Genomic DNA, 57,671 nt, shown 5'->3' on the forward strand with positions numbered 1-57,671 from the left:
GCGTTGGAAATTATCTTAATAAAAAAATTCGGGGTGAACTTATGGGTATTACCTATAATTATCTGGATAATCTCCGCAGGTCTTGCCTTAACAGTAAGTGCCACATTAGGAGCTTTACCATCTTTAATTCTACTTGTCATCGTTCTTATCTTTTACATTAATGACTACTTTCATAAATTTAAATACCGAAACAATGCTGATAAAAAAATGAAAATAAAAGAGTTAAAATAAGGGATTGTATTAACATCCCATACGGAAAATGAAAAAACTATAAATAAGGGATTTCCGCTTTATTTAACTAACCATAAAAAACGAGGTATTCCAAAATTTGGATACCTCGTTTTTGCTTATATTTCTTCGCAATATTCATCAAATAACTGCTGTAATTTACCTACTACATCTACTGCACTGAAGCCTTCAATTTCATGACGTCCTAGCATTGCTTGGAATTTACCATCTTTTAATAATGCGAAAGATGGAGATGAAGGTGGCTCACCATCGAAGTAAGTTCGAGCCTGTTCTGTAGCTTCACGGTCTTGTCCAGCAAACACCGTTACTAAATGATCAGGTCTTTTATCATAATGAATCGCATAACTAGCTGCTGGACGTGCAATTCCACCAGCACAGCCACAAATAGAGTTAATCATTACTAATGATGTACCTTCTCTAGCAAAAGCTTGATCCACTTCTTCAGGTGTTGTTAATTCTTCATATCCTGCTTCTCTCATATCTCCACGAGCCACGTTTACAACGTCTCTCATAAAAGTTTCATATTCCAAAAGGTTCCACTCCTTTTTACTATATTTCAATGATTCTGTATTAGCTTAACAATTTTAAATAATAATATCAATTAATTGAGAACATAAATCCATTAATAAATAGGAAGAGTATCTTCGTTCATATTCTCCAAAATGCCTTTTAACTTAGACATAAATTGACCACAAACTAGTCCATCTAAAATACGATGGTCTAAGGATAAACATAAATTCACCATATCTCTAGCTGCAAACATATTATTAATAATTACTGGTCGTTTTACAATAGATTCCACTTGCAGAATTGCTGCTTGAGGATGATTAATAATTCCCATTGAGTGGATTGATCCAAATGAGCCTGTATTATTCACAGTGAAGGTACCTCCAGCCATATCATCTGCTGTTAGCCTTCCTTCACGTACCTTTGTAGCTAGATCATGAATGTCTTTGGCAATTCCCATAACACTTTTTTCTGCTGCATTTTTAATAACAGGTACAAATAATTCATTTTCTTTTGCTACTGCAATGGATATATTGATAGCATCATGCTGAATAATTTTATCCCCTGCCCAAGTAGAATTAAGCAATGGCACTTCTTTTATTGCTTGAGCTACGGCTTTTACAAAAAATGCAAAATAAGTGATATTATACCCTTCTTTTTGCTTGAAGTTTGTTTTTATTCTCTCTCTGTACTCTACTAAATCAGTTACATCAACTTCTACAGTCATCCATGCATGAGGAATCTCTGTCACAGAATGAACCATATTCTGTGCAATTACTTTTCTTATATTCGTAACCGGAATTTCTTTTCGAACACCACCTGTATAAGGAGTAGGCTTAATTTCTTGTTGTTTTTGTGGTGAAGGTGTTCTTTTCACTGTTTCTACCTTTTTACCAGATGCAATCATTTGTTCAATATCTTTTCGAGTAATTCTTCCACCTCTACCCGAGCCAGATAATTGAGTTAAATCAATTTGATGCTCTTGAGCCATCTTTAAAACCGCCGGTGAATAACGATTTTTCATTGATTGGTCATTAGATACAGGAGTTTCTTCCCACTTCTCCTCAGGTGTTTCTGCTTTTTCTACAGCTACACTTGGTTCTTTACCATCAGCTATTTCAATATGACAAATAACTTCTCCAATAGAAACGGTATCGCCTTCTTGAATAACTAATTCCGTAATTGTTCCAGTAAATGATGAAGGAACCTCCGCATTTACTTTATCTGTCATGACATCTGCAATTGGATCATATTTATTTACTTGATCTCCAACTTTGATATGCCAGCTATTTAATGTACCCTCTGTTACACTTTCTCCTAGCTGTGGCATAACAATTTTTTCAATGGCCATGTCTATTTCTCCCTTCCAGTTAGAACTCAGCTAAATCTCTTATTTCTTCCTCAATTTGATCTGCACTTATTAGGAAAAACTTCTCTAACGTTGGAGCATATGGCATTGCTGGTACATCTGGAGCAGCAAGTCTACGGACAGGAGCGTCTAAGTCAAATAAACAGTGCTCGGCAATAATTGCGGCAACTTCACTAATGACACTACCTTCTTTATTATCCTCCGTAATCAAAAGAACTTTTCCTGTTTTCTTCGCTGCTTCTATAATCGCTTCTTGATCTAATGGATATACAGTTCTTAGATCAACAATATGAACGTCAATTCCTTCTTCAGCTAGCTTATCAGCAGCTTGTAATGCAAAATGAACCATCAATCCATAGGTAATGATTGTAAGATCCGAGCCTTCACGCTTGACCGCTGCTTTTCCAATAGGTAGAACATAATCTTCCTCAGGCACTTCCTCTTTTAAAAGACGGTATGCTCGCTTATGTTCGAAAAATAATACAGGGTCATTATCACGAATAGCGGCTTTTAACAATCCTTTGGCGTCATATGGTGATGAAGGCATAACAATTTTTAAACCTGGTTGATTAGCGAATACAGCTTCAACTGATTGTGAATGATATAAAGCACCGTGCACACCACCACCGTAAGGAGCACGAATCGTTAATGGACATGACCAATCATTATTTGTACGATATCTAATTTTAGCTGCTTCTGAGATAATTTGATTAACAGCTGGGAAAATAAAATCTGCAAATTGCATCTCTGCAATAGGACGTGCTCCATACATTGCAGCACCAATACTAACCCCAGCAATTGCTGACTCGGCAAGTGGAGCATCTATTACTCGATCTTCACCAAACTCATCATATAAGCCTACTGTTGCTTTAAAAACTCCACCCTTTTTCCCAACATCTTCACCAACAATAAATACCTTCTCATCTCTTTGCATTTCTTCTCTCATTGCTGTTGTGATTGCTTGAATATAGTTCATCATTGCCATAGCGATTACCTCCCTTCTTACTCTTCCTCATACACGTATTTTAATGTGGATTCTGGCTCTGCATAAGCTGCATTTTCCGCATAATCCGTTGCTTCATTTACAATATCCATAATGTCCTTATTGATTTCCTCATAGAGAGAGTCATTTAAAACATCATGATTCCGTAAATATTGTGCAAATGTATTAATTGGATCGTTGTTTTTTTCTGATTCCATTTCAGCTGCATCACGATACTGTCTATCATCATCATCACTTGAATGAGAAGTTAGACGATAAGTCATTGCTTCAATTAACGACGGACCTTCTCCAGCGATTGCACGTTCTCTAGCTTCTTTTATTGCTTCATAAACAGCAAGAGGATCAGTTCCGTCAACCGTAACTCCAGGCATTCCATAGCCAATTGCACGATCTGATACACGATTACTCGCCACTTGCTTTTCAGCTGGAATAGAAATCGCATAACCATTATTTTCAACCATCGTAATCACAGGTAGCTTATATACTCCTGCAAAATTTAAACCTTCATGAAAATCTCCTTGGTTTGAAGAACCTTCCCCTAAAGTCACAAATGAAATGACATTTTTCTTCTCCATTTTTGCTGCTAGAGCAATACCAACAGCATGCGGCACTTGGGTTGTTACTGGCGAAGAACCTGTTAAAATTCGTAGCTTTTTACTTCCAAAATGTCCTGGCATCTGTCGCCCTCCAGAATTCGGATCTTCTGCTTTTGCAAAAGCAAATAACATAAGTTCTTTTGCTGTCATTCCGAAAGCTAATACAACACCTAAATCTCGGTAATAAGGAGCAATGTAATCCTCATCTCTATTGAGTGCAAAAGCAGCACCAGCTTGTGCAGCCTCCTGCCCCTGACAGGAAACAACAAATGGGATTTTTCCTGCACGATTTAATAACCACATTCGTTCATCAATTCTTCTTGCAAGTAACATATTTTTATACATCTCTAATACTTGTTCATCTGTTAGACCTAATTTTATATGGCGTTTCTCACCCATATATAGATCCCTCCCTCTAAACTATCCGTGTAACTGCAAGCCATCTACTGCCAGTGCAGCTTCTCCAATTACTTCAGAAATGGATGGATGTGGATAAATATTTTGTGTTATTTCCCAAGGAGTAGCATCTAGTACCTTAGCAAGTCCAGCTTCGGAAATCATATCCGTAACGTGCGGACCAACCATATGTACACCTAAAATATCCTCTGTATCTTGATCGGAAATAATTTTCACAAATCCCTCAGCATCTCCATAGACAAGTGCTTTTCCATTTGCCACAAAAGGAAATTTACCGACTTTAATTTGATAGCCTTGTTTTCTAGCTTCTTTTTCAGTTAAGCCAATCCTTGCTACTTCAGGAAAAGCATAAATACACACTGGTACTTGATTCTGATCTAACGGAAAAGGATTTTTATTTGCCATATGCTCTACAGCAATAATCCCTTCATGTGACGCAACATGTGCTAATTGATATCCACCAATTACATCGCCAACTGCATAAATATGTGATTCTTCCGTTTGGTAATACTTATTTGTTCGGATAAATTCATTTTCAACTTGAATACTTGTATTCTGTAAACCAATATTATCACTATTTGGTGCTCTGCCAACTGCAACTAAAGCAAGCTCAGCAGAAACAATTTGTTTCCCGTCATTGATTTCAATTTCAAATTCAACACCAGCTTCTTTTTTAACAGATTCGAAGTTGATAGATGCATTCGTATAAATTGTAACATCTCTATTTGTTAATGATTTTACAACATTTCTAACAATATCTTTGTCTTCTGTAAATAGGATTTGTTCACTATGCTCAATTACTGTTACCTTCACACCAAAATCAGCGAGCATTGAAGCCCATTCAATACCAATTACACCGCCTCCAACAATCACAATAGACGCTGGAAGCTTCTCTAATTGCAAAATATGATCTGAATGAAGTATATATTTTCCATCTGTCTCTAGTCCTCTAAGCTCTCTAGGTCTAGAACCAGTAGCAATTAACACATTTTTCGGGATTAGAATTGTATTTTCGCCTTCTTGATGCTCTATAGATATTGTACCAGGCATCGGGGCAAAGATACTAGGACCAAGTATTCGGCCATATCCCTCATACACATCAATTTTCCCTTTTTTCATTAAGCTTTGAACACCAGTTAATAACTGATTCACTATATTACTTTTTCGCTCTTCTGCTTTACTGTAGTTAAATGTTATATCCGTTGTTTCAATTCCAAACTGACTTGCTTGTTTAGTCTGTCTAAGCACTTCAGCACTACGCAATAATGCTTTTGTTGGAATACAGCCTTTATGTAAGCATGTCCCACCTAATTTCTGATTCTCAACAACCGCAACCTTCATTCCAAGCTGTGAAGCACGAATTGCAGCGACATAGCCACCAGTACCCCCACCAAGAACGACAAGATCATATTCATTTGTCATATGCTGCCACTCCTCTTTCTCTGTAAAGCCATAATTATCAACGTTTCACCATTCGTAATCTAAGCTGTTTACTTGTTTAGTTGCATAGCTTTGCTTAAATCTGCTTAAGCCGTTTACCTACTTACTCCATTGCATAGTTTTGCCTAGTCAAACGTTGATGTATTTATTCTCTTTATCTTCTACTCAGCACATGACGCGCATTTTGTAAAAATTGTCTAGTAGATTTCCTTACAGATGCAATTCGTTCTTCTGCCATATGGTTAGCAGCCAAGTAAGTTGGCATATTTTCTTGTTCCGCTATCTCATAAACTCTTGTTAAGCTATCATAAATGGTTTCTACCTTCTTCATAGCTCTTGCTTCATTATATCCATGAAGCTCATCTTCTACATTAATAACGCCTCCAGAATTAATCACATAATCTGGAGCGTATAAAATATTATTTTCATGTAAAATATCTCCATGTTGATCTGAAGCCAATTGATTATTTGCAGATCCAGCAATTACTTTTGCTTTAAATTGCGGGATCGTATGATCATTAATAATAGAACCTAAAGCACATGGGGAGAAAATATCACATTCTACAGCATAAATTTCGTCTGTTTCAACAGCTTTTGCACCAAAATTCTTCACTGCACGATCTACTGCTGCTTTGTTAATATCTGTCACAATTAAATTTGCTCCCTCTTCATGTAAAAGCTCACATAAGTGATAAGCAACATTTCCAACACCTTGCACAGCAATTGTTTTTCCTTGTAAAGAATCTGAACCAAATGCTGCTTTTGCAGTTGCTTTCATTCCTTTATATACACCATAAGCCGTAACTGGAGATGGATTGCCAGATGATGCAGACGTACCTGTCACATAATCTGTTTCCATTTGAATATAGTCCATATCCTGTACAGTTGTTCCAACATCCTCTGCAGTAATATAACGACCATTTAATCCTTGTACATATCGCCCTAATGCACGAAACATCTCTGGATTTTTATCTTTTTTAGGATCACCAATGATTACTGTTTTTCCTCCACCTAAGTTCAAACCAGCAGCTGCATTTTTATATGTCATTCCTCTTGCTAAACGAAGTGCATCTTCAATTGCTTCTGTTTCGGATTGATAATTCCACATTCTAGTTCCGCCTAATGCTGGACCTAATGTTGTATCATGAATGGCAATGATTGCCTTTAATCCAGAACTTCTATCCTGACAAAATACAAGCTGTTCATAATCATACTTTTCCATATATGTAAAAATTTCCACGCTGTTGCCCTCCAAAATAAAGTTGTTTTTTTAATAGAATAAATAAACCTATCCATTGCATCATTGGGGCGAGAGTTTTAATAGTTTATTTTTAAAATATACCTTATTCATTCATAATCTATCATCAATATTTAGACTAAAATTCCTATTTACCATTCTTTCCCCATTAAATCCCAATAAAACTTTCTGAAAGTGTAAAAAATAGCTTCATTCTTAAAACATCTTGTAGTAATATTGTACAGAATAAGATGTTAATTGAACAGAACTAAAATTGTTCGCTTTTGTTCATAAATTTAAATGTGTGCTTTTATCTCATGATAAAATACTATAACATTTTTAGCAAACATCCGTTATTTACTGCTACTTCTTTTTCTATTTTGGCAGGCTTTTGATATACTATTTAAAGGAAAAATGTATAAGTACATGCTCAAAAAGGAGAATGAAAAAGAGTGCGTTAATTAAGTTCGCCACATTACGAGCTTAGGTATCAACACTAGCATATCGTGTACATAGAAAGTTTAAGTTGGCGAAGTTTTGAGCAATAAGCTTTCATAGAAAGTACCGCCATTCGATGTGTCATTTTCATCGGACTTTTTGAACATCTTCTATAAGGAGTAGAAAAATCAATGCGAACTATAGCTGCTTTATTGTTATTTATTCCGGGTATTATCTGTGCACTAGGAATTAAGTTAATGAGAGATTCCGTTTTTGCAGAGTATTATCCGATTTTTTTAAATAAAGGAATTCAATTTGTAATAGGCTTAATTTTCTTTATTGGAGGAATTGCATTTATTGGAGGATTTGTTGTTCATCGTGATCGTAAAAGACAGAAAAAAGATACAAAGTAACACATCTCCTTCATATCACTTATTTATTTAATTAGGGAGTTGTATGAATCATGAAAGTTGCAAAATTTGGGGGAAGTTCTGTTGCAAGTGCTGATCAGATTAAAAAGGTAGGAGCAATTATTCAATCTGATACCGAGCGTAAATTTATTGTCGTTTCCGCACCGGGTAAGCGAGATGCAGAAGATACGAAAGTAACAGATTTATTAATCAACTTAGGAGAAGCAATCGAGCTTCAACAAGCAACAGATGAAATTATCGATCGTATTTTAAATCGTTTTAATTCAATTATTACAGAACTAAATCTATCACAAGAGCTATTATCAGAATTATCTAATGCACTACAAGAAATCATAACAGATGCACATATTCCAATTGGTTTAAAACAGGAAATATTAAAATCTTTCGGGGAAGACAGCTCCGCTAAGGTTGTTAGTGCTTACCTCAATACAATTGGATTAAAAGCAAGATATATGAATCCACAAGATGCTGGTATTCTTGTAAGTGATGAGCCTGGGAATGCTAAAATTTTGAACGAAAGCTATGAAAAATTGTTCACATTAAGAGAACAAGATGGAATTCTAGTAATTCCTGGATTCTTTGGTTATACAACAGAAGGAAAGCTAATCACCTTCTCTCGCGGTGGTTCAGATATTACAGGTTCCATTGTTGCAGCAGGTGTAAAAGCAAAATTATATGAGAACTTTACAGACGTTGATTCTGTATTCTCTGTAAATCCAAATATCGTTAATAACCCTAAAGAAATTACGACACTAACCTATCGTGAAATGAGAAAATTATCTTATGCTGGTTTCTCAGTCTTTCATGACGAAGCATTGATTCCTGCTTTTAATGCAAAAATTCCTGTTTGTATTAAAAACACAAATAACCCAAGTGCTAGAGGAACAATGATTGTTGCAGAAAAAGAACCTACAAAGGATTGTGTAGTTGGCATCGCTAGTGATTCTGGATTTGCCAGCCTATACGTCAGTAAGTACTTAATGAATAAGGAAATTGGTTTTGGACGTAAACTTTTGCAAATTTTAGAAGATGAGGGCATTTCATTTGAACATGCACCTTCAGGGATAGATGATATCTCTATTATCATTCGCGAAAGACAATTAACTCCTGAAAAAGAGGAAAAGATTTTAAAACGAATCAAAAATGAATTAAAAGCAGATACTGTTCACCTACAAAGAGGCTTAGCAGTAATTATGGTAGTTGGAGAAGGTATGAATAGTACAGTTGGTGTCGCTCAAAAGGCAACAAAAGCTCTATCGGAGGCTAATGTTAATATTGAGATGATTAACCAAGGTTCTTCAGAAGTATCTATGATGTTTGGTATTCATATGGATGGGTTAGAAAGAGCAATACGTTCTCTTTATGCAACCTATTTCCCTGCATAAAAAAATCAGAAAGCATAATATGCTTTCTGATTTTTTTATGAATTTTGAAATTCATCTTTCTTTTTATCCGGTCTTTCTTTCAAGACGTAAACGATCAGCAATAATTGCAATAAATTCGCTATTTGTTGGTTTGGCTTTCGATACATTTATTGTATAGCCAAAAATTGAGGAAATGGATTCAATATTTCCCCTACTCCAAGCAACTTCAATCGCATGACGAATCGCACGCTCTACACGGGAAGCAGTAGTATTAAAATGTTTGGCTACATCTGGATATAATACTTTCGTAATGGAGCCAAGCAATTCAATATCTTCATAAACCATTGTAATGGCTTTACGCAAATATAAATATCCTTTTATATGTGCAGGTACTCCAATTTCATGAATAATGTTTGTGATGTCAGCTTCTAGATCTTTTTTAGGTTTTAGATAATTTGTGACAGAATGTGTTGTTGCAGAAGAAAGTATAGAGATATTTCTATCTTGTACTTGTCTAATATGATTTGCTAAATTCTCTAAATCAAAAGGTTTTAAAATAAAATATGATGCCCCTAAATCAACCGCTTTTTTCATTACATCTTCTTGAACAAATGCTGTTAACATAATAACTTTAGGTGGTTTTGATAATTCCATTTCTCTTAAAGCTTGTAGCACAGCAAGTCCATCTACGTGCGGCATAATAATATCAAGTACAAGTACATCAGGCTGTAATTCTTGAACCATTTTTAAACATTCTTTTCCATCGTAAGCGCTTCCAATGATGTCAATATCTACCTGCTCATTAAAATAATCTTCCATCAATAAAATTAGCTCTTTGTTATCATCCACTAAACAAACTGAAATTTTTTCCATGAAAAGAACCTCCCTATATCCTGATATTAATTTATATTCGACATAAGGGAATATTTTCCTTTAATTTAACAAAATTATTAATTATTATTCTCAAAACAGGACTTATGACTTATATAAGAAAAAAATGCTGTCAATATTGACAGCATTTGAAAGTTTTTATCACAGCTTAACTAGCAAGAAATGATAATTTATTTTGTTTATTTAATTGGATATTTGCTTCTTCTAACATCCATTCAATATGGACTCCATAACCAGATGTCGGATCATTGATAAAGACGTGTGTGATAGCTCCAACAATTTTATCATCTTGTATAATTGGACTCCCACTCATACCTTGTACAATTCCACCTGTTTTTTCCAATAATTCAGGATCAGTTACTTTAACGACTAATCCTTTAGTAGCAGGAAATTTATGTGGAGTATTATCAATAATTTCTATATCAAATTCCTCTACTTTTTCATCCTTAATTACTGTTAATATTTTTGCTGGTCCTTTTTTAATTTCATGAGACAGTGCAATAGGCATTGGTTGGTCATACAAATTATTTTTAATTGAAGTATCTAATTCCCCAAATATACCAAATGGGCTATTTTTAGTAACTGTTCCTATTTTATGATCCTTTACAGTGAAGCTTGCGTTTTTCTCTCCTGGTGAACCATTGATTCCCTTTTCAATCGAATTCACATTAGAACGCATAATTGTTCCATTATTAATTTCAATCATTTTCTTTGTATCCATATCTGAAATGACATGACCTAGTGCTCCGTATTTTTGACTTTTCGGTTCAAAAAAGGTCATTGTTCCAATACCAGAAGCTGAATCACGAATGTATAAACCAATTCGGTAATCCTTTTCTTTTTCGTCATACACTGGTGAAATAGAAGTATTAAATGTATTATCTCCTCTTTTCACCTTGATCATTAGTGATTTTTCTTTCTTTCCATATTCGTTGATTATCTTTCTAACTTCCTGGACATTTTCAATTTTTTGTCCATTCATTTGCAATATTGTATCTCCTACTTTAATTTCCCCAGCTTCTACATCTGTAGATTGTTCTCTAGAATTAGTTATTTGATGATGTCCAACCACTAATACACCTTTTGTTTGTAAGTCAATTCCGACGGACTGTCCACCTGGAATGACTTTAATTTCATCATCAATTTCTTCGTTAGATGCATAAAGAACGTCATTACTAGCAAGAATAGAACTATGCACCTGATTTATAGGTCGATGGTTGTCTTCTGGTTCGAAGTAAATCAAATGTCCTTGATTATTTTTTTGCAAATCAACATGAAGGAATCCTTTTTCTTTTGTAAAGTTTAAAAAGGGAAAAGAAATAAGGAAACATAAAAAAAATAAGGCTAAACCAAAATATAAATTTTTCTTTTGTTTCATTGCACCACTCTCCTTTTCTTTTTCCCATACCAAAAAGTATTTGTATAACTAATTTGACCTAACAGGTACTTTTTTAAACTGGTTAATAAAAAGAAAAGTTGTGTATCTTTACCTAATTATTTTTCGCATAAAGCAAAACTTCAATATTTAAGCGAAAAGTGACATCTCGACAGATTTTAAAACAAAAAAATGGAGACATAAAAAGCTTGTCTCCATTTCTTGGGCTCTGATTTACTTTGCCAGATTTTTTTTAAATTGTTTAGCTAAATCTAATAATTTTTTACCATGTTCTTTAGCTGTATCGGTAATTTTTTTACCTGTTATCATTCTGCTTAATTCATTGACACGTTCTTTAACGGAAAGTTCTTCAATTGTTGTTGAAGTACGTTGATCTTTCTCAAGTTTTTTGATTAGCATATGTGCATCAGCCATCGCTGCAACCTGTGGCAGATGAGTAATACAAAGTACTTGGGATTGTTCTGAGATGCGATATATTTTTTCTGCCATTGCTTGAGCAACTCTTCCGCTTACTCCTGTATCTACTTCATCAAATATGACACTTGTTACACCTTGATGTTTAGCAAAAATCGTTTTCATTACTAACATGATTCTTGATAATTCTCCACCAGAGGCAATCCGATGCAATGCTTTTAATGGTTCCCCAATATTGGTTGAAATTTTAAATTGCACATGATCTAAGCCATTTTTATGTAAATTAATTTTGTCTATATCTACAGATTTATTAGCCTGTTTTTCGATGTCCACAAAAAATTGCGCATTTTCCATATACAATCCTTTTAACTCTTTATGAATGGACTTTGTTAGAGCATCTGCAGATTTTTTGCGCAATTGGTGTAGTTCTAGAGCCAACTCATATGCTGATAGCTTGTTCTCTTTTAATTTTAGCTCTAGTGAGGCTAAGTGAGAATCTTTATTGTGAATTTGATTAATTTCTTCTTCAATTTCACTTTGATAATCCAAAATTTCATTTACGGTGGTACCATATTTTCGTTTTAGACGATCAATCTCACTAAGCCTTGTTTCAATTTCATTTAATCGTTCTTCATCATATTGCATCTGATCTAGATGATCACGTAATTGAAATGCTAATTCCTCTATATTGTAATAATGATTTGTTAAATCCTTTGATTTAGACTGAATGAAGTCATTGTAATCCTGAATAGATTGTAACGCCATTTGCGCTTCATTTAACCATTCCAGGGCTTTCTGGTCAGAGTACAGCGCATTGTATGCACTTTGCATCCCAATAAATATTTTTTCATAATTAGCTAGCTGACTTCGCTCTTCTTCTAATTCGATATCTTCATCTGGAGATAATTCTGCTTGATTAATTTCATTGTATTGAAATTCAAGTAAATCAAGTCGATGAGATAATTCTTTTTCATTTTCACTTAGTTCTTTATAGCGATTCAATACTTGAAGGTATTCATTATACTTTTGAAGATACTTTTCTTTTATGGAAAGAATATTTTTTCCATCAAATAAATCAAGTAAATGAATATGTTGATCAGCATTCATTAAAGATTGTGTTTCATGCTGTGTATGGATATCAATTAATGTACTACCTATTTCTTTAAGCACACTTAATGTAACTAGCTTTCCATTTACTCGGCAAATACTCTTTCCGTTTGCAGTAATTGTTCGATGTAAAACAATCATTGCATCGTTTACATCAATCCCATATAAAGCGCCTATCTCTACCACTTGATGTTCTGCTTCTTCAATGGAAAATAGCCCTTCAATTTCTGCTTTATCTGCTCCATGTCTGACAAATTGAACAGATGCTCTCTCACCAGCTAATAATTGAACAGCATCAATAATAATGGATTTTCCTGCACCTGTCTCTCCTGTCAGTACAGTGAGTCCATGATCAAAATTAATTGTTAGTTCGTCTATAATTGCGAAATTTCGAATAGCTAATTCTGTTAACATGTTAAAACACACCCCAATTACTTTGTATCATTTACAACATGTTCATAAAACGATCTTTGATATTAAGTGCAATCTCTTCTGTTCGACAAATAATTAAACAGGTATCATCGCCACAAATCGTTCCCATAATTTCATCCCAACTTAAATGGTCAATTAACACTCCTAGCGCTTGAGCATTACCAGGTAGGGTCTTTAATACGATAAAATGGCTTGTATGGTCAATACTAACAAACGCATCCATCATCAAGCGTTTTAGTTTTTGCAATGGATTAAATCGTTGATCCGCAGGCAAGCTATAGGAATATTTACGATTTGCTGTTGGAACTTTTACTAAATGTAATTCTTTAATATCTCTTGAAACAGTAGCTTGAGTTACATTATATCCACTCTCTTTTAATGCATCTACCAGCTCTTCCTGTGTTTCTATCTCATGTTCTGTAATTAATTCGCGAATTTTAATTTGACGTTGAATTTTACTCAATGTTAGACCTCCTTAGCATTTATGATTTTAAACTTACATGTGCTTCCTTAATAACTTCACTAATGTCAAAAGGAAATGCTTGAAGTTCATCATGCTGCCATCCTAGATGAATAAGAAATTCTATATTACCTTCCCCACCAGTAATTGGTGAGTAAGTTAAATTAATTACTTGATATCCCAGATCCTTTGAAAACTCGACAATATCATGAATTACTTGCTCATGTACTTCTGGATTTCGAACAATTCCTTTTTTGCCCACTTGTTCTTTTCCAGCTTCAAATTGTGGCTTGATTAACGCAACTACATCACTTTTCTCTGCAAGTAATGCTTTTAATACGGGTAATATTAAAGTTAATGAAATAAATGATACATCAATAGATGCAAAATTAGGTGAACCATGTTTGAGCATATCTGGTGTTACGTAACGAAAGTTTGTCCGTTCCATTACGACAACTCGATCATCATTACGAAGTTTCCAATCTAATTGATTATATCCGACATCAATGGCGTAACATAATTCTACCCCATTTTGAAGACCACAATCCGTAAATCCTCCTGTAGATGCACCAATATCTATCATCTTCCGCTTTTGAACATCAATATTAAAATATTCTAGCGCTTTTTCTAATTTTAATCCTCCACGACCAACATATGGGAATAGTTTTCCCTTTACAGTAAGAGGTATATCATTTTCAACCTTTACTCCTGGCTTATCCAATCTCATTTCTTCTGAATAAACCAAGCCAGCCATCACTAAACGCTTTGCTTTTTCTCTCGTTTCTGCTAAATTTCTTTCTACTAATAATGTATCTAATCTAATTTTACTCATGATCATTTCCTCTACCTAAATGTTTTAATTTTATACTTATAAAGTATTTTATCATTCAAACCGGTAGAAAGCGAAATCTTCTTCCTATTTCTTAAGAAATTAAAAAATCAGCGAAAGAAGAATAACAACTTTCGCTGATTAGTGATTTGATTACTTATAAATAACGTTTTTCCATCAAATGAATACCTAATCCTGTAAATAAAACTGCCATTAATAGCAAGACACTAATTGGTTGTAACAGCTCTGTAAAGGAATATCCATATACAGCTGCACCTTGAATAATATCTAAACCATATTTCACCGGATTTAATTTAGCTAAAAATAATAAGATTGGATTACTAACAATTTCAAGTGGCCAAAATGCTCCACCAATCATCGCTAAGCTAACTGCGATCACACTAATGCTCGCATGAAACTGTTCATAGTTTTTTACCAATGCGGTAATTAAAATCGACATTGCGACGATTGCTAATGCATACGGAATTAACATAAGTAAAATATTACCTATCTGATCATTGAATGTAATGTCCTTCCAGAAATAAAATACAGCGAATATAATGATAATTTGTAAATAACCTTCAATAAAGCTATAAAGCAAATTAGCAATATACATTTCTGATTTCTTCACCGGAGATAAAATCATTCGATCCCAAATTCCCGTTCGCTTTTCAGTAAGTATTTTTACAACGCCATAGGCAATCGTATAGATAGCAAAGAAAATAGCAAATCCACCAATTCGATGCACATCACCATCGTACTGCCAGGATTCTTCACCTGCAAAGCTGTGTACAGAAACGTCTATAAGCCCTTCAGATACTACTTCTCGATAAGAGGAGATCAAGTCATCTGAATTCATGCCTTTATCCTGAGCTACCTCTTGAATGAAAGTTTCTTGAATATTTTCTGCATAAACTTCTTGAATCGTTTGTTGAATCAAACCTATATTTGGTGATTCAACACCTACTAAAATATGATAATCATCTTCAAATAAGCGTACGCCAACATCTGCTTTGCCTTCTCTAATTTCCTTCTCTAATCTCGTTTCATCAACTGAGTAAAATTGAAAAGCCGCATTCTCTTCTAAAATGCTTTGATAGTTTTCTGCACCTTTTTCTGTATAGATAGGTACTGGAACACCTCCACTCTCTCCCGTACCCCCAAGAGATATTACCCAAGCAAATAAAACAGACATGGCAGTAAACATAAGAAAGGTGTATGGATTTCGAATAAATTCTCGTACTCGTGCTAATAGTATTCCTTTCATCGTGCTGCACCCCTTTTCGGAAAGCTCATCGCAGCGATAATAATCATTACTATACCGAAGCTAAGCATGAAGATAAGATAGTTTGAAACAGCTTCTATACCACTTCCTCGAAGCAACTGAATATAAGCACTTAAGGCAGCACCATTTGGTGTCATATTTCCTATTTGTTGTATGGACTCAGATAATTCACCAACTGGGAAAAAGCTACCACCGAGAAAAGCTAGTACAGATGTGATTACCCCAGTAAACAAGCCAATAATTGCTTCTGTCTTAAGGCGATAGCTAATTGCCGTAAGTAAAACAGCAATTCCTCCAACAGCAATTGAATAACAAGCTGTTGTCAATAAAAAATTCCCTAGATTATTAAAACTTACCCCCAAAACAAAATATGAAAATGTGAAAACACCAATAAATTGAATGAAGGTTAACAACGCTCCTGAAATTAATACACTAAAGAAATATTGCCATCTCGACATATCACTAATAATAATACGATCAAAAATTTGATCCTGTCTTTCTCTGGTTACAAACATTCCAATGGTTGAAGCAATATAAAGGGCTGTAAATACAGTCATACCAACTGTATAATAATCCCCTGAAGAAATCGGATTTGACTGCTCTAAAGAAACACGTTCTCCTATATTTGTTGCTTCTGATATCGCATCCCAATCAAGAGCCAAGTCATTTTGATTGAGAAATGTTTGAACTGCGAGTGTTTCATTAAATTGGTCTAAAATTTGTGATAGAACACTGGAATAGATACCATCTTCCTGATTTACATGTAAAACTAGCTCAGCCTTTTGTCTGTTTGAATCGATCATGTTGTGTAACATATCATAAGTGAAATTTTCTGGAATCTCTATTAAACTGGAATAAGAATCATCTGCTAACACAGTTGTTTTTTCTGCTTCTGATATTTCTTCTAACTCAATCATTTCCTGTAGTTCTTCACCTTGTAAAATCTCTTCACGAAGAATTTTTGTCAATTGCAGGTCTTCTTTATTTCCAACTGCTTCTGCAGGTATGCCACTTGCCTCTATTTCCTGAATAAATTGCTCCACTTCTTCTGCTTCATCTCCATGCGCAAGCCATGCTACTTTTAAATTTATTTGCGGACTGCCACCTTCCATAAAACCAGCTAATGCCATGCTTAAAATAATAATTAAGATGATTGGCAATCCAAATAGATAGAAGATTTGTACTGGATTACGCCAAATGAGGAGCATTTGTTTTTTAACGAGTTGAAATAACATTTATTTTTCCTCCTAATCACGTAATGCTCTTCCTGTTAAATGTAGAAAAACATCTTCTAATGTTGGCGACTTCACATGTAATGAACGTAAATTAATATCATGCTTATCTGTTATTGAAATAATATCTGAGAACAGATTGACCTCTTTTGGAATAATTAAAGTTATCTCCTTCTCTTCCACCTGCATTTGAGTGATAGAAGGATATTCTTTTAATTCCTCAATAAACTTATTACTCCATCGATCAGATTGAATAGATATCGTATTTTCAGAAGAAAGAATTTGTTTAATTTCATCCTTTGTCCCTGAAGCTATTAAACTTCCTTGATCCATAATATAAATACGATCACAGAGGTAATCGACTTCTTCCATATAGTGACTAGTGTAAATAACAGTCATACCCTCTTCTTGATTCAAACGTTTAACTGTTTCTAAAATATAGCTTCTTGATTGTGGATCGATTCCTACTGTTGGTTCATCCATAATCAAAATTTTAGGTTTGTGCAACATAGCCACACCAATATTTAAACGTCTTTTCATTCCCCCAGAAAATGTCTCCACTAACACTTTTCGCTTTTCTGTCAAACCAATCTGTTCTAATATTTCTTCGACTCGTTGCTTTAATACCGGTCCCTTTAACCGATAAATTCTTCCAAAGAAAAATAAATTTTCTTCTGCCGATAGTTGCGGATATAGTGCAATCTCTTGTGGAACAACCCCAATCACTTTACGCAAAGGTGATGGTCTCTTAACAACAGATTTTTTCAAGTAACGAACATCACCCTCTGTTGGTTCTACTAACGTAGATAAAATGGAAATGGCTGTGGATTTTCCTGCTCCATTTGGTCCTAGCAAACCAATGATTTCTCCTTGCTCGATAAACATATTGAATGTCTTAACCGCTTCTATTTTTTTAAACCGTTTTGAAATATCAACTAACTCTAACATTGTGTACCTCCTCCGTATCTATATCTTATTGTATCTTCTTATTTGAATAGGTAACACTGTCTTCCGTCATTGATTTTTCATAAAAAAATGACTAGAGTCATTTTTTAGCATATAAAAATCGAGCGTTAGATTTTCACTCTAACGCTCGATTTAAATCAAATTTTATTCGTATAATAATTGGTTCACTTTCGCATCATCCTCTAGATGTGCTTGTATGATCTCGATTAGTTCATCTTTATTCGAAATGTCACTTAATTCCTTGTCATACCAAGCTTGGATTTCTTCTTTCGTAATTGTATATGCATCGGTGTCAAAATTAAATGTAATCCAATCTACATTTTGTACTAATGCAAATAGGAATGTTGCCCGGTATATCACTATTTCTTTAAAAGCTTGCTCCGATTCTTTTCTATGATAATTTAGAATAATTCCATAGGGTTCTTCCTTCGTTTTAAGCTCAAAATCAATTGAACCTTCAGAACCTGGTAATTGATTAATAATATTCCCTATAGCGCTGTTATCGCCTACCATTGAATCTTTATATTGATAAACATCAGGATTTGCATCTACCTCATTTGATTTACATCCACCTAAAAAAGTTAGGATGAGTAATAATGACAACCATGATTTCACGATTTTATTCAATTGTATTTCCCCTTTATCTTTTCTATGAAATATGATGTTTAACAGCATAAATCGCTAGCTGTGTTCGATCACGTGAATCTGTCTTTTGCAAAATAACCGAAATATGGTTTTTAACTGTACCAACAGATAAATGTAGCTCAGCGGCAATTTCTTTATTTGTTTTCCCTTGTCCGATTTGTCTCGTAATCGCTTTTTCTCTATCAGTTAGCTCAATACCCATTGTAGAAACAGTCTTTTTAGTTTGTTCCAATAACTTTGGCACTACTTTTGCTGATACTTCATCATGTAAAACTAAACCACCATTCATCACACTATACACTGCTTCAATTAATTTACTTCCATCTGATGTTTTTAGTAGAAATCCACTTGCTCCTTCATTCAACGCTTCTAATGCGTAATCATCATCATTAAATGTTGTTAGCATGACAATATATATTTCTGGGTACTGCTTTTTTATTTTTCTGGTAGCTTCTATCCCGTTCATATCTGGCATACGAATATCCATAAAAATAACATCTACATGATGTGCAGCTATTTTTTCCATTGCTTCTATTCCATTACTTGCTTCACAGCTCACACGAATATGCTCATCTTGTTCTAAAATCATTCGTAATCCCTGTCGCACAATTTCTTGATCTTCTACTAGCATTACGTGAAACATCTGATAACACCTCACCCTTAAATAGGTATTCTTCCAGTTAAAACAAATTTATCTGGCAATGGCAGGATTTCTAATTTACCTTCTAATTCCTCAATTCTTTTACGCATATTAGTCAAGCCAAAACCTAACTCAAAAGGTTTATGCTCATAAACCGCATTACTAATTTCAAATTGAATCGCATGATCAGCTGATGTACTTAGTCCTACAAAAACTTCTCTGCTATTAGCATGGCGCATCGCATTCGTAATTCCTTCTTGAATTACTCGATAGAGTGTTACACTTTTGGCATTGGATATTGGAATAGATAATACTCCGTTTTTTATCGTAAAATGAACATTCAAATGGCTCTCAGCCTCTAATTTACGAATTAAATGAACTACTGTTGCAATTCCTTCTGTTTCATCCACTTTAAGTGCCTTCACAGCATCCCTGGTTTCCTGTAGGCTACTATTCGCCAATTCTTTCATCTGTGTTAAATCTAAATTAGGATATTGGATTGCCAGCATTTCAATTTGCATGATTAATGCAGTTAAACGGTGCCCCACTGAATCATGCATATCCCTTGCGATTCTTGTACGCTCTTCCATTTTCACACTTTCTTCTGCAACAATGTGAAGACGTTTCAGCTCTCGATAAGCATCCCTTAATTCTTCATATAAATGCTGATAGTATGTATCCTTGCTCCATTGTTGATGTATAAGAAAACTACATACAAGTATAAAAGTTGTCGTAAAAATCAAATAATAATCAATAGATGAATAGAAGGAGAAAACAACACTTACTATTATTGCTGCTATAGACAGTAGATAAAATTCTTTTGATTGTAACTGTCTTGCACCAAGGATAAGTAAAAACCAGATTAATGCTTGTGCAAATAACGTATGTTCTATAAAAAAGAGTCCTGTACAGAGAATAATAAGATAATTTCCTAAAAATAAATATAAGAGCTTTGTACGGAATGACTGTAGAAAGAAAAGTGCTAAGCTTCCAGCAAATAAAAAGAAGTGATAAGGAAGATAGGTACTATCAAATAAAAGTAATCCTAACCATAATATGAAAAACAATGAAAAGGTCAACCAAAATTGTTTCATGCTATCCCTCTTATTCATCTAATATATTTCTAAGCAATAACTATTTTTATTGTAAAGTGAAGAGGATGCCAATGCAAACCCTTCAGGGAATCCACTGTAAATAAGAAAAGCTGCTAACACAAATAGGCTAGCAGCAAATTACATCCTCTTAATGATCACGTTCTGTAAAGTATTCAGTTAATGCTTCTAAATAATTAGCTCTAACTTCTGCTTTTTGAAGGGCTTCCTTAGCTAAAACAACATATTTATTTTTAATGTCAATTGCCCCTTCTAAACCTAGTAAATTAGGATATGTACTTTTTTGGTTACCACTATCACTACCAACAGGCTTCCCTAATTTTTCTGGATCACCAGTCACATCTAAAATATCATCCTGCACCTGGAAGATTAAGCCCAAATATGTAGCAAAGGAAGATAGATGCTCCACTTGCTTCTCATTAGTATTTGCAAGATAAGCACCTGCAGTAATCGCAAAAGAAATTAATTTTCCAGTTTTCAATCGATGAATTTCTTCCATTTTTTCTAAAGAAACTTGTTTATTCTCAGCTTCCATATCTAATATTTGTCCTGCAACCATTCCACTTGCTCCACTAGCACGAGAAAGTAATTGAACAATAAATACCTTCTCTTTATCTGTTAAAAGTGGATCATTTGTTACAAGTTCAAAACTATGTGTTAATAAAGCATCTCCTGCTAAAATAGCAGTTGCTTCCCCATACACTTTATGATTTGTTAGCTTACCTCTTCGGTAATCATCATCATCCATTGCTGGTAAATCATCATGAATTAATGAGTAAGTGTGAATCATTTCTAATGCACAAGCTGTATTTAATACTTTTTCAATATTATCAGCATACGATTCATAGCTCGCAAATAAAAGAATCGGGCGCAGTCGCTTTCCACCAGCTTGTAAGGAGTATAGCATAGAATCCTTTAAATTTTTGGGGATTTTCATTGCTTCTATACTACGATATAGATGATTTTCAATAATTTTTTTGTTTTTATTTATATACTCTGCTAAGTTAACCTGCACGTTATTCTTCCTCCAACATATCAAAAGGCTGTAATTCTCCGTTTTCGTTCATAATCATCGTCATTTTCTCTTGTACATTTTGTAATTTTGTATTGCAAAGCTTCGATAATTCCATACCTTGCTGATAATAAGAAATTGCTGTTTCTAAAGGCACATCCCCTTCTTCCAATTTCTTTACGATATCTTCTAGCTTTACCATCGCATCTTCGAAAGAAAGCTCTTTATTTTCATCTGTCATCTGGATTCACCTCTATTTCCAACACTTGACATTTTAATGCTCCATCACTCATCTTCACACGAATATGATCATCTATTTGGGCCTTTTTACTCGACATCAGCATATTTCCTGCATCATCATAGGGAATAGCAAATCCACGTTTCATAACTTCTAAAGGATTGAGCAAAATAAGCTTATCCATCTTATTCAATAGCTCCAGTTCCTTTTCTTTGATTATTTTTTCGAATGATTGCTGAAGTCGTTCATGTAAATGGTTTTGCTCTTTTATAGCTTGATTATAGCCTTTTTTTGGATGTTGATTAATAAACCTTGTGAAAAACTGTTGAAATGATACCTGTTTTTCTTTCAGAAGACTTGTTTGCGAACGATTGATACGCTCAAGAAGCATGTCTAATTCCTGTTCTTTTTGTTTAATTAGATTATTCGGATATCGAAAAGCATAGGAATCAGTTAGACGATTTAATTTTTCCTTTTGATTACGAATCAATTGGTTAATTATATTAACCATAGAACGTTGATAGCGAGATATTTGAGCATGTAGCTCTTCTCTTGATGGTACAGCTCTTTCTGCTGCTCCAGTAGGCGTAGGAGCTCTTAAATCAGCAATGAAATCACTGATCGTGTGATCTGTTTCATGTCCGACCGCAGAAATAATTGGTGTTTTCGAATGAAAAATTGCTTCTGCAACTATCTTTTCATTAAAGCCCCATAAATCCTCTATTGATCCTCCACCACGTCCAAGAATAATTAAGTCAAATGCTGCATAATCATTTGCTCTTTGTATTGCATGACTAATCGATTTTCCTGCTTCCGTTCCTTGAACAATAGCTGGAATAATTGTAGTGTTCACAATCGGATATCTTCTTCTAATCGTTGTCAAAATATCTCTAATAGCTGCTCCATTTGGTGAAGTGATAATTGCAATATGCTTTGGAAAGCGTGGTATCAATTTTTTTAGCGTTGGAGAGAAGTATCCCTTCTTTTCCAACTCTTCTTTTAACTGCTCATAAGCTAAATAAAGTGAACCAATACCATCTGGTTCCATTTCTTGGACATATAATTGATATTCACCATACACCTCGTATACAGAAACTTCACCCTTTACTAATACATTCATTCCATTTTCAGGCATAAATTTTAGTGCACGATTTTTATGAGAGAACATAGCCGCTTTTATTTTTGCCTTGTCATCCTTTAATGTAAAATACATATGGCCACGGCTATGATGATTAAAGTTGGAAATCTCACCTTTTAATAAAACATTTCTCAGATGAGGATCAATATCAAATTTTCGCTTTAGATACTTCGTTAAAGCAGTAACGGTTAAATAACGCTCTGTCAATATTGAAGTACTCCTTTAGCTGATTTAATTGTATTTTCAAGTAACATCGTAATTGTCATGGGACCTACTCCTTGAGGAACTGGTGTTATATAAGATGCTTTTTCTTTTGCCGCTTCAAAATCAACATCTCCTGTCAACGAACCGTCCTCAATTCGATTCACACCAACATCAATAACTACTGCACCTTCTTTAATATGTTCAGCGCCTATCACATGTGCCTTACCAATCGCAACAACAAGAATATCTGCATCCTTTGTAAATGCTGCTAAATCAGGAGTTCTTGAATGACAATATGTCACTGTAGCATTTTCATTTAATAATAATTGTCCAACAGGCTTTCCAACAATATTACTACGTCCAAGTACAACAACATGCTTACCTTCTATTTGAATATTTCTTGACTTTAACATTCTAACAATTCCATAAGGTGTACAAGGTAAGAAGGTATCTTTACCTGTCATCATTCGCCCAATATTAATGGGATGAAAACCATCTACATCTTTTGCTGGTGTGATCGCTTCAATTACGCGATCTTCATCAATTTGTTCAGGAAGTGGAAGCTGAACTAAAATACCATGTACAGCATCATCTGCGTTTAGCTTGTCAATTACCTCTAGAAGCTCTTCTTCTGACGCTGTAGCTGGCATTGTAATGATTTCAGAAGAGATGCCAGTTTCTTCACATGCTTTCTTCTTACCACTCACATAAGATTTAGAAGCTGGATTATCACCAACTAAAACAACAGTAAGATGAGGTGTTATTCCTTCATCTTTTAAAGCAGTCACTTCTTGTTTCATTTCTTCACGAAGGTCTTTTGCTAGCTCTTTACCGTTAATTACCTCTGCTGTCATCATAATTCATCTCCTTATTTTTTCTGTATTTTAGATAAAACCCCGTTTACAAATTTACCAGATTTTTCATCTCCAAATTTCTTAGCCAATTCAATTGCTTCATTAATCGATACACTAGTGGGAATATCATCTAAGTAGTTGAATTCATATGTCGCAATTCGTAGTACTGTTTTCTCAACAGATGCAATTCGTTCAATTGTCCAGTTTACTAAGTATTCATTGATCATTGCATCAATTTCTTGTATATGTTCCTTCACCCCATGAATGAGTTGGATAAGATATTCATCATGCTCTTCAGGCTCCAAAAATTCTTCGATTGCTTCTTCTAGATCAATATCGTTAAAATCATGTTGAAAAAGAATTTGCATTGCTTTTTCTCTTGCAGTTCGACGATTCATTTTAAATTACTCCTTTTAGAGGTTGTTCAAAAAGTCCAATAAAAATGACGCATCGATTTTCGGTGTTGCAACAGGATGTTGCGAACTTAACCGATGACAATTTTTATCGGACATTTTGAACACACACGTTTACTGGGTATCCTGTAACCGAATGGCTTACTCTTTTTCTACTGGCTTCGCATCTGTATCCATTTGCACACCAACTACATGAATATTGATTTCATCGATTTCTAACTCTGTCATATTTTTTAATGTTTGTTTAATATTTTTTTGTAGCTTCTGTGCTACCCCAGGAATATTAACACCAAATTTTAACACAACATATAAATCAATTAAAATTCCACGATCTGTTAATTCTAATTTAACACCCTTACTATGTGATTTCTTCACAAAGCGCTCAACCACATCGGAGGCGAAGTTCCCGCGCATGGATGCTAAGCCTTCTACCTCAGACGCAGCAATCCCTGTGATGACTTCTATTACTTCTGGAGCGATTTCTACTTTGCCTAAACTTTCATTATTACTGACATTTAAAAGCGATTTTTCACTCATCGTAACCCTCCTAACCTTGATTATATGTTGATTAATTATTTTCTTCTAATATCGGATATTCCTCTAAGAAATTCGTATTAAATTCTCCCTGTATAAAAACTTCATGATCCATGATGATACGATGAAAAGGAATAGTTGTATGAACTCCTTCAATGATAAACTCATCAAGTGCACGTTTCATTCGATCAATTGCTTCCTTACGAGTTTTCCCATAAGTGATAAGCTTTCCAACCATCGAATCGTAATATGGTGGAATCGTATAACCAGGGTATACGGCAGAATCAATTCGTACTCCCAGACCACCTGGCGCTAAATACATATCAATGGTGCCAGCTGAAGGCATGAAATTTTTAAATGGATCTTCTGCATTAATTCGACACTCGATTGCCCATCCTTCAAACACTACATCCTCTTGTTTAATCGATAATGGTTTATTATTAGCAATATTAATTTGTTCTTTTATTAAATCAACACCTGTAACCATTTCTGTTACTGGATGCTCTACTTGAATTCTTGTATTCATTTCCATGAAATAAAAATTCTCTGTTTTTGGTTCATAAATAAATTCGATAGTACCAGCCCCAACGTAATTCACAGCTTTAGCAGCATTTACAGAAGCTTCTCCCATGCGTTGACGAGTTTCACTAGAAATTGCCGGAGATGGTGTTTCTTCAATTAGCTTTTGTAAACGGCGTTGAATTGTACAATCACGCTCACCTAAATGAATGACATTCCCATGTTCATCAGCCAATACTTGAATTTCAACATGGCGAAAATCTTCAATATATTTCTCAAGATATACTCCTGGATTACCAAATGCAGTTTCTGCTTCTTTTTGGGTAACACGTACGCCCTTTACTAATTCTTCTTCATTACGTGCAACACGGATACCTTTACCGCCTCCACCAGCAGTTGCTTTAATAATAATTGGATAACCAATTGTTTCAGCTACTTTCACAGCTTCATCTGCTGAAGAAACAATTCCTTCTGAACCTGGTACAACAGGTACATTTGCTTGTTTCATTGTTTCTTTTGCAATATCTTTAATACCCATTTTTTGAATGGCTTCTGCAGAAGGGCCGACAAACTTGATATTACATGCATTACATATTTCAGCGAAATCAGCATTCTCCGCTAGGAACCCATATCCTGGATGAATGGCATCTGCCCCTGTTAAGGTAGCTACACTAATAACATTTGCGAAATTTAAATAGCTTTCTTTACTCAGCTTTGGACCTATACAATAGGCTTCATCTGCTAATTGTACATGTAAAGCATCTTCATCTGCTTCTGAATATACTGCGACTGTGGAAATACCCATTTCTTTACATGCTCGAATAATACGAACAGCGATTTCTCCTCTATTCGCAATTAATAATTTCTTAATCAATGACGACACCCCCTATTTTTTCACCCTAAATAGAGGTTGCCCATATTCAACTAATTCTCCGTCTTGAACAAGCACTTCAACAATTTCTCCAGCTGCTTCAGCCTCTATCTCATTAAATAATTTCATTGCTTCTACAATACATACAACTGTATCAGCATTCACTTTACTACCCACAGTTACGTATACATCACTTTCTGGGGATGGTTTACTATAAAAAGTCCCAACCATTGGTGACACAATTTCATAATCATAAGCTACTTCACTTACTACTGCTTCAGCTTCTTCTGCTTTTACAGGCTGCTCCTCTTCTACAACAGGCTTTGTTGCTTTAGAAGCAATTTCTGCTTGTTGCTCATAACTGACAGGTAGAGATGCTACTGTATTGTTGCTATGATTATTTTTCTTTAATGAAACAGTTGCTCCAGCTGACTCATATGTAAATTCATCTATGGATGACTGATCAATTAATTGAATGAGTTCCTTAATTTCGTTTATATTTAACATTGCTTTCCCTCCATTGTTCAAAAGCTATTGCTATTATTATCAACAATAACCTCCTAATAAATCATATTCAAGTCCTATTTAACGATAATAGCTAATGATGCCCTCATTAATTATAACAATCTTATACGGGCAATGCGAATACTTTTATTAACATTATACTGTTTTAGACAGTTAATTGTAAGGAGCTAGTGGAAAAGTATTTTAACCTGAAAATTTAGCTATCAAGAATTGAAATGTTATTCTGGAACAAAAAAATATCCTTCAATACATGCAATCAAAACCACCAGTGTGAACTGGTGGTTTGTTCTGCGGCTAGAAGCCTCTGTTACCGGCCTTGGCCTTAAAGGCCCACTGAATGGGTTTCCCTTTTGCACCACACTTACTCACTGATTCTAAAAGAATCTCTTATTTCTTTTTATTTTTCTTCCCTGTAAATGGATCAAATTCTTCGAATAAAGTTAATTGATCACTCATGTAGTCATCTTTAAGCTGATTTCTTATGTATTCTTGTATTTGATTTTTATTTCTTCCCACTGTATCTACAAAGTAGCCTCGACACCAGAATTTTCGATTACCGTATCTGTACTTTAAATTCGCGTGACGATCAAATATCATTAAGCTACTTTTTCCTTTTAAGTATCCCATGAAGGAAGATACACTTAATTTCGGTGGTATACTCACTAACATATGAATATGATCTCTACACGCATTTGCCTCGTGTATATCAACTTCTTTTCTTTCACAAAGCTCTCTTATAATTTCTCCAATACTTTGTTTGTATTTTCCATAAATCACTTGTCTTCTATATTTTGGAGCAAATACTATATGATACTTACATCTCCACTTTGTATGTGCTAAACTATTCTTGTCCTGCATAGGGCTTTGCCTCCTTCTTTGGTGAGTTTTGGTGGTCGGGAAACCAACCTTAGCTTACCATGAAGAGAGGCTTTTTTTGACCCCACGCTTGAAGCTCTTTAGAACCCCCGGCATAGCCAGGGGTTTTCTAAAATCATAAAAAAAAACTACTCTCTGTCCTTTGACAAAAAGTAGCTTTCCACTTTATTAACGTGTATTCACAATAGTAATTTTCCGCATAAATAGAAATCCGATAAAGTAAAATCCAAGACCAATCAAAGCCATGCTTACAAAAGTTATTATTGTAACATTAGAAAAAAGATTTATAGCTAATTCAATTAACCAGCCTTCAAAAACACCATAAAGTATAACAACAAATAGAATTCCTAACAGACTTCCTCCACCAATTAAGCCAGTACGGTAAAAGATTAATGCAAATAAATATGCTAAGGTCATGATAAAGAACATCACTAACGTATCTACTGCAATTCGCATCGCCCAATTATCTGTCAACACCATGGCTGGATGAACATAAATATAGGTTGTAATTCCAAACGCATGGAATATCCATTCTGTTACCTGCTGCAAGGTGCTTCCTAAAAATGCAATAACAAAAGAATACATCGCCATAAAATATAAGTGCATCAGATACATATTTTTGCGAGTCGCTCCCATTTTCAAGCCAAACGGTACACTTCCTTGGACTAACAGAACCGCGACAATAGCTACATTAAAATAAGTAGCAAACGGTATAGCAAAATACATTTTAAATTCTTCTACTCCAAGTAGTAAATAACAAACAATACCTGATGCGATAATCGCTCCTGTTAATATAGTAAAAAATATTTTTGCTGATCGAATAACATCAGTTGAATAATAATAAAGCAGACCTTTAATTTGATTATTCATGGATTATGCCCCTTTCTTCTCTGTTAAATGGATCATTAATTCTTGAATTGGCACGCCTTCTGTTTCTAAACCCGCTTCCTTTGCCTCTTGTCTGTTTCCAAAAGCATATGCCATGGAATGCCCTGCAAGATCACTACGTTTAATAACTTCTTTATCTGCTAAAAACGCATCTACTTTTTTCTTTGGTCCAGAGACCCCAACCGTTTTTGCTCGTAAATCTTCAGAGCTTTCCTGTAGGATAACTGCACCTTCACTAAGTATGATTACTTCTTCAAACATTAAGCTGACCTCATCAATCAAATGAGTTGAAAAGATAATCGTCCGTGGATTTTCCTGATAATCCTCAAGTAATATTTCATAGAATTTTTTACGAGAAGGAGCATCCATGCCAATATAAGGTTCATCAAATACTGTAATTGGCGCTTTACTTGCTAAGCCTACTGTAATGCCTAATGCAGATTCCATTCCTTTTGATAATGTCTTTACTTTAGCATCATGCTTCAGATTAAAAATTGTTAATAATTCCTCTGCCATTTCCTGATCCCAGTTTGGATAAAAATAAGAAGCAATCTTTAAAACCTGCTTTATTTTAAGCTCAGGACTGAAATTATTTGCTTCTTTAATCAAACAAATAGATTCTGTTAACTTTTGATTATCAAAAGGGTTTTCACCATCAATCATAATATCTCCAGAGGATGCTAATATTTGACCACTTAAAATATCCATAAAAGTTGTTTTTCCTGCACCATTTCTACCAAGCAATCCGTAAATTTTATTACCTTCTAGAGTAAGTGATACATTGTCTAAAGCTCGCTTCTCTCCATAGACTTTACTTAACTGATTTACTTTAATTTCCATCTTCCCCATCCTTCCAATTAAGCATATTCATTAGCTCTTGTTCCTTCATTTGTAGTTTCTGTGCTTCTTTTTTCATTGGTAAGAAATAATTTTCATAAAATGTCTGTTTTCTCTTCTCGATAATAATTTCCTTCGCTTCCTCCGTAACAAACATGCCGACTCCTCTTTTCTTCAACAAAATACCTTCTAAGACAAGCTCATTAATGCCTTTTCCTGCAGTGGCTGGATTAATTTGATAAAACTTAGCAAATTCATTGGTAGAAGGAGCTCGCTCCCCAGCAACTAATGAATCTTCAATAATGGAATCTTCAATCTGCTCTTTAATCTGCAAGAAAATCGGTTTATTTTCATCCAATTTTTTTCTCATTAGCTTCATCCCTTAATTGGTTAATTACTTATGTAACTAACTATAGAACTTATCTTTAAAAATGTCAACCAAAAAAATAGAGAAAATAAAAGAAGGCTAAGAAAAATACTTAGCCTTCCTTGCACTTCACTATTTTTTTATTATGAATAAAGGGGTTCTATCTCTATGTGAGAATAACTTTACTTATTTATAACGAATCAACTTGTCTGTAAACTAACATCCACAGTAATGTCACCAAATTCATCACGTACTAATTGCATAATTTGTACAACTTCTTCATTGGAAAGTTCAACTGTTTTGATATGAACATGAACCTTATTTTCATCTGAACGTACTAATACGTCTTCATATTCTGCTAGGGAATGAATGGTTTCTTCTAAAATAGACTCTTTCGTTTTTACATCATCAAGCTCTTCAATAGAGTTTAGTGCTTCATTCTTTTCTTCCGCAGTTGCAGCACTTGAAGCAACAATTTCTTTTAAACGATCAATCTTCATGCTTCGATTATCTTGAAGTTCTAATCGCAACATTGCAAAGTACTCATCTAATCCAACATTTTGCATATCTTCCATTTCTACTCCTGTTTCATCTGTTAATTCATCTACTTCCGCATCCGAATCTGATAGCGCCATCTCATCATCTATTAACGGCATATTCTCTTTATCCGATGTAATATAATAAACGGTTAATACAACCATTAAGCTTAACATCGTTAATAACCATACCGTTTGTTTTTTTATCATAACATCTCCACCTCTTATTTATTTTTAGATAGTACAGAAATACGATGGGTTGGGACATCTAACACTCTTGAAATTGATTCAATCACCCATGTTTTTGTAGATGCTTGTTCCACACCCTTAGCTGCAACAAGCACGCCTCTAACTTCTGGCTTTTTTATTTGAACGACAAGAGGTGTTTCCTTGTCCCCTTGGCGGATAATAACAACCTGTTGATCCTCTGTTGTATCCTCTACTTTTCTTATGCCACCACTTTTATCTGTTTCATCTGTTACTTGTTTACCTGTCATTGTATTTTTCTCATAGACAGAAATATCTGTAGAATCTAGGTTAACCATTACATCTATCTCTGATATACCAGATACTTTTTCTAGCACTTCTGTTAATTGCTTTTCATAGCTTAACTCCATTTCTCTTATGGTTGTCTGTCTAATTTGTTCTTGTTGTGACGAATTTTTCGCGGCCTCCTTCTCTTGTTCAATAATAATTGGTTGACTCTCCTCTGTTTCTTCTGTTTTAGGTGAAAATACTTTTCCTAAAAGAATTAATAGGAGGCTTAAACAAATCAAAATAATAATGTAATTCCATTTTTTATTAGGCTTCTGATCTCCATTTTCATTGCGAATAAACTGCAATAATTGTTTTATCAAGTTGTCCCCCCTTCCCAATTGATTTGTAATGATTTACCCTCAAGCTCCCAAATCATTTGTAAATATTCTTTAATTTCATCTGTATGCTCGTTTTCCTGATCTAGTACTTGTTTTTCTGGATCAATAATTACTTCATCAATAGGAGAAATATCAACATCTCCCCCTTCTATACTTCCTAAGGTAACAGTTATGCCGTCAAGTCCAGCAAAGGATAATGGCTCGTCAGATTTAAAATCAAAATCAATATCTAAAATAGCGGCTTGATATTCTTCGGCTAGCTGTTTTTCTGCTACTCGAATTAGTTCGATAGAGATCTGTTCTAATATATATGCTTCTTGATTGGACTGTATTTCACTTTTTTGCTGATCTACTTGTTCTTCTACTTCAATATAAGAATTTAGTTCCGTATAGCTAGGTAAAAAGATATCTGCGGGTGTTAGTTTTAGTACATGAAAAATAGGCTGTAAAAACAATAAGATGAGGATTAATCCAAATACTAGTTTGATATATTTTTTCAGTGAAATATCGGGAATAATTAAATCAACAATTGCTGCGATTAACAGATAGATAATAATTTGTCGTGCCCATTCCATAAAAAAAGTCATGAATCCAACTCCTTATTGTAGGAGCAATGTAATATTACTTGCTGCGATAATGATGACGATGCCTAAAAAGAACATAAAGGATAATCCGAGTAAACAAGCTAACATATAACTCATATAATTACCGATCACCTGTAAGCACGTTACAATTTGCTCACTGGCAATGGGTTGAATAATTGCTGCCGAAAATTTGAATAACAATGTGATACTTAGTACTTTCAAAGCTGGAAATAAAACAATTAATAAAGTAATGATAACTCCAGCAATCCCAACTGTATTTTTTAAAATTAAAGTTGCAGAAAGTACTGTATCTGTTGCGTCAATAAAGGTTCTTCCTATTACTGGAACAAAATTCGCAGTAACAAATTTCGCGGTCTTTAAAGCAACACCATCTTGAATCGCATTCGCTGCTCCTTGTACGGAAATAATAGAAATGAAAATGGTGAAAAAGATACCTAAGGATGCTAATGCAATAGTTCTTAGTAACTTTGCAAAATGGGTAACGGAATAATTTGGATTTAAGTTACTGACTAACATGAACAGAGCAGATACAAGTAATACTGGTAAAATAAATTTAGATATGAGTAAACTTGATAATTCTATGAGAATAATAATAATTGGGTGAAAGAAAGCAACAGAAATCAGATTTCCAAATGTCGCCATTAATCCGAGAATCAGTGGAATTAATGCGATCATAAAACTGCTCATTGTTGAGATTGCGCCATTGATATAGTCAAATACAGTGTAAAAACTATTAAGACTTATAAAAATTAATACGAGATATACGATAAAAAACGAGATTCTCTGAATAGAGCTTTGTTCAAAAGCACTATGCATCGTTTCAAGTATGGAAGAAAATATGGCAAGTACAATAATAATGCCCAATAGCTTTCCATTTACAATAAGTTCATGGAAAAAAAATTGAAGGATATTCAGGAAAAATTGAGTGAACATATTTTTATCCACATTATTTAATCCTTCAAAGATAGAAACCTTCTGTAAATCAGGCATAAAATTACCATAATCAGCAATTATTTTTTCCCAAAATACAGTAATTCCATCAAGATTCATATCGCGAAAAATATCTTCTTCCATCTGATCAACTGAGGATTCGGCAATTACTTGAGCTGGAGAAATCAGTGATACGATAAGAAATATTCCTGCTGCTAGTGAATGCTTTTGCATCGAGCACTAGTCCCCTTCCAATAACTAACTAATAGAGATTGTTCAAAAAATCCAACAAAAATGACATGGGCTTTTTTGAACACGCACTAATATTATGTAGCAGGTAAAAAATTTAATAATGCTTCTATAACCGCTGTAATAATTGGGATAGCTAATAATAAAATACTAATTTTTCCAGCTAGTTCAATTTTCGAAGCCAGAGCAGTAAGTCCAACATCTTTAGTCATATTTGCACTAAATTCAACTACATAAGCAATGCCTATTATTTTTAAAATTGTATTTAAATAAACATCATCAATCATTGCTCGATTTCCTAGTGAAGTTAACAATTGAAAAACAGCTCCAATATGATTGATAATCATCAGGAAAATAAAAATCATACTGACTAATACAGTAAAAAAGGCAAAGCTATTATTTATTTCTTTAAGCAATAAAAATAAGATAATTGTGATAAAAACAATCAACACTAATTGTAAGATAGGCATAGGTACATTCCTTAATAGAGAAAGATTGTTCTAATCTGCTCAAATAAATCAGATAAGCCATTAATTACGATCACTAGAACAATAATAAAACCAACTAAGGTTGCAAATTGTGCTATCTCTTCTTTACCCATTTGTTTTAAAATCGTCTGTATGAGAGCAACGATGACACCAATGCCAGCAATTTGAAATAAAATGGTTGAATCAAGCCACATTAGCTGTGCTCCTTTCTAAATAAGCAATATGGTGAAGAAGAGCCCGATTAAAAAACCTAACACTTTACTCATGCTTCCATAACGAAGTTGAAAATCTCTAGCACTTTCTAACTCCTGGTCCAAATGAGCAATAGCTAGTCTGATTTGTTTTTGTTGTTGCATAAAATCATGCTGTCCTAAGGTACGACCAAATTGCTGTAAAATTTCTGATTCATTCGCACCTAATGAAGAATTCTGTAAATAATCACGTAACTGTTCTTCCCACATCTTCGTAAAATCATAAACCTCATGCTTCATCGCTTCACTTAACTGTTGAAAGAAAAGTTTAGCTGGCTCGGCTATTCTTTTTGCAATTAGATTAAAAGCGGATTGCAATGGGAGTTGACTATATAGCATCTCAGCCTCTAATATTTGTAATGCATTTTTCAATTGACGAATATGTGCAGGTCTCTGGTTGATTTTCTTACTCCATTCAAAGCCAATCCATGTACTTGTACTAATAAGTATGAGAACGCCTAGCCATTTCATGATTATTTCCTCCAGAAATCTGATACAAAGTTCTTTCTTCTTGATCCATAATTGTCTCCACTACTCCGGGCTGCTGCTGATCAGATAAGATAAGATAGCGCTCAAACATTTTTTGTTCAAATAAATAATGTAAGGATGGTCTCTTCTTTAACTCTGATAATGTTCGTCCATGTATGGTGCAAAAAATAGTAACACCTGCATTGATTGCTTCCATCAATGCTTGTACATCAGCTTCGCTGCCAATCTCATCAACTACAATCACCTGAGGTGACATAGAACGAATTGCCATCATCATTCCTGCTGCCTTTGGACATGCATCCATCACGTCAGTTCGTAATCCCAATTGATTTTGTGGGATACCATCCACAGATGCGGCGATTTCTGATCTTTCATCAATAACTGCAACTTTCGTAGCTGGAAGCGCTGAAACTCCATTAGCAATAAAGCGGGTAATATCTCTTATCATAGTTGTTTTACCACTTTGTGGAGTACCAATAATTAAACTATTTAAATACTTTCTATCTTGATGCAAATAAGGTATCCAATCTTTTGCTACCCCTATTTTTTCCTTAGCAATACGGATATTTAAGAAAGTAATATGCTGAAGAGCTTTTACTTCACCATTTCTCGTTATTACTTTTCCAGCTAAACCAATACGATGACCACCTTTTATGGTTATAAATCCCTCTCTTAGCTCGTCTTCTAACCGATAAAGCGAATGCTCACTCAGTTGACCAATAATATATGCACTATCTGTTTGCTTTAGAACATATTCAAAGATCCATTCCGTTTTAGCATTAAATATTAATTCTATTGGTTGATGTATTCGTATTCTAATCTCTTGTAGTTTATTCCAGCGCTGACCAATTACTTTTTGAAGTAAAACAGATAATGAGTTAGGGAATATTCGTAGAATCTCTTGCACTTATACCTCCACTCTTTTCTTCTTGGATATATTTCATTTTATGATCCTAGCAAACGATTTATGAATTTGTTGCACAAAAAATAGGTGATAGATATGATCAATAAAACTGATACACATCTATCACCTATTTTTTTTAACATTATCTCTTATGCGCGAGATACATACTTACCTTCAGCTGTGTTAATAATCAATGTTTCACCTTCATTAATAAATAAAGGGACATGTACAATTAATCCAGTTTCCATTGTTGCGGGTTTAGAAGCACCACTAACAGTATCTCCTTTTAAACCTGGCTCTGTTTCAACAACAACTAACTCTACATTATTAGGTAAATCTACTCCAATTACTTCACCTTCGTAAGTAATTATAGATACTTCCGCATTTTCTTTAATGAATTTTAATTCATATTCAAGCTGACTTGCTGGTAATTCAATTTGTTCATATGTTTCTGTATCCATAAATGCATGAGAATCACCAGAAGCATATAAATATTGCATTTTTTTATGTTCAATATGTGCACGGTTTACTTTTTCTCCTGCACGGAAAGTTTTCTCTTGGATATTTCCATTTCTTAAATTACGTAATTTAGAACGTACAAATGCAGCACCTTTTCCAGGCTTTACATGCTGGAATTCAATAACCTGCCATAGGTTACCCTCTACTACAATTGTAAGTCCTGTTTTAAAATCATTTACTGAAATCATAATTATTTATCCTCCTTGTCCGATTGCTCGGAGCTTTTAAGCAAAAATCGCCCTATAAGTATATTAATTCCTTTGATGCATATGTCAAGCGCTCATTTCCAGTTTTTGTAATAACAATATCATCTTCTATACGGCAACCACCAGTATTTGAAATATATATACCTGGTTCTACTGTAACTACCATTCCTGGGGTTAACACCGTCTTAGATCGTATTGATAAGGTTGGTGCTTCATGAATTTCTAAACCTATCCCATGACCTGTTGAATGACCAAAATATTTCCCATATCCTTTACTCGTAATGTAATCACGTGTTAAGGCATCTGCTTCTCTCCCAGTCATTCCTGGTTTAATCTCGTTTACTCCGATCATTTGAGCTTCTAAAACGGTTTGATAAATCTGCATTAATTCATCACTGATATTTCCAACAGCAACAGTTCTTGTGATATCAGAACAGTATCCTTTATAAAGTGCACCAAAATCCATTGTCACAAGCTCACCTGTATTAATCTTTTTCGTGCTCGCTGTTCCATGAGGTAAAGCAGAGCGATATCCTGAAGCAACAATAATATCAAAGCTTGAAGAACTAGCTCCCTGTTTTCGCATAAAAAACTCTAACTCATTGGCAATATCTATTTCAGGAACACCTGGTTTTATAAAAGATAGTATATGCTCAAATGCATCATCAACGATTTTACCAGCTTCTTTTAGAATCTGAATTTCCTCATCTGATTTAATCACACGAAGTTCTTCAATTAGTCCTTCAACTGGCACTAATTCTACCGGAAATACGTTTTTAAAACGTTCATATTCCGCATAAGTTACAGCAAATTTTTCAAAACCGACATTTTTTACTTGTAGAGCTTCCAATTGTGATTTTGCTTCTAGTTCAATTGCCTGTGTATGCTCAATAATTTTAAATTCTTTAGCTTGTTCTTGTGCTTGATCTGTATATCGAAAATCAGTAATAAAAATACCTTCTTGAGGTGTAATTATAGCCATTCCAGCTGTACCAGTAAATCCGGTTATGTATCTCCGATTATATGGATTCGTCACAATTAGGGCGTCTAGTCCCTTTTCACTTAATTTCGCTTGCAGCTTAGCAAGTTTACTCATCTAATACCCCTTTCTTTATTTTTTAAAGAGAAGCTACCTTCAGCAAAGAATCTCTTTCTTTAGTGAACACTTTTAGTCCGTGATAAATGCCTGAGCAGCCAATTGATATCCTAATGCACCTAGTCCTACAATTTGCCCATGGCATGCTGGTGCTGTCATGGAAACATGACGAAATGCTTCTCTCTGATGAACATTAGAAATATGCACTTCAATCACTGGTGTAGAAATAGATTGAATTGCATCATGTAAAGCAATACTAGTATGTGTATAAGCTGCAGGATTAAAGATAATTCCTTTATATACTCCGTCTGCTTTATGCAAGCAATCAATTAGCTCACCTTCATGATTGGATTGAAAGCAATCCAATTCATACCCATGTTTTTGTACGAGTGCACCCACATCATTCTCAATATCCTCTAATGTAAAAGTACCGTAGAATTCTTTTTCACGTTTACCAAGTCGATTGATATTAGGTCCGTTTAATAATAATATTTTTTTCATTTTAAAATGATTCATTCCCTTAAACTAATTTTAAATAGTAACTTTAGTTTATCATAAAAAGAATGGAATGAATAACCTGATTTAAGCTTGTTTATAGACATTTCCAGCTAACAAAATAAAGCAGGAAGTATCTCCATTTCTAAAGATAAATCTTTTTAAAATCTTTTTCTTCTTATAATTTATGTAATTTAGGGTAATAAATACGATAACAACACATTTTACGATTATTCATGTTATGATGTTTGTAATATAATTATATTTCTCAATATCAGACTTCATTATGAAACGTTTAAATTATAAATGTTTCATTCTATATATGAATAGAGAAAAAGGAGGAATTGTAATGCGAAACGTATTTAAAATATTCACTTACGTTATTATTGCTCTAGCTGTAATTGGTTTAATTTCCCAATTAACAACTAACACAGTGGGATTTTTAATAAGCGTATCCATTACCATCATTATTGCTGCAGTTATTTTTATTGTTATTCGGCAGGTGATGATGCCAAAAGGCCAACAAGCTAGTGAAATAAAGAAATACAAACAAGCGGTAAAAGCATCAAAAAAGAAATATCAACAAACAAAAATATCTCATATCAAAAATGTTAAAGACAATAGACCAACTACTCATAGAAAAAAACCCCGTCGAAAAGCCACTCATTTACGAGTAATTGATGGGAATAAATCGAATAAAAAGCCGAATGTTCATTAAACATTCGACTTTTTTTGTGCATTCTATTTAGAATTTTTTTGTTGAATTTCTTTGAGCTGAGCTATTCTTGTTTTATCTTGTTTAAAATAATCAACGAGATGACCAATTCTTTCAATAGAATGCCAGCTTAAATGATGTTCTATCCCTTCCACATCATTATATATATGCTCTTCATCTACTCCGATAATTTCCATAAACTCTTCTAATAAATCATGACGAAATACTAGCTTTTTACCAAATTCCGTTCCTTTGTCAGTCAAAACAAAACCACGATATTTTTCATATATTAGATACTCGTCCTTATCCAGTTTCTGAACCATTTTTGTTACAGATGAAGGATGGATAGAAAACTTTTCTGCAATATCAGATACTCTTGCATAACCTTTCGTTTCAATCAAATTATAAATCACTTCTATATAGTCTTCCATTGTTGGTGTTGGCATGTCTTTTCCCTCCTTCATATATTTTTATAGCAAGAAACTTTTTTGTAAGGCTTACTTTAATCATACAAGAAATAACCTTTTTATACAAATAACGCAGTCTTTACATAAGAAAAGCGAAAGTCGCGCCCTTACAGGCTAAAAACGCGACGTCACGAGCACAACGCTAGGGGAATACGGATTCAGTACGCCACGTCACGCGAGCAACATCCGCACTAGTACATCCTGTACGTCGTACGTCGAAAAAGATTGCGTCCCCGTCCTTTGGGGGCTTCGACGGTAGTCGAACTTCCTTTACCCTTGAGATAAAGGAAACATGCCCTTTAGGGGTATCCAACGTTAGGCTTTAGCCTGATTTTAATTGGGCTTCCTTATAAAACAGAACCGATGTTGACTTTCACCTGCGGGGCACGACGGACACGACGAGCTAGTATCAGCGTTCGTGCTCGTGACGTGACCATATTTAGCTAATGAAAGTGCGACTATGACTCTGTCTGCACCTGACTGCTTGGCAATCGTCAAGTCTTCTTTATTGTAGGGCGGCTCGTGTTAGCTCTTAGTTTTTGGCGCTCGGAGCTAGACAGTGCTGTCTCTGCATAAGAATTAATTTATACAAAACTTTTATTCTTTCCTACTACATGAAAAACTGTTGTAGAAAGGATTAAAATCCTTCTACAACAGCCTGATTATTTCGTATAATTGTCAAAATAACCTTGTATGAAGACAAGAGGTGTACCTTTATCACCGCTACCAGAGGTTAAATCAGATAATGATCCAATTAAATCTGTTAGCTTTCTTGGCGTTGTTCCTTGAGTCTCAACAGTACCTACTAAATCGTCTTCTTTATTATTAATAAATTCTCTTATCGCATTATTAAGATTTTCACCTTTTAAATCCGAAAAGTGATTATCTGCTAGATATTTTAATTTTACTTCATTAGGAACCCCGTCGAGGCCAGTGGTATATGCAGGTGATACTACTGGGTCAGCTAACTCCCAAATTTTACCTGCTGGATCTTTAAATGCGCCATCTCCATAAATCATTACTTCGACTAGTTTACCTGTTTTTTCTTTGAACATTTTCTGTATTTTCTCAACGATAGGTTGACAATCTCTTGGGAAAAGCTTCACTCCATCATCTGTTGATTTATTCGAACCTAGCAAACCAAATTCTCGGTTATAACCACTACCATCAACAGACTCTGATAAAATCTCATCCAAGCTGTAAACTTTTTCTACACCGTTTGCTTTTAAATGTCTTTTCGTTCTTTCTCTCGTATGTATATCACAAGCTAAAACGCTTTTTGTATAATCTAAAATGGTTTTTGGACTATTTGAGAATATAATCTCGCATTCGACACCGTACTGAGAAACAAGAGATTTATAAAAATCAATATAATCTACCCCGGTAAAAGTATGCTTAATATAACCAAAGTTATCACGGAACTGTTGTTCTGTTAATACATCTGTCCAAGGGTTAACCCCTTTTTCATCTAATGTATCAATATCCACAAGATGATTCCCAACTTCATCTGAAGGATAACTTAACATAATAACAATTTTTTTTGCCCCTTTAGCTATTCCACGCAAAATGTTTGCGAAACGATTCCGACTTAGAATAGGAAAAACAATGCCTATAGTATCTTCACCAAATTTATTTTTAACATCCTTTGCAATTTGATCCAAGGTTGCATAATTTCCTTGCGCACGAGCCACAACGGATTCTGTGATAGAAACAATATCGCGATCTTGTATTTCAAAGCCTTCTACTTCTGCTGCTTTTAAAATACTATCTACTGTGATTTGTTCGATATTATCTCCCTCATTAATGATTGGACATCGAATTCCTCTTGTAACCGTTCCAACAACTCTTTCCACAAAAAATCGCTCCTTCACAATAACACTATTTCTAAAGTGCCTTTGTCTTCTCTACTATTGTACTATACACGATAACAATGCTAAATGTAAAATGACAATATGGTAAAGAGATCAAAATGAATAATAATGTTTTTCTTTTTTGTCACAAATCTTTATTGATGAAGAGGCCTGTTTATTTAACGATAGATTATTTCAAAAAAACTTGAAAAAGCTGACTAGAATCATTATGGTATGCTCCCCTTAAGGTAGACAGATAAAAAAATAAAAATCTGTTTATTTAGGGGGGGTTTTTGTGTCCAATAAATTTTATTCTACAGAATTTAAACATGAAGTAGTCATGGCTTATAAAAAAGGAAAATATTCTCTTACAGAAATCTATTCAACGTATCAAATCCCTAAGGTTACCTTATATAACTGGATAGAGAAGTTTGAAGAATCTGGAATAGAGGGTTTAGCAGATTCAAGGACTTGGAAACGATATGCTAAGGAATTGAAAACAGCTGCAGTCAACGATTATTTATCAGGGAAGTACTCACAAAATGAAATCATTAAAAAGTATGGAATTTCTAGTAGAGGGGTACTTCAAAAATGGATTAAAAAGTATAATGGTCATAGAGAATTAAAAGGGACGAAAAGGAAGGGAAGATACTCTATGACGAAAGGGAGAAAAACCACTTGGAAAGAACGAATCCAGATTGTACAAGATGCTTTAGCCGACGAGAAAGATTATCAAGAAACGGCTGAAAATCACCAAGTATCCTACCAACAAGTATATCAATGGGTACATAAATATGAAGAAGGTGGATGGGATGCGTTAAAGGATCGACGAGGACGTTCCAAACGTGTGGAAGAATTAACTCCAGAAGAAAAAATGAAATTAAAGATGCGCCAAATCGAAAAAGAAAATGAACGTTTACGTGCAGAGAATGCTTTCTTAAAAAAGTTAGAGGAGATCGAAAGGAGGAGAAAATAAATCAAGTCAGATGGGAAAATACATATATCGCTATAAAAGAACTGCATGAAACGGATCAACTAAGCATCGTCTTATTATGTGATATTGCTGGTGTTTCAAGAGCTGCTTACTATAAATGGGTCAATCGTACACCTTCCTTTCGAGAGCTTGAGAATGAAAAAATTATCAAAGAAATGAAAGCCCTCCATCATCAGGTGGAGGGCATCTATGGTTACCGACGAATGATGTTGAACATGAATCGGAAATTTGGTCAGCACTTTAACCACAAAAGAATATATCGATTGATGAAAGTCGCTGGGATCCAATCTGTTATTCGAAGAAAGAAGAAACAGTATAAACACTCTACTCCTCAACATGTCGCAGAAAATGTGCTCAACCGTGAATTTACAGCTGAAAAGCCAAATGAGAAATGGGTGACAGATGTCACGGAATTGAAGTATGGCCAATCAAAAAAAGCCTACTTAAGCGCGATTCGTGATCTATATGATGGATCGATTGTGAGTTATGTGTTAGGGCATTCCAATAATAATCCGCTTGTGTTTCAGACTTTTGATCAAGCTGTAGCCCTTTTGGATGGAGAACATCCGCTGATCCATAGTGATCGGGGATTTCAGTATACCTCTAAAGGTTTTAAACAAAGGGTAGAGGAAGCAGAAATGACACAGAGTATGTCTCGTGTTGGTAGATGCATTGATAATGGTCCTATGGAATCCTTTTGGGGAACACTTAAATGTGAAAAGTATTATTTACATAAGTTTGAGACATTTGAAGAGCTATCGAGTGCGATAGAAGCATATATACATTTTTATAATCATGAAAGATATCAAGAACGACTAAACGGCCTTAGCCCTATGGAATATAGAGCTAAAGCCGCTTAGATCCTTTTTATTATTTCCACTGTCTACTTGACAGGGGGCAGTTCATTATCTAATCAGCTTTTTCCTCTACTTATTTTACGATTATAGACCACATTTCAACTGTGCACCACAGCTTGTACATGTATTACATCCACCGATTTCTGCCACATGCCCTTCACGACATACCGGGCAACGATCGCCGATTTCAGAACCTATCGTTACATTCGTCTTCTCCAATTCTTGAATGGTATCGCGAATGATTCTTCTTGGTTCTTCAATTTCTTCAAATTCAAATTCTGCTTGTTCAAATTTGTTTTCTTCTGCTTTTAGTGTAAGTACTTGAGAATCCCTACTACCATCAACATAGACAGTTCCGCCTTTTGCTCCACCATCATATAGACGACGATATACTTGTTCTACCTGCTCAACAGAGTATCCTTTTGGTGCGTTTACTGTTTTCGAAATAGAACTGTCTACCCATCTTTGAATAATACATTGTGTATCTGCATGTGCTTCTGGTGATAAATCCATTGCTGAAATAAACCATTCTGGTAATTGCTCCGGATTAGCATTTGGATTCATTTGTAGATATTCCTCTACAATTGCTGCTTTTACTTCAATAAACTTACCTAAACGTCCACTACGGAAATATGAAAAAGAGAAATATGGTTCTAAACCTGTTGAAACTCCCACCATTGTTCCTGTTGATCCCGTAGGTGCAACAGTCAATAAATGTGAATTTCGAATACCATATTTTAAAATTCCTTCACGAATATCTTCAGGCATTTTTTTCATATATCCAGTATTAATAAATGCATGACGTAACTGCATTGTCTCTTCTTCTGTTTCTCCAATTAAAAATGGAAAACTTCCCTTTTCCTTAGCAAGTTCAATCGAAGCACGATAAGCAGTTGTTGCAATCGTTTCAAATACTTTATCAATTAACTGATTTCCTTCTTCAGAACCATAAACAGTTTCGCAGTAGATAAGTAAGTCATGTAATCCCATAACTCCTAAACCTACTCTACGCTCACCTAATGCTTGTTTTTTGTTATCTTCTAAGAAGTATGGTGTTGCATCAATTACATTATCTTGCATACGTACACCATTTCTTACCGTTTGCTTTAGCTTTTCATAATTAACTTTTTTCTCTTCTTTATTTGCCATTTCAGCTAAATTTACAGCTGCTAGATTACAAACTGAGTAAGGTGCTAATGGTTGTTCACCACATGGATTTGTTGCAACAACTTGAGCTCCATATGCCTTTGCGTTTGTCATATCATTGGCATTATCAATAAAGAAAATGCCCGGCTCTGCTGAATATGTTGCACAAATATTAATCAGATCCCAAAGTGCACTTGCTTTAATTCTTCGGTATACTCGAATTCCATAACCCATTTCTTCCCACTGGCGAACATCACCAACATGATGCCAATTCTCATTATATTCTTTCATTTCTTGCTCATTATAATTTTCAACATCTGGAAATCTTAACTCATAATAACTATCATTATTCACTGCTTCCATAAACTCTTTTGTGATACAAACTGAAATGTTTGCCCCAGTTAAAAAGTCGGGATGATGAACAGAGTATGTACCACCTGTATTTAGCTTCTCTTCCGCTTCTCTAAAAGCAGCCTTCGTAAACCCACCTTGTCCTGGCATTTTCCGATAGTTTAGAATACCTTGATATAAATCTCTTTCCACTTCCGTTAATGGAGTGAATTTCAATTTTTCTTTTGCTAATTGTTTAATTTGTTCATCTTCTGTGTTTTCTATTAAATAGCGTAAGATACGTGGGTTTTGCATTTTCGAAATAATAAATTCTACAATATCAGGATGCGAATCCACTAGCATAATCATCTGTGCTCCACGTCGACTTCCACCTTGCTCTACTAAATGAGTGAGCTTGGCAATATCATCTAACCAGGATACAGAACCTGAAGATTTTCCATTTACACCTCTTGCAAGCGCATTTCGTGGTCGTAAGGTAGACCCATTTGTTCCTACTCCTCCACCACGGCTCATAATTTCCATCACCTGTTTACGATGATCTGAAATTCCTTCACGAGAGTCTTTAACAAATGGCATCACATAGCAATTAAAATAAGTAACTTCTGTATCTGCTCCTGCGCCATATAACACTCTACCAGCTGGAACAAAATTCAATCCTGCTAGTTCCTCGTAAAAAGTCTGGCCCCATTTTTGTCTATTCTCTTCTGTTACCTCTACACTTGAAAGTCCTGTAGCATTTCTTTTCGCTATTTGCTCATAAAAAATTTCTAACGGTTTATCAATGACATCAATATCTCTAATGATTCTTCCTGTTGCCATTTCTGTCTCATCATCCAATACAGAAAGATACTCTTGATCCACTAAAATTTCAGCTGTATTATTTTCCAAATTCAATGCTTGAATAATTCCTGTACCTCTTGCAGGAAAATTAGGATCGGCTTTAACTGTTAATACAACAAAATCTCCTACTTTTAATGTTTTCTTTTCTGTATCTTTAAATGAATAACGATCTAACATAACTAATTGGGATACACCTTGATGTCTTAATTTCATATCTGGTGTAATTGGATGAACTTGCGGAAATCGTTTAATATCTTCATTTAAAGACCCTATATTAATTTTCGTATCTTGTTTCACAATAGTAGACATGATAACCTCTCCTTACAATAATACAATATATTGTGCTTTTCATAAGATTTTAATACTATATATTGTTATTTGACCAAAAAAAACCAATAAAGTCAATATAAAAGAATTATATTTCTATAACAATTTCTAGTTAAATGATTGTTTAAAATCAACAACTTGTTCTATCTTATACAATTTCAGCCAAAAAGAAAAATACTTTGATATTCTAGTCGATACCTTCTATAATCAATAATAGGATGAACAAAACGAAAAGCGCCTGTAAAAATTATACGTGGCTGGGACAAAAGTATTTTTACTAGCAAATTCTAAACATAGATTGCGTTAATATTCGCTCTATCTACATCGTTCGTTTTTTATGCTAATCACTTTCTTTTGTCTCAATTTCTTTGTAAGATTAGGTGCGGACATGAACTCTTAACATAATAGCGTAAGAAATATTCATGTTGAAATTTTACACATTCTTAGAATTAAAACGGGGGAAATAATGATGACCAAATTTTACGTTATTGCTGCAGTTATCCTTCTTGCATTTTTTGTTTTCCGTTATTTTAGACAAAAAACATTTATCAATCTCTTAACGGAAGAACAATTTCGTGAAGGTTACCGTAAAGCACAGTTAATTGATGTGCGTGAACCACAGGAGTTTGAAAATGGGCATATTTTAGGTGCAAGAAATATTCCTGTTACACAAATGCGTCAACGACTAGTAGAAATGCGCCCAGATAAGCCTGTATACCTCTATTGTCAAGGTGGAGCTCGATCCAACCGTGCTGCAAATTTATTGCATAAAAAAGGGTACAAAAAAATATACCAGCTTAAAGGCGGATTTAAAAAATGGACTGGTAAAGTAAAGACAGGAAAATAAAATATAATAAAAAACGCTTGGAGTTATTAGGCTCCAAGCGTTTTTTTATGTTTGCAAATTTATTCTTTTGTATAGCGTAAGATTGGTTTCCTAGCTGCTGTAGTTTCATCCATACGTTTTACAACTGTGTTATGAGGAGCTTCTTGAACAATTTCTGGATTTTCTCTAGCTTCTTTAGCAATTTGAAGCATGGTATCAATAAATCCATCTAATGTTTCTTTAGACTCTGTTTCAGTAGGCTCAATCATCATTGCTTCCTCAACATTTAATGGGAAGTAAATGGTAGGTGGATGATAATTAAAATCTAACAGACGTTTAGCCATATCTAATGTGCGAACACCTAGCTTCTTCTGAACACTTCCTGACAATACGAACTCATGCTTACAATGCTGCGTATAAGGAAGTGTAAATTCTTTCTCTAACTTACGCATCATGTAATTTGCATTCAGTACTGCATATTCACTAGCTTGCTTTAGTCCTATGCCTCCCATTGAACGGATATACGTATAGGCTCTTAAATAGATACCAAAGTTACCATAGAATGGCTTCACGCGTCCAATTGATTTCTCACGATCATAATCAAATGTAAGTAAATCATCTTCACCTTTAACTAATACAGGCTTTGGTAGGAACGGCTCAAGCTCTTTTGATACTCCAATTGGACCAGAACCAGGACCTCCACCACCGTGTGGACCTGTGAATGTTTTATGAAGATTTAAATGCACTGCGTCAAATCCCATGTCTCCTGGACGAGCATAGCCCATGATTGCATTTAAATTTGCTCCATCATAGTAAAGCTTTCCACCAGCTGCGTGTACTACTTTAGCCATTTCTAAAATTTCTGTTTCAAATAATCCAAGTGTATTCGGGTTTGTCAACATTAAAGCCGCTGTATCATCGCCGACTTTACTCTTTAAATCTTCTAAATCAACTAAACCTTTTTCATTCGATTTTACTGTTACAGATTCAAAACCAGCCACAGTCGCAGAAGCTGGGTTTGTTCCATGTGCTGAATCAGGAACTAATACTTTTGTACGATGAGTGTCACCATTTGCTTCATGGAATGCTCTAATCATCATTAAAGCTGACCATTCTCCATGAGCACCAGCGGCAGGCTGCAGGGAAGTCGCGTGCATTCCTGTAATTTCATTCAATGAATTTTGTAAATCATAAAGCACTTCTAGAGCACCTTGTACTGTTTTTTCATCTTGTAGAGGATGGATATTACTAAAGCCCGGAAGACGAGCCACATCCTCATTAATTTTAGGGTTATATTTCATTGTACAAGAACCTAATGGATAGAAACCAGAATCTACCCCATAGTTACGATTAGAAAGTCCTGTATAATGTCTCATAATTTCTAGTTCACTTACTTCTGGTAATTCAGGTGCTGTCTTACGAACATAAGCATCTTCAATTTCTGCTTCTAAATCAAATTCTGGCACATCTAATGCTGGTAGACTATAACTCTTTCTACCTTCTTTACTACGTTCAAAAATAAACGGAAAGTCTTTATTAGCCATGGATATCCCCCAATTCTTTTACAAAAGTATCAATTTCTTCTTTTGTACGAATTTCAGTTACTGCAATTAACATGTGGTTTTCTAAATCTGGGCTTACTTTGCCTAAATCATAACCACCAATAATTCCTTTTTCCAATAGCTTATCATTTACTTCTGAAACAGAAGTTGATAATTTCACTACAATTTCATTAAAAACAGATCCTTCAAATACGACAGGTACATTTGCTTCTGCTAACTTCTGCTTAGCATATCTAGTCTTCTTCATGTTTAACACAGCCATTTCTTTTACCCCATGCTTACCTAAAGAAGTCATGCATACAGAGCTAGCAAGTGCATTTAATGCCTGGTTAGAACAAATATTAGAAGTAGCTTTATCACGACGGATATGCTGTTCACGCGCTTGTAAAGTCAATACGAAACCACGAAGTCCATTCTCATCTTTCGTTTGACCAACGAGACGTCCTGGTACTTTACGCATCAAGTTTTTCTTTACTGCAAAATAACCACAATGTGGCCCACCAAATTGAGCAGGAATACCAAATACCTGTGTATCTCCAACAACGATATCTGCTCCGAATTCACCTGGAGGGGTTAAATAACCTAGTGCTAGTGGATTACTAGATACTAAGAACATTGTCTTTTTATTTGTTTCAATAATTTCTTTAATTTCTGCTAAGGGTTCAATTTGTCCAAAGAAGTTTGGATATTGAACAACGACACCTGCTATATTCTCATCAAGTGAGTCTTTTAATTGCTCAAGATCTGTTAAACCATTTACTTGATCAATTTCAACTACTTCAATGTTCTGCCCTTTAGCGTATGTATGAATAACAGCTAAAGATTCTGGATGAATAGCTTTAGACACAAGAACTTTATTTCTTCTTGTTTGACCAGCACTTAAAGTAACTGCTTCTGCTAATGCCGTTCCCCCATCATACATAGATGAGTTTGCAACATCCATACCTGTTAATTCACAGATCATTGTCTGGAATTCAAAAATAGCTTGAAGCTCCCCTTGAGAGATTTCCGGTTGATATGGGGTATATGCTGTATAAAACTCTGAACGACGAATAACATGGTCTACAACAGATGGAATAAAGTGATCGTATACTCCAGCACCTAAGAACGAAGTATATTCACTTGTATTGATATTTTTGCTTGATAGCTTTGTTAATTCACGCTTTAATTCAACTTCACTTGTTGTTTCTTTAATCTTTAATCCTTCTTTTAAACGAATCTCACTTGGAATATCAGAAAATAATTCTTCTGTAGACTTAACACCAATTGCGTCTAACATTTCTTGCTTATCATTTTCTGTCATTGGTAAATATCTAAATCCCATTATTTATTCCTCCTATTTTCCAGGTTTATAAAATGGTGTTTGAATAACAACCGCTTTTAATTTACGTTTACGTACTTGAACATATAATTCAGTACCAACTTCTGTGTACTCACTGTTCACAAGAGCTAAACCAATATTTTTCTGTAATGTTGGTGATTGTGTACCAGTAGTAACAAAGCCAATCTCTTCGTCCTCATGTAATACAGGATAATCAGTACGCGGAATACCTTTATCTACCATCTCAAGACCAACGAGCTTACGAGTCGTACCTTCAAGAATCTGTTTTGCTAAAGCTTTTTTACCAATAAAATCAATTTCTTTATTCGTCTTCACCGCAAAGTTTAAGCCTGCTTCGATTGGTGAAATAGATTTCGATAATTCTTGTCCATAAAGCGGAAGAGTTGCTTCAAAACGCAGTGTGTCACGGGCACCTAAACCAGCTGGTAATAACCCATCCTCTTTTCCAACTTCTAAAAGTAATTTCCATAATGCACTTGCAGCATCTTTATTAATGTATACTTCAAAGCCATCTTCACCTGTATAACCAGTACGAGACACAAGTGCAGTTTCATTAATTCCTTTAAACGAAACATTTTCCTCAAAACGGAAGAATTTAATTGCGCTTAAATCAGTTTCTGTAGCTTTTTGTAAAATCGCTTCTGCTTTAGGACCTTGAATAGCTAAAAGTGCATACTCATCTGACTTATTTGTAATAACAACATCATCATAATTATTATGTTCAACAAGCCACTCATAATCTTTATCAATATTAGAAGCATTTACAACAAGTAAGTAACTATTCTCTTCTAGCTTATAGATTAAGAAATCATCAATGGTACCACCATCTTCATAGCACATAAATGTATATTGCGCACGCTTAGGCGTTAATTTTGAAACATCATTTGTGACAACCTCTTGTAAAAATTTTTCACTATTTGATCCGTGTACAAATATTTCCCCCATATGCGAAACATCAAAAAGACCTGCATTTGTTCTTACTGCATGGTGTTCTTCTTTAATGCTTGAGAATTGTACAGGAAGATCCCAGCCACCAAAATCAATTGTCTTTGCACCTAATGCTGCATACTCTGGAAATAATGGTGTCCTTTTAAGTTCACTCATCAGATCATCTCCTTATATTAATAAATGATTTACTTCTGAACTGCATAAAAAATAGAGGTTTCACTGATACCCAGGAAACCTCTGTCCTTAAACCAGAAAGTTGCACATCAAATAAACCTATGATGCTTGCTTCTTGGGTGGTCTACAAATTGTAGACGCTCTCCAGAGATGCGTCCTACAAGAGTCTTTTTACCTGAGAGATTCGCCTAAGCTTGCTCCTTCGGTGTTACCTTCGAGACTATTTTAAAATCTAATCTCTTTGTAAGCTCTCCCCTTGTAATCATCCGCGTCATATCAAATTATTCATAATAGTTTGAACTATGTATCAAAAAAATACGAAAACACTCTATTTCCGTCAGTTCATGTACTTACAATAATCTCATTATAGCATAAGTTTTCAAAATAAAGTTAATTAAATCAATATAAAAGCATGTTGTATAAACGAAAATAAAACCCTTAATTTTTTATAAGATTAAGGGTTTTATTTCTGTGACGAACATATGATTTTTTCAGCGTATATTATTAATTAAAAAACTAACTTTCTACGCTTACGCTTTATTTTAGTGTCCAAAACCAGGAACTAAAATAAATTCAGAATACCATGTGAATCCGATGAAGAATAAAGTACAATATGCTCCGAACAAATACATATACATGCGTTCAGATAATTTTAAATAACTAACTGTTAGGAAAAAAGCAGTTTGAACTAAAAATAAAAGTGCAGTATTATACATATCACCGACATAGAACATTACAGTAAAAATACCAGTCCAAAAAGCTAACACACGAAACATACGATCCATGCTATTTTCCCCTCCTTCTATGTAGCCTTCGTTTTTTATTATAAACGAGTATTCTAATATTGTAAATAAATCATACTACACATTTCAAAGTTTTGCTAGCATCGATAAAATTATTCACATTCTTATCAAATATTATGAAATGATAATAGAAAATTATTCATTTATTTGGATTTTATCTTTTTTTAAAATCGAAGAAATTGCCTTCCCTTTTGTTTCCGCTAAAATATATAAGGTCATGCTCTCATGATCTGTCCAAGTACTTGTAACAGTAACTTCCCCTTCTGGAAATGAATAATGGAAATCTCTTCTCACATTTTCATAGGCTTGTTCTTCCTGCATATAAGAGTGATATCCCATTTGCATTAATGATTCGAGCGTTAATTGTTCCAAATGATTATTTGTCATATTCATTTCATGATAAAAAGAAATCGTATAAGGAACGAGAATGATAAAAAATAATGTGACAACTACCATCATATATGGATAAAAGAATCCGCTATTATCAGCTTTGCATAAATCCCAATATCTTCTCAACCTGAGCACCTTCTAGCATTTCAATTTCCACTAATATTCCAAATGATCTTGGTGAAAATTTAACGTTTTTTACATCCCGTAATAATATTTCATTTCCTTGACGATCTACTCTACGTCTAATCACTTGATTATACTTTTCAACTAAAATAGTTTTATCATCTATCACCAATTCCAATTTATCATTAAATGAGCTAACCTCACTGGCTTGTAAAATCTCATCTCGTAAAAAATAAAGAAAATTTTGAGTAGAGAGCTCTTCATATGTTGATTGTGTATGTTGAATAGCTGAAAAAGCATAGATAATAAATGGTAAAGTTACTACAATAAGCGAGATAGAAATAAAGGCAGAAATAAATGACATTCCTCTATTATTTTTGAAAACCGTACAAACAAAATGTTTCATCTTTATTTTTAACATTTTTCCAGCTTGCACATCCTTGTATATATTGCTGATTTGGTCTAAAAGTCAAGCTAATATGAGTATAATTATGATGCACGATAGATTTCACATCTTCACCTGCTAAATAATGTTGTAATTCATCATGTAATGTGGAGCTAATCCATCTACGTTCTGTCAGGACTTTCCTCTCTGTTTCTATCATACTAATTGCAGGAATAAAAATTATAATAAATAGAAAGATAATCGAAGATGAAATAATAACTTCTATCATCATAAATCCTTTACTATTCAACGACATACCCCCTACCTGTTCCAAAAGGAAATACCATTCTATAATTTCTCTGTGGCGTTTTAATTTGGATAGAACCTGGATTTAAAATTCTTCCATGAGCATCAAAATTAATATTATTCATTGTAAAAGATGTATCAAATGTCCATTGTTCAGGATAATCTCTAGCCAATAAAACTGTTTGATTCTCAACAATTACATAGCGGGTAGGAGACAACATAAGGCGAACATTATCTTTGCTTCTCATTGCTATGCTTTGTGCATATAAAACATCAGACTGTAAAGTATCAAAAAATCCTTTCGCTTTTATTTGATTCAGATCTTTTACCAAAAATGGAACAGATAAAGAGAAGATTAATATCCAGATACCAAGAGCAATCAGTAGCTCTATTAAACTAAACCCATGATTTTGTGATTTAATCATTTGGGATAGATACCACACCATCACTATAGATTAGCGATTTTTGGTTAGAGCATGTTGTTTGTGTTTCCGTAATATACCCATCAGTAACTAATTCATTTAAATTACTAGGATATTGTCCATTCTCAACATAATAAAGCTGTACTTGAGACTGCACTACTTGTTTTAGAGCCTCACATCCTTTTTCATTCACCTCTTTTGTTCTTCCACTTAAATTGGGCACAATTAGAATAATTAAAATGGCGATAATTAAAAGCACGATCAACATTTCCACTAATGTGAACCCTTTCTCCGACTTCATCATTGAGATCAACTCCTTAAATAGTTTTTATTAATTCGAACATTGGTAGCATAATGGATAAATAAATTAAAATAATAAAGCTGGCTAAAATAAAGAAAAAAATTGGTTGAAGTAAAGTTAATACTTTCATCATTCTTCTTTGTAGTTCTTCAATCAAAATAGCTGCATAAATGGTGAGTTCTTTTTCTAATGTACGATGATCATTATTTCTCTGAAAAATAAGTGAAATCTTCTGATCGAGTAATTTTAATTGCGTTAGTAAATATTGCAACGGAAAGCCATTTTCAAGATCATATAGCATTAATTTTGCATAATAAGCAATGATTGGAAGTTTTTCTTGTGCGGAAAGACCTGCAACTATCTCTTTCATTGACATACCTGTTTTTAAATATGCACTTAAATGTGTCGCAAAATAAAAAGTAGTTTGCATTCGAAGATAAGAACGATAGATAGGTATTCGCAAATAAATTTTTATTCTAACTTCTATAGAAATTCTTCGCTGAATAATGAACCAACATAGCAAAAGTGCTATACTGCCAATCGCTAATATGAATACGATATTGCTCACTAATTCAATTCCAATAATTGATACATTAACTGCTGTTGTTGCTTCAGGGCTTTGGGAAAATAAATCTAAAAATGTAGGTAAAATTGTTTGTTTCATAAAAATAAACAAGATGGTGAAAATAAGTAGTAGTAATAGTGGATATTGAATAATTTGTTTGAACTTTTTTAAATACTTCATTCGATATTCAAACATCTCAATACATTTCTCTAAAGTACCTAATAAATCTCCATTAATTCGTATGAAATAGAGATACGAGGTTATCGTTGAGTGAAAAGTTATCGTCTTTAATGCCTCATCAATCGTTTTCCCTCCCTTCAATGCATCTATGATTGGCTCTACCACATGAGCAAAATGCTTATCCCACTGCATAAATTCTAACGCGTTTAGTATGGAATATCCTTCCTCTAAAAAATGATGAAGTCTTTTTAGGAATAACAGCTGTAATTCTTGATTAATTTTTTTATGTTTATGGTATATCGCATTGATTTTCGAGAGTGTAGCCATAAGCATATGCCTTCTTTCTTAAATCTCTAAATGTTTGATAATCAGGTTGTACATTTTTCACTCCTTTATTTAATACTTTTTCTATTGTATTTTCTGTTAAAAGTTCCATGATAGCTGCTCGGCGTTGGAAAGCTCCTTTATAATGAATCGGAATTAATTCTAAAGCCGCTATAGCAATAAGCGTTTGTTGAATTTCTGAATACTTAATTCCCATTTCCACTAATCTATAAATTGTTCCTATTGCATTTTTAGCATGAAGTGTACTTAATACTAAATGACCTGTTAATGCTGCTTCAAATGCAAATTTTGCAATTTCCTTATCACGTATCTCCCCAATCATTAAGACATCAGGATCATGCCGTAAAGCTGCCTTAAGCCCAGCCTGATAAGTAACACCCGCTTTTTCATTTACCTGTACTTGTAAAATATGATTCATATTCTTCTCGATGGGATCTTCTAAAGTAATCATTTGATAAGATTTTTCTGCTAATAACGCTTCTAACAATGCGTACATGGTAGTGGTTTTACCACTTCCCGTTGGACCAGTCATTAGGAAAATCCCTGCTTTATTACTTATACATTCTTTTAGTTGCTGCAATTGTTTAGGAAATAAGAATAAATGCTCCAAAGCATAATAATCTTCCTTTGGTAAAATCCGAATTGCTAAACTCTCCATCTGATGAACAGGCAAGGTAGACAAGCGTAAATCATACCTGCCTGAAGAAGTATAATGAGTTATTTTTCCATTTTGTGGATTGCGAATTTGTCCGATATCCATTCCTGAAGCAAATTTATAATATGCTAGTAGAATTCGATATTGACTAGCAGTTATCGTTTTATACATCGTTCTGACCCCATGAATCCGAAAATAAATATCTGTTTGTTTTGTGTAGGGATAGAAATGAATATCTGTTGCCTGCAATTTATATGCATTTGTAAGAATTTTTTCTGATATTTTAGCTGCTACTGACATCTTTTTTCCCTCCTCACTCTTTTAATAAAATCCTAGCTTGCTTGGTGAAAGTGCAAGAGAAGCCAATTTAACGTATACTATGATTACAAATTAATGTCCTGGGGTGAGAACATGAAAAAAATATTTTTAATTGGTTTTATGGGATGTGGGAAAAGCACTATTTCCGCATATATGAGAGAGCACTTACACTTATCTGTTATCGATACAGATAAGTACATTGAAAAAAAATATGATATGGAAATAAAGGATATTTTTTCGACTTACGGGGAAAAAACCTTTCGTGATTATGAAACAAATAGTATTGATGAAGTAAGTGATTATGAAGTTATTTCTACTGGTGGTGGCATTGTAGAAAGAGAAATAAATATAAAAAAAATGAAAAATTTTGGTGTTTTAGTATACTTACATACTCCTTTTACTGAAATTGTAAATCGCCTTAAAAATGATAAAACAAGACCACTTTGGAATAATGATTTAATTACAGATATGGAAAAATTATATCAGCGCAGAAGCAAAATGTATGAAGCTTATAGTGATGTTATCGTGGATACGCACAATCGTAATGTAAATGAGATTGCAGAAGAAATTATTGCTAGCATAAAAAAAGCATAAATGGTGAAAATATTCATACATTGATCAAATATTACCATGCACATCATTAACTGTCATTATTTTAAAATTCATTTTTTATTATTTTTAAATGAGGTGATTTTTATTTCTTATAATGAATTTATTAAGTTTCTTACCAATGAAGTTACAGCTTATTTAAATTTATCAAAAGAAGATCGTAAAGAACGCCGCCAGAGTAAGAAAAGTAATCGCACTCCTTATGCTGAGCAGATGCTTGGGATTATCCCTTTTATTTGCAAAGTACAATTGAATCAAAAGCGCAAGCGCCCTTACAGGCTAAGAACGTGACGTCACGAGCACAACGTCCTGTACTAGTATGTCCTATGCGTCGCAGCACTTCACAATGAGATAAAGGAAGCACCGTGAGGTAACGAACCGATGTTGACTTATCGTAGTGGAGAAGTGCGAAGTTTGCTAGTTGTTTAGGCGCTTTCGCTGGACGTAGCTATTCTGGATAAATATCCACAAATCAGAAATTTTATAAATTCCTAGACAAAGATAATAAAATAGGAAGCAATGACGTAGATTTCGCGTCATTGCTTCCTATTTTATTCTGATACAAATGGATTAAATTGTTTTTCATATCCAATATTCGTCTCTTCGCCATGTCCAGAGAATACTCTAAAATTATCGGGTAATTGATATAGTTTCTCTTGAATACTATGTACAAGAACTTCAAAGCTTCCGCCTGGTAAATCAGTTCTACCTACCCCTTGCTGAAATAGCACATCTCCACTGATAATAAATCCATAATCATGAAAGATAAAGGTGACACTCCCCGGCGAATGGCCAGGAGTATGAATCACTTGAAGTTGGAATGGACCAATAACAAGCTCTCCTGGAACTAATAAATGATTTGGAGCTTCCGTAGAGATTGATTCTGGCAGAGAAAGTACAGAACGGTTTAATTCTGGCTCAGTTAACCATTCTTTCTCCTCTTCATGTAAATAGACATCTATTTCATAATGCTTTCTAAGCGCATCTACCGCACCAATATGGTCAAAATGAGCATGTGTTAATAAGATTGCATGTGGTTTAAGATTATTTTCACTCATAAACTGAATTAATCGCTCTGCTTCAGCACCTGGATCAAAGATCAGGGCGTTCTTATCTTCATCAAAAACAATATAACAATTTGTGCCTAATGGGCCTAACGAAAACCTTTGTAGGTTCATTTTCGTATCTCCTCTCTTTAATCGTACTTATTTATTCAAAAATTGGCTATAGAATATCTCGACAAAATTGTGGATATGCTATAATATAATTGAAGAACGTAATAATTACATAATAGTACAAAAGCCTTTTTAATGGCAATGTAAAAACTTATTAGCAAAGGTGAAGGGGGTTTAAGGCAAATATGGTACTTGCAATTATTTGTTTACTTGTTGCGCTATTATCTGTAGTATCTGTTTTTAGACAACTAAAATATAAAAACTTACTAGCATTAGTATTTTCTGGTGTTTCCGCTCTTGTTTTTGGATTCTTTTCTGTGATGACAATTACTTGTAACTTAATGCCACATCTTGGTATCTGCGGAGCATAATGCTTCTTACAAATTTAGATGCAAAATACTCATAAGGCATATGTTTGATTAGACAATCAAACATATGCCTTTTTACTTTTCTTGAAGAAAATAAAAACTGCATCTCTATTTTAACTAGAGATGCAGCTATTTTTAGTTATTTGAGTCAAAATCTTCAAAGCGGAATAAATCACCGTAAATAATCGCATCTGAGTATTGTAACTCTTTTTCTACAAGTTCTTCAACCTCTGTACACGGAGTAATCACTTCTGATTCTTCACTCTGCTGAGTTAGTTCTTCTCCTGTTTCACGATCATAACAAATACCGCTTGTTGAAACATAGTCTTCACTAATAAAGTCACCATTACGTAAACCAATATAACCTTTTCTATCATCATGGAACAAATCATTACCAAAATACATATCATCTGATGTATCAATTCCTGCTAGATGAAGTAGTGTTGGTTTAATATCAATTTGTCCTGCAACAGTATCCATAACCTGGCCTTCTTCATAGCCTGGAATGTGAATAAAGAATGGTACTCGTTGTAATTGAATATGGTCATAAGGTGTAATTTCATCTTTATCCAAATACATACTCATTGCCCGATTATGGTTAGCACTAATTCCATCATGGTCACCCATAATAACAATAATTGAATTCTCATATAGATTATTTTCTTTTAACAGTTCAAAGAATTCTTCAATTGCCTCATCCATGTAACGAACTGTTGGGAAATAATTGTTTAATGTATTTGAGTTAGAATTATATGGTTCAATCGAGCGATCCTCTTCTCCTAGCTCAAATGGAAAATGGTTTGTTAGTGTAATAAACTTCGAATAAAAAGGCTGTGGTAATTCTTTTAAATATGGGATAGATTGTGCAAAATAATCTTTATCCTTTAATCCCCATCCAATTGAATTATCCTCTGTAACCTCGTAAAACTCTTTATCAAAGAAATTATC

Annotated in this window: 63 protein-coding genes, 2 pseudogenes and 1 riboswitch (1 of these 66 cut by a window edge); of the genes and pseudogenes, 9 read left to right on the plus strand and 56 right to left on the minus strand. The window is 34.2% G+C overall.

What is annotated here, in order from left to right; genetic code table 11:
- Positions 1-347: 347 nt before the first annotated feature.
- From AB4Y30_RS09595 to AB4Y30_RS09620, 6 genes are all read right to left on the minus strand, one after another.
- Complete coding sequence (locus tag AB4Y30_RS09595) at positions 348-779, minus strand: BrxA/BrxB family bacilliredoxin (RefSeq protein WP_368652018.1); 432 nt, start codon at positions 777-779, stop codon at positions 348-350.
- A gap of 92 nt (positions 780-871) precedes the next feature.
- Positions 872-2,107 carry a dihydrolipoamide acetyltransferase family protein gene (locus tag AB4Y30_RS09600; protein WP_368652019.1) on the minus strand — a complete coding sequence of 412 codons (1,236 nt, stop codon included), beginning with the start codon at positions 2,105-2,107 and terminating at the stop codon, positions 872-874.
- A 19-nt stretch (positions 2,108-2,126) separates the two neighbouring features.
- Complete coding sequence (locus tag AB4Y30_RS09605) at positions 2,127-3,110, minus strand: alpha-ketoacid dehydrogenase subunit beta (protein ID WP_368652020.1); 984 nt, start codon at positions 3,108-3,110, stop codon at positions 2,127-2,129.
- Positions 3,111-3,127: 17 nt separating this feature from the next.
- Positions 3,128-4,123 (minus strand): thiamine pyrophosphate-dependent dehydrogenase E1 component subunit alpha, encoded by a 996-nt coding sequence (locus tag AB4Y30_RS09610; RefSeq protein ID WP_368652021.1) that lies wholly within the window; start codon positions 4,121-4,123, stop codon positions 3,128-3,130.
- 21 nt (positions 4,124-4,144) lie between these two features.
- Positions 4,145-5,563 (minus strand): dihydrolipoyl dehydrogenase, encoded by a 1,419-nt coding sequence (gene lpdA / locus AB4Y30_RS09615; RefSeq protein ID WP_368652022.1) that lies wholly within the window; start codon positions 5,561-5,563, stop codon positions 4,145-4,147.
- Positions 5,564-5,735: 172 nt separating this feature from the next.
- Positions 5,736-6,821: a Glu/Leu/Phe/Val dehydrogenase gene (locus AB4Y30_RS09620; RefSeq protein ID WP_368652023.1), complete on the minus strand. Its 1,086-nt coding sequence runs from the start codon at positions 6,819-6,821 to the stop codon at positions 5,736-5,738.
- 626 nt (positions 6,822-7,447) lie between these two features.
- Here AB4Y30_RS09620 and AB4Y30_RS09625 point away from each other — a divergent pair.
- A complete protein-coding gene (locus AB4Y30_RS09625; RefSeq protein WP_368652024.1) occupies positions 7,448-7,669 on the plus strand; it encodes a DUF2627 domain-containing protein in 222 nt (73 codons plus the stop codon).
- Positions 7,670-7,719: 50 nt separating this feature from the next.
- Entirely contained in the window at positions 7,720-9,072 is a 1,353-nt protein-coding gene (locus tag AB4Y30_RS09630) for an aspartate kinase (RefSeq protein ID WP_368652025.1), read from the plus strand.
- Between the two features lie 63 nt (positions 9,073-9,135).
- Here the strand turns inward: AB4Y30_RS09630 and spo0A are convergent, their stop codons facing one another.
- The 34 genes from spo0A to aroQ all read right to left on the minus strand — a co-directional run bounded on the left by spo0A (position 9,136) and on the right by aroQ (position 37,385).
- A complete protein-coding gene (spo0A, locus tag AB4Y30_RS09635; protein WP_368652026.1) occupies positions 9,136-9,924 on the minus strand; it encodes a sporulation transcription factor Spo0A in 789 nt (262 codons plus the stop codon).
- Positions 9,925-10,090: 166 nt separating this feature from the next.
- Positions 10,091-11,320: a SpoIVB peptidase gene (spoIVB, locus tag AB4Y30_RS09640; RefSeq protein ID WP_368652027.1), complete on the minus strand. Its 1,230-nt coding sequence runs from the start codon at positions 11,318-11,320 to the stop codon at positions 10,091-10,093.
- Between the two features lie 231 nt (positions 11,321-11,551).
- Positions 11,552-13,273: a DNA repair protein RecN gene (gene recN / locus AB4Y30_RS09645; RefSeq protein ID WP_368652028.1), complete on the minus strand. Its 1,722-nt coding sequence runs from the start codon at positions 13,271-13,273 to the stop codon at positions 11,552-11,554.
- Positions 13,274-13,304: 31 nt separating this feature from the next.
- Positions 13,305-13,754 (minus strand): transcriptional regulator ArgR, encoded by a 450-nt coding sequence (gene argR, locus AB4Y30_RS09650; RefSeq protein WP_368652029.1) that lies wholly within the window; start codon positions 13,752-13,754, stop codon positions 13,305-13,307.
- 19 nt (positions 13,755-13,773) lie between these two features.
- Positions 13,774-14,589: a TlyA family RNA methyltransferase gene (locus AB4Y30_RS09655; protein ID WP_368652030.1), complete on the minus strand. Its 816-nt coding sequence runs from the start codon at positions 14,587-14,589 to the stop codon at positions 13,774-13,776.
- Positions 14,590-14,737: 148 nt separating this feature from the next.
- On the minus strand, positions 14,738-15,847 hold the full coding sequence (locus tag AB4Y30_RS09660; RefSeq protein ID WP_368652031.1) for an ABC transporter permease: 1,110 nt from the start codon (positions 15,845-15,847) through the stop codon (positions 14,738-14,740).
- Positions 15,844-17,100 carry an ABC transporter permease gene (locus AB4Y30_RS09665; protein ID WP_368652032.1) on the minus strand — a complete coding sequence of 419 codons (1,257 nt, stop codon included), beginning with the start codon at positions 17,098-17,100 and terminating at the stop codon, positions 15,844-15,846. Before AB4Y30_RS09665 ends, AB4Y30_RS09660 begins: the two co-directional genes overlap by 4 nt.
- A 12-nt stretch (positions 17,101-17,112) precedes the next feature.
- Positions 17,113-18,045, minus strand: coding sequence for an ATP-binding cassette domain-containing protein (locus AB4Y30_RS09670; protein ID WP_368652033.1), 933 nt, complete (start codon positions 18,043-18,045; stop codon positions 17,113-17,115).
- 162 nt (positions 18,046-18,207) lie between these two features.
- Positions 18,208-18,690, minus strand: a complete 483-nt coding sequence (locus AB4Y30_RS09675) for a DUF4825 domain-containing protein (protein ID WP_368652034.1) — start codon at positions 18,688-18,690, stop codon at positions 18,208-18,210.
- A gap of 22 nt (positions 18,691-18,712) precedes the next feature.
- The gene (locus AB4Y30_RS09680; RefSeq protein ID WP_368652035.1) at positions 18,713-19,351 is read right to left on the minus strand and encodes a response regulator; all 639 of its coding nucleotides are present in this window, start codon (positions 19,349-19,351) and stop codon (positions 18,713-18,715) included.
- Positions 19,352-19,368: 17 nt separating this feature from the next.
- Positions 19,369-20,442 (minus strand): histidine kinase, encoded by a 1,074-nt coding sequence (locus tag AB4Y30_RS09685; protein ID WP_368652036.1) that lies wholly within the window; start codon positions 20,440-20,442, stop codon positions 19,369-19,371.
- 148 nt (positions 20,443-20,590) lie between these two features.
- Positions 20,591-21,475: a polyprenyl synthetase family protein gene (locus AB4Y30_RS09690; RefSeq protein WP_368652037.1), complete on the minus strand. Its 885-nt coding sequence runs from the start codon at positions 21,473-21,475 to the stop codon at positions 20,591-20,593.
- Between the two features lies 1 nt (position 21,476).
- Positions 21,477-21,713: an exodeoxyribonuclease VII small subunit gene (locus tag AB4Y30_RS09695; RefSeq protein WP_368652038.1), complete on the minus strand. Its 237-nt coding sequence runs from the start codon at positions 21,711-21,713 to the stop codon at positions 21,477-21,479.
- Positions 21,703-23,055, minus strand: coding sequence for an exodeoxyribonuclease VII large subunit (gene xseA, locus AB4Y30_RS09700; RefSeq protein WP_368652039.1), 1,353 nt, complete (start codon positions 23,053-23,055; stop codon positions 21,703-21,705). Before xseA ends, AB4Y30_RS09695 begins: the two co-directional genes overlap by 11 nt.
- Positions 23,052-23,906: a bifunctional methylenetetrahydrofolate dehydrogenase/methenyltetrahydrofolate cyclohydrolase FolD gene (gene folD, locus AB4Y30_RS09705; RefSeq protein ID WP_368652040.1), complete on the minus strand. Its 855-nt coding sequence runs from the start codon at positions 23,904-23,906 to the stop codon at positions 23,052-23,054. The genes xseA and folD overlap by 4 nt, the downstream gene beginning before the upstream one ends.
- A 14-nt stretch (positions 23,907-23,920) precedes the next feature.
- Entirely contained in the window at positions 23,921-24,304 is a 384-nt protein-coding gene (gene nusB, locus AB4Y30_RS09710) for a transcription antitermination factor NusB (protein ID WP_368652041.1), read from the minus strand.
- Positions 24,305-24,460: 156 nt separating this feature from the next.
- Positions 24,461-24,856 carry an Asp23/Gls24 family envelope stress response protein gene (locus AB4Y30_RS09715; RefSeq protein WP_368652042.1) on the minus strand — a complete coding sequence of 132 codons (396 nt, stop codon included), beginning with the start codon at positions 24,854-24,856 and terminating at the stop codon, positions 24,461-24,463.
- A 31-nt stretch (positions 24,857-24,887) separates the two neighbouring features.
- The gene (gene accC / locus AB4Y30_RS09720; RefSeq protein WP_368652043.1) at positions 24,888-26,246 is read right to left on the minus strand and encodes an acetyl-CoA carboxylase biotin carboxylase subunit; all 1,359 of its coding nucleotides are present in this window, start codon (positions 26,244-26,246) and stop codon (positions 24,888-24,890) included.
- A gap of 12 nt (positions 26,247-26,258) precedes the next feature.
- Positions 26,259-26,750 (minus strand): acetyl-CoA carboxylase biotin carboxyl carrier protein, encoded by a 492-nt coding sequence (gene accB, locus AB4Y30_RS09725; RefSeq protein WP_368652044.1) that lies wholly within the window; start codon positions 26,748-26,750, stop codon positions 26,259-26,261.
- A gap of 405 nt (positions 26,751-27,155) precedes the next feature.
- Entirely contained in the window at positions 27,156-27,626 is a 471-nt protein-coding gene (gene tnpA, locus AB4Y30_RS09730) for an IS200/IS605 family transposase (RefSeq protein ID WP_368652045.1), read from the minus strand.
- A 186-nt stretch (positions 27,627-27,812) separates the two neighbouring features.
- A complete protein-coding gene (locus tag AB4Y30_RS09735) occupies positions 27,813-28,514 on the minus strand; it encodes a hypothetical protein (RefSeq protein WP_368652046.1) in 702 nt (233 codons plus the stop codon).
- 3 nt (positions 28,515-28,517) lie between these two features.
- On the minus strand, positions 28,518-29,372 hold the full coding sequence (locus AB4Y30_RS09740; protein ID WP_368652047.1) for an ABC transporter ATP-binding protein: 855 nt from the start codon (positions 29,370-29,372) through the stop codon (positions 28,518-28,520).
- Positions 29,362-29,739: a GntR family transcriptional regulator gene (locus AB4Y30_RS09745; protein WP_368652048.1), complete on the minus strand. Its 378-nt coding sequence runs from the start codon at positions 29,737-29,739 to the stop codon at positions 29,362-29,364. The genes AB4Y30_RS09740 and AB4Y30_RS09745 overlap by 11 nt, the downstream gene beginning before the upstream one ends.
- 197 nt (positions 29,740-29,936) lie before the next feature.
- Positions 29,937-30,482 carry a SpoIIIAH-like family protein gene (locus AB4Y30_RS09750; protein WP_368652049.1) on the minus strand — a complete coding sequence of 182 codons (546 nt, stop codon included), beginning with the start codon at positions 30,480-30,482 and terminating at the stop codon, positions 29,937-29,939.
- Positions 30,483-30,496: 14 nt separating this feature from the next.
- On the minus strand, positions 30,497-31,129 hold the full coding sequence (gene spoIIIAG / locus AB4Y30_RS09755) for a stage III sporulation protein AG (RefSeq protein ID WP_368652050.1): 633 nt from the start codon (positions 31,127-31,129) through the stop codon (positions 30,497-30,499).
- Positions 31,126-31,734: a stage III sporulation protein AF gene (spoIIIAF, locus tag AB4Y30_RS09760; RefSeq protein ID WP_368652051.1), complete on the minus strand. Its 609-nt coding sequence runs from the start codon at positions 31,732-31,734 to the stop codon at positions 31,126-31,128. The genes spoIIIAG and spoIIIAF overlap by 4 nt, the downstream gene beginning before the upstream one ends.
- Before the next feature lie 12 nt (positions 31,735-31,746).
- Positions 31,747-32,916 (minus strand): stage III sporulation protein AE, encoded by a 1,170-nt coding sequence (gene spoIIIAE, locus AB4Y30_RS09765; protein ID WP_368652052.1) that lies wholly within the window; start codon positions 32,914-32,916, stop codon positions 31,747-31,749.
- A 92-nt stretch (positions 32,917-33,008) separates the two neighbouring features.
- Entirely contained in the window at positions 33,009-33,401 is a 393-nt protein-coding gene (spoIIIAD, locus tag AB4Y30_RS09770) for a stage III sporulation protein AD (protein ID WP_368652053.1), read from the minus strand.
- Between the two features lie 11 nt (positions 33,402-33,412).
- Positions 33,413-33,613: a stage III sporulation protein AC gene (gene spoIIIAC, locus AB4Y30_RS09775; RefSeq protein ID WP_368652054.1), complete on the minus strand. Its 201-nt coding sequence runs from the start codon at positions 33,611-33,613 to the stop codon at positions 33,413-33,415.
- A gap of 15 nt (positions 33,614-33,628) precedes the next feature.
- Complete coding sequence (gene spoIIIAB, locus AB4Y30_RS09780) at positions 33,629-34,141, minus strand: stage III sporulation protein SpoIIIAB (protein WP_368652055.1); 513 nt, start codon at positions 34,139-34,141, stop codon at positions 33,629-33,631.
- Entirely contained in the window at positions 34,110-35,066 is a 957-nt protein-coding gene (spoIIIAA, locus tag AB4Y30_RS09785; protein WP_368652056.1) for a stage III sporulation protein AA, read from the minus strand. The genes spoIIIAB and spoIIIAA overlap by 32 nt, the downstream gene beginning before the upstream one ends.
- Positions 35,067-35,212: 146 nt before the next feature.
- Positions 35,213-35,770 (minus strand): elongation factor P, encoded by a 558-nt coding sequence (efp, locus tag AB4Y30_RS09790; protein ID WP_368652057.1) that lies wholly within the window; start codon positions 35,768-35,770, stop codon positions 35,213-35,215.
- Positions 35,771-35,822: 52 nt separating this feature from the next.
- Complete coding sequence (locus AB4Y30_RS09795) at positions 35,823-36,884, minus strand: M24 family metallopeptidase (protein ID WP_368652058.1); 1,062 nt, start codon at positions 36,882-36,884, stop codon at positions 35,823-35,825.
- Positions 36,885-36,956: 72 nt separating this feature from the next.
- Positions 36,957-37,385, minus strand: coding sequence for a type II 3-dehydroquinate dehydratase (gene aroQ, locus AB4Y30_RS09800; protein ID WP_368652059.1), 429 nt, complete (start codon positions 37,383-37,385; stop codon positions 36,957-36,959).
- Positions 37,386-37,728: 343 nt separating this feature from the next.
- Here aroQ and AB4Y30_RS09805 point away from each other — a divergent pair, with 343 nt between their 5' ends.
- Positions 37,729-38,097 carry an SA1362 family protein gene (locus AB4Y30_RS09805; protein ID WP_368652060.1) on the plus strand — a complete coding sequence of 123 codons (369 nt, stop codon included), beginning with the start codon at positions 37,729-37,731 and terminating at the stop codon, positions 38,095-38,097.
- A gap of 23 nt (positions 38,098-38,120) precedes the next feature.
- On the opposite strand, the gene mntR is transcribed toward AB4Y30_RS09805, so the two are convergent.
- Together mntR and AB4Y30_RS09815 are read right to left on the minus strand one after the other, a co-directional pair.
- The gene (gene mntR / locus AB4Y30_RS09810) at positions 38,121-38,540 is read right to left on the minus strand and encodes a transcriptional regulator MntR (RefSeq protein ID WP_368652061.1); all 420 of its coding nucleotides are present in this window, start codon (positions 38,538-38,540) and stop codon (positions 38,121-38,123) included.
- Between the two features lie 683 nt (positions 38,541-39,223).
- A complete protein-coding gene (locus AB4Y30_RS09815; protein ID WP_368652062.1) occupies positions 39,224-40,414 on the minus strand; it encodes a coenzyme F420-0:L-glutamate ligase in 1,191 nt (396 codons plus the stop codon).
- A 337-nt stretch (positions 40,415-40,751) separates the two neighbouring features.
- On the opposite strand from AB4Y30_RS09815, the pseudogene AB4Y30_RS09820 reads away from it, so the two are divergent.
- Together AB4Y30_RS09820 and AB4Y30_RS09825 are read left to right on the plus strand one after the other, a co-directional pair.
- A pseudogene (locus AB4Y30_RS09820) lies at positions 40,752-40,832 on the plus strand (hypothetical protein); the annotation flags it as partial.
- A gap of 6 nt (positions 40,833-40,838) precedes the next feature.
- Positions 40,839-42,265 (plus strand): annotated as a pseudogene (locus AB4Y30_RS09825) (IS3 family transposase); the annotation flags it as partial.
- Positions 42,266-42,346: 81 nt separating this feature from the next.
- Here AB4Y30_RS09825 and AB4Y30_RS09830 read toward each other — a convergent pair.
- The gene (locus AB4Y30_RS09830) at positions 42,347-44,908 is read right to left on the minus strand and encodes a vitamin B12-dependent ribonucleotide reductase (protein WP_368652063.1); all 2,562 of its coding nucleotides are present in this window, start codon (positions 44,906-44,908) and stop codon (positions 42,347-42,349) included.
- 487 nt (positions 44,909-45,395) lie between these two features.
- Between AB4Y30_RS09830 and AB4Y30_RS09835 the strand changes: the two genes are divergently transcribed.
- A complete protein-coding gene (locus AB4Y30_RS09835) occupies positions 45,396-45,773 on the plus strand; it encodes a rhodanese-like domain-containing protein (protein ID WP_368652064.1) in 378 nt (125 codons plus the stop codon).
- Positions 45,774-45,832: 59 nt separating this feature from the next.
- On the opposite strand, the gene gcvPB is transcribed toward AB4Y30_RS09835, so the two are convergent.
- From gcvPB to comGA, 11 genes are all read right to left on the minus strand, one after another.
- The gene (gene gcvPB, locus AB4Y30_RS09840; protein ID WP_368652065.1) at positions 45,833-47,296 is read right to left on the minus strand and encodes an aminomethyl-transferring glycine dehydrogenase subunit GcvPB; all 1,464 of its coding nucleotides are present in this window, start codon (positions 47,294-47,296) and stop codon (positions 45,833-45,835) included.
- The gene (gcvPA, locus tag AB4Y30_RS09845) at positions 47,289-48,638 is read right to left on the minus strand and encodes an aminomethyl-transferring glycine dehydrogenase subunit GcvPA (protein ID WP_368652066.1); all 1,350 of its coding nucleotides are present in this window, start codon (positions 48,636-48,638) and stop codon (positions 47,289-47,291) included. Before gcvPA ends, gcvPB begins: the two co-directional genes overlap by 8 nt.
- 12 nt (positions 48,639-48,650) lie before the next feature.
- A complete protein-coding gene (gene gcvT, locus AB4Y30_RS09850; protein WP_368652067.1) occupies positions 48,651-49,760 on the minus strand; it encodes a glycine cleavage system aminomethyltransferase GcvT in 1,110 nt (369 codons plus the stop codon).
- A 171-nt stretch (positions 49,761-49,931) separates the two neighbouring features.
- Positions 49,932-50,044, minus strand: a riboswitch (glycine riboswitch).
- A gap of 276 nt (positions 50,045-50,320) precedes the next feature.
- Positions 50,321-50,563, minus strand: a complete 243-nt coding sequence (locus tag AB4Y30_RS09855; RefSeq protein ID WP_368652068.1) for a DUF2626 domain-containing protein — start codon at positions 50,561-50,563, stop codon at positions 50,321-50,323.
- A 153-nt stretch (positions 50,564-50,716) separates the two neighbouring features.
- Positions 50,717-51,097, minus strand: coding sequence for a hypothetical protein (locus tag AB4Y30_RS09860; RefSeq protein ID WP_368652069.1), 381 nt, complete (start codon positions 51,095-51,097; stop codon positions 50,717-50,719).
- Positions 51,066-51,458, minus strand: coding sequence for a competence type IV pilus minor pilin ComGF (locus AB4Y30_RS09865; RefSeq protein ID WP_368652070.1), 393 nt, complete (start codon positions 51,456-51,458; stop codon positions 51,066-51,068). Before AB4Y30_RS09865 ends, AB4Y30_RS09860 begins: the two co-directional genes overlap by 32 nt.
- 7 nt (positions 51,459-51,465) lie before the next feature.
- Complete coding sequence (locus tag AB4Y30_RS09870; RefSeq protein WP_368652071.1) at positions 51,466-51,789, minus strand: hypothetical protein; 324 nt, start codon at positions 51,787-51,789, stop codon at positions 51,466-51,468.
- Positions 51,782-52,210 (minus strand): competence type IV pilus minor pilin ComGD, encoded by a 429-nt coding sequence (gene comGD / locus AB4Y30_RS09875; RefSeq protein WP_368652072.1) that lies wholly within the window; start codon positions 52,208-52,210, stop codon positions 51,782-51,784. The genes AB4Y30_RS09870 and comGD overlap by 8 nt, the downstream gene beginning before the upstream one ends.
- The gene (gene comGC, locus AB4Y30_RS09880; protein ID WP_368652073.1) at positions 52,203-52,511 is read right to left on the minus strand and encodes a competence type IV pilus major pilin ComGC; all 309 of its coding nucleotides are present in this window, start codon (positions 52,509-52,511) and stop codon (positions 52,203-52,205) included. Before comGC ends, comGD begins: the two co-directional genes overlap by 8 nt.
- A 13-nt stretch (positions 52,512-52,524) precedes the next feature.
- Positions 52,525-53,580 (minus strand): competence type IV pilus assembly protein ComGB, encoded by a 1,056-nt coding sequence (comGB, locus tag AB4Y30_RS09885; protein ID WP_368652074.1) that lies wholly within the window; start codon positions 53,578-53,580, stop codon positions 52,525-52,527.
- Positions 53,543-54,553, minus strand: a complete 1,011-nt coding sequence (gene comGA, locus AB4Y30_RS09890) for a competence type IV pilus ATPase ComGA (RefSeq protein ID WP_368652075.1) — start codon at positions 54,551-54,553, stop codon at positions 53,543-53,545. The genes comGB and comGA overlap by 38 nt, the downstream gene beginning before the upstream one ends.
- 111 nt (positions 54,554-54,664) lie before the next feature.
- On the opposite strand from comGA, the gene AB4Y30_RS09895 reads away from it, so the two are divergent.
- Entirely contained in the window at positions 54,665-55,165 is a 501-nt protein-coding gene (locus AB4Y30_RS09895; protein WP_368652076.1) for a shikimate kinase, read from the plus strand.
- Positions 55,166-55,201: 36 nt separating this feature from the next.
- Positions 55,202-55,471, plus strand: coding sequence for a YqzE family protein (locus AB4Y30_RS09900; RefSeq protein ID WP_368652077.1), 270 nt, complete (start codon positions 55,202-55,204; stop codon positions 55,469-55,471).
- Positions 55,472-55,731: 260 nt separating this feature from the next.
- On the opposite strand, the gene AB4Y30_RS09905 is transcribed toward AB4Y30_RS09900, so the two are convergent.
- On the minus strand, positions 55,732-56,358 hold the full coding sequence (locus tag AB4Y30_RS09905) for an MBL fold metallo-hydrolase (RefSeq protein WP_368652078.1): 627 nt from the start codon (positions 56,356-56,358) through the stop codon (positions 55,732-55,734).
- A gap of 182 nt (positions 56,359-56,540) precedes the next feature.
- Between AB4Y30_RS09905 and AB4Y30_RS09910 the strand changes: the two genes are divergently transcribed.
- Complete coding sequence (locus AB4Y30_RS09910) at positions 56,541-56,726, plus strand: DUF2759 domain-containing protein (RefSeq protein ID WP_368652079.1); 186 nt, start codon at positions 56,541-56,543, stop codon at positions 56,724-56,726.
- Positions 56,727-56,858: 132 nt separating this feature from the next.
- Here AB4Y30_RS09910 and AB4Y30_RS09915 read toward each other — a convergent pair whose 3' ends face one another.
- Positions 56,859-57,671, minus strand: partial view of an LTA synthase family protein gene (locus AB4Y30_RS09915; protein ID WP_368652080.1) — the 3' end only. Its footprint extends 1,074 nt past the window's final position; 813 of the gene's 1,887 nt are visible here — the last part of the coding sequence; its start codon lies off the right edge, out of view — the gene reads right to left on this strand; its stop codon occupies positions 56,859-56,861.

Origin of the sequence: Ornithinibacillus sp. 4-3, from assembly GCF_040958695.1 — a bacterium.
In the GTDB taxonomy this organism is placed as follows: domain Bacteria; phylum Bacillota; class Bacilli; order Bacillales; family Amphibacillaceae; genus CALAMD01.

Bases quoted from the DNA above. Each gene is read 5' to 3' on its own strand.
- AB4Y30_RS09600 (WP_368652019.1), bottom strand. From the start codon at position 2,107: ATGGCCATTGAAAAAATTGTTATGCCACAGCTAGGAGAAAGTGTAACA.
- AB4Y30_RS09605 (WP_368652020.1), bottom strand. From the start codon at position 3,110: ATGGCAATGATGAACTATATTCAAGCAATCACAACAGCAATGAGAGAA.
- AB4Y30_RS09610 (WP_368652021.1), bottom strand. From the start codon at position 4,123: ATGGGTGAGAAACGCCATATAAAATTAGGTCTAACAGATGAACAAGTA.
- lpdA (WP_368652022.1), bottom strand. From the start codon at position 5,563: ATGACAAATGAATATGATCTTGTCGTTCTTGGTGGGGGTACTGGTGGC.
- AB4Y30_RS09625 (WP_368652024.1), top strand. From the start codon at position 7,448: ATGCGAACTATAGCTGCTTTATTGTTATTTATTCCGGGTATTATCTGT.
- AB4Y30_RS09630 (WP_368652025.1), top strand. From the start codon at position 7,720: ATGAAAGTTGCAAAATTTGGGGGAAGTTCTGTTGCAAGTGCTGATCAG.
- spo0A (WP_368652026.1), bottom strand. From the start codon at position 9,924: ATGGAAAAAATTTCAGTTTGTTTAGTGGATGATAACAAAGAGCTAATT.
- spoIVB (WP_368652027.1), bottom strand. From the start codon at position 11,320: ATGAAACAAAAGAAAAATTTATATTTTGGTTTAGCCTTATTTTTTTTA.
- recN (WP_368652028.1), bottom strand. From the start codon at position 13,273: ATGTTAACAGAATTAGCTATTCGAAATTTCGCAATTATAGACGAACTA.
- AB4Y30_RS09655 (WP_368652030.1), bottom strand. From the start codon at position 14,589: ATGATCATGAGTAAAATTAGATTAGATACATTATTAGTAGAAAGAAAT.
- AB4Y30_RS09660 (WP_368652031.1), bottom strand. From the start codon at position 15,847: ATGAAAGGAATACTATTAGCACGAGTACGAGAATTTATTCGAAATCCA.
- AB4Y30_RS09665 (WP_368652032.1), bottom strand. From the start codon at position 17,100: ATGTTATTTCAACTCGTTAAAAAACAAATGCTCCTCATTTGGCGTAAT.
- AB4Y30_RS09670 (WP_368652033.1), bottom strand. From the start codon at position 18,045: ATGTTAGAGTTAGTTGATATTTCAAAACGGTTTAAAAAAATAGAAGCG.
- AB4Y30_RS09680 (WP_368652035.1), bottom strand. From the start codon at position 19,351: ATGTTTCACGTAATGCTAGTAGAAGATCAAGAAATTGTGCGACAGGGA.
- AB4Y30_RS09685 (WP_368652036.1), bottom strand. From the start codon at position 20,442: ATGAAACAATTTTGGTTGACCTTTTCATTGTTTTTCATATTATGGTTA.
- AB4Y30_RS09695 (WP_368652038.1), bottom strand. From the start codon at position 21,713: ATGACAGATGAAAATAAAGAGCTTTCTTTCGAAGATGCGATGGTAAAG.
- folD (WP_368652040.1), bottom strand. From the start codon at position 23,906: ATGACAGCAGAGGTAATTAACGGTAAAGAGCTAGCAAAAGACCTTCGT.
- nusB (WP_368652041.1), bottom strand. From the start codon at position 24,304: ATGAATCGTCGAACTGCAAGAGAAAAAGCAATGCAAATTCTTTTTCAA.
- AB4Y30_RS09715 (WP_368652042.1), bottom strand. From the start codon at position 24,856: ATGAGTGAAAAATCGCTTTTAAATGTCAGTAATAATGAAAGTTTAGGC.
- accB (WP_368652044.1), bottom strand. From the start codon at position 26,750: ATGTTAAATATAAACGAAATTAAGGAACTCATTCAATTAATTGATCAG.
- tnpA (WP_368652045.1), bottom strand. From the start codon at position 27,626: ATGCAGGACAAGAATAGTTTAGCACATACAAAGTGGAGATGTAAGTAT.
- AB4Y30_RS09735 (WP_368652046.1), bottom strand. From the start codon at position 28,514: ATGAATAATCAAATTAAAGGTCTGCTTTATTATTATTCAACTGATGTT.
- AB4Y30_RS09740 (WP_368652047.1), bottom strand. From the start codon at position 29,372: ATGGAAATTAAAGTAAATCAGTTAAGTAAAGTCTATGGAGAGAAGCGA.
- AB4Y30_RS09745 (WP_368652048.1), bottom strand. From the start codon at position 29,739: ATGAGAAAAAAATTGGATGAAAATAAACCGATTTTCTTGCAGATTAAA.
- AB4Y30_RS09750 (WP_368652049.1), bottom strand. From the start codon at position 30,482: ATGATAAAAAAACAAACGGTATGGTTATTAACGATGTTAAGCTTAATG.
- spoIIIAF (WP_368652051.1), bottom strand. From the start codon at position 31,734: ATGACTTTTTTTATGGAATGGGCACGACAAATTATTATCTATCTGTTA.
- spoIIIAE (WP_368652052.1), bottom strand. From the start codon at position 32,916: ATGCAAAAGCATTCACTAGCAGCAGGAATATTTCTTATCGTATCACTG.
- spoIIIAD (WP_368652053.1), bottom strand. From the start codon at position 33,401: ATGCCTATCTTACAATTAGTGTTGATTGTTTTTATCACAATTATCTTA.
- spoIIIAC (WP_368652054.1), bottom strand. From the start codon at position 33,613: ATGTGGCTTGATTCAACCATTTTATTTCAAATTGCTGGCATTGGTGTC.
- spoIIIAB (WP_368652055.1), bottom strand. From the start codon at position 34,141: ATGAAATGGCTAGGCGTTCTCATACTTATTAGTACAAGTACATGGATT.
- efp (WP_368652057.1), bottom strand. From the start codon at position 35,770: ATGATTTCAGTAAATGATTTTAAAACAGGACTTACAATTGTAGTAGAG.
- AB4Y30_RS09795 (WP_368652058.1), bottom strand. From the start codon at position 36,884: ATGAGTAAACTTGCTAAGCTGCAAGCGAAATTAAGTGAAAAGGGACTA.
- aroQ (WP_368652059.1), bottom strand. From the start codon at position 37,385: ATGAAAAAAATATTATTATTAAACGGACCTAATATCAATCGACTTGGT.
- AB4Y30_RS09805 (WP_368652060.1), top strand. From the start codon at position 37,729: ATGCGAAACGTATTTAAAATATTCACTTACGTTATTATTGCTCTAGCT.
- mntR (WP_368652061.1), bottom strand. From the start codon at position 38,540: ATGCCAACACCAACAATGGAAGACTATATAGAAGTGATTTATAATTTG.
- AB4Y30_RS09830 (WP_368652063.1), bottom strand. From the start codon at position 44,908: ATGTCTACTATTGTGAAACAAGATACGAAAATTAATATAGGGTCTTTA.
- AB4Y30_RS09835 (WP_368652064.1), top strand. From the start codon at position 45,396: ATGACCAAATTTTACGTTATTGCTGCAGTTATCCTTCTTGCATTTTTT.
- gcvPB (WP_368652065.1), bottom strand. From the start codon at position 47,296: ATGGCTAATAAAGACTTTCCGTTTATTTTTGAACGTAGTAAAGAAGGT.
- gcvPA (WP_368652066.1), bottom strand. From the start codon at position 48,638: ATGGGATTTAGATATTTACCAATGACAGAAAATGATAAGCAAGAAATG.
- gcvT (WP_368652067.1), bottom strand. From the start codon at position 49,760: ATGAGTGAACTTAAAAGGACACCATTATTTCCAGAGTATGCAGCATTA.
- AB4Y30_RS09855 (WP_368652068.1), bottom strand. From the start codon at position 50,563: ATGGATCGTATGTTTCGTGTGTTAGCTTTTTGGACTGGTATTTTTACT.
- AB4Y30_RS09865 (WP_368652070.1), bottom strand. From the start codon at position 51,458: ATGTCATTTATTTCTGCCTTTATTTCTATCTCGCTTATTGTAGTAACT.
- comGD (WP_368652072.1), bottom strand. From the start codon at position 52,210: ATGATTAAATCACAAAATCATGGGTTTAGTTTAATAGAGCTACTGATT.
- comGC (WP_368652073.1), bottom strand. From the start codon at position 52,511: ATGATGAAGTCGGAGAAAGGGTTCACATTAGTGGAAATGTTGATCGTG.
- comGB (WP_368652074.1), bottom strand. From the start codon at position 53,580: ATGGCTACACTCTCGAAAATCAATGCGATATACCATAAACATAAAAAA.
- comGA (WP_368652075.1), bottom strand. From the start codon at position 54,553: ATGTCAGTAGCAGCTAAAATATCAGAAAAAATTCTTACAAATGCATAT.
- AB4Y30_RS09895 (WP_368652076.1), top strand. From the start codon at position 54,665: ATGAAAAAAATATTTTTAATTGGTTTTATGGGATGTGGGAAAAGCACT.
- AB4Y30_RS09900 (WP_368652077.1), top strand. From the start codon at position 55,202: ATGCACATCATTAACTGTCATTATTTTAAAATTCATTTTTTATTATTT.
- AB4Y30_RS09905 (WP_368652078.1), bottom strand. From the start codon at position 56,358: ATGAACCTACAAAGGTTTTCGTTAGGCCCATTAGGCACAAATTGTTAT.
- AB4Y30_RS09910 (WP_368652079.1), top strand. From the start codon at position 56,541: ATGGTACTTGCAATTATTTGTTTACTTGTTGCGCTATTATCTGTAGTA.